Origin of the sequence: Streptomyces sp. NEAU-YJ-81, assembly GCF_017592595.1 — a bacterium.
GTDB lineage: Bacteria > Actinomycetota > Actinomycetes > Streptomycetales > Streptomycetaceae > Streptomyces > Streptomyces hygroscopicus_B.
In genome coordinates, this window is sequence record NZ_JAGFNO010000005.1 from 1 (window position 1) to 57,012 (window position 57,012).

Consider the following 57,012-nt stretch of genomic DNA (forward strand, 5'->3'; position numbering starts at 1 on the left):
CACTCATGAACTCCGCAATGGTAAGAAATCTGCTCGTCCGGGGCATGCTCGCCGGTCTGGGGGCCGGTGTGCTCGCCCTGGTCGCCGCCTACTTCCTCGGTGAGCCGAGCGTCGATCGCGCGATCAGTTTCGAGGGGGCCCACGCTCCCGCGCATGAGCACGAGGTCGAGCTGGTCTCGCGTGGTGTGCAGTCCACGGCCGGGCTGGCCACCGGTGTTCTGGTCTACGGGATCGCCTTCGGCGGTATCGCAGCCCTCGCGTACTGCGTCGCCCTGGGCCGCGTCGGCCGTTTCACCCCACGGGCGACCGCGCTGCTGCTGTCCGGCTGCGCGCTGCTCGCGGTCTACGTCGTGCCGTTCCTGAAGTATCCGGCCAATCCGCCCGCGGTCGGCAACGGCGACACGATCGGCAAGCGCACGACGTTGTACTTCCTGATGATGCTGCTCAGTGTGCTCCTCGCGGTCGGCGCCACCATTCTGGGCAAGCGGCTCGCCCCGAGGCTGGGTACCTGGTACGCGACCGTGGCCGCGGTGGCCGCGTTCGCCGTGGTGATCGGGCTGGCGTATGCCTTCCTTCCCGTGGTCAACGAGGTGCCGGGGGACTTCCCCGCCACCGTACTGTGGCGGTTCCGGTTGTCCGCTCTGGCCATGCAGGTCGTCCTGTGGGGTGGTTTCGGTCTCCTGTTCGGTGAGCTCGCCGAGCGGTTGCTGAACCCCAAGCCCGCGACGGCCGATGAGGGCCGGGCGGTGGCGCCCGCCACGCACTGACCCTCGAGGAGTACGACCAACTGATCGCGAGCCGTCGCATGACCACGCAGCAACGCCGGATTCTCGTCATCGGTATCGGAGCCGGGGACCCCGACCATCTGACGCTCGGGGCGGTGAAGGCGATGGGCAGCGCCGACGTCTTCTTCGTCGTCGGCAAGGGAGACGACAAGTCCGCACTCACGGGCCTTCGCCACCGCATGCTGGACGAGCACGCGCGGGCGCCCTACCGGGTGGTGGAGGTGGACGACCCGAGCCGGGACCGGCGTCCGATGGGTCGGAGCGACTACACCTCCGCCGTCCAGGACTGGCGCACCCGTCGCGCGGACATCTTCGAGCGCCTGCTGCGTGAGGAGATGACGGCCGACGAGACCGGCGCGTTCCTCGTATGGGGCGACCCGTCGCTGTACGACAGCACACTCGGGATCCTCGCCGACATCGAGGCACGCGGCTCCGTCTCCGCGAGCGTCGAGGTCATCCCCGGCATCAGCAGCGTCTCCTCGCTCGCCGCGCGGCACCGCATTCCCCTGAACCAGGTGGGGCGGCCGGTGCACATCACCCCGGCCCGCCGGCTCTCCGACGTGGGTCAGAACGACGACGGGGACATCGTGGTGATGCTCGACGCACACGAGTCGTTCACCCAGGTCGAGGGGGACGACGTGTGGATCTACTGGGGCGCCTACCTCGGCACGCCCGACGAGCTGCTGGTCGCCGGGCCACTGCGAGAGGTGTCCGACCGGATCCGGCAGGTGCGGGCGCAGGCGCGTGACCGGCATGGATGGATCATGGACACCTATCTGCTGCGCATCGTGGAGTAGGTGGCCCGCGCGGGCGCCTGAGGTGGACGTGGGGAACGGGCCCCGGGCGGGAAGCGCCGCACTGGCGTTTCCCGCCCCCGATCGGTCGTACGTGTGGAACCCCCGGCGCAGGGTCGTGAGTGTGTGATCGTGGCGTCGGCCAGGGGTGTGTCAGTGGTCGTCCCAGTGACCCTCGTGCTGGGCGTGGCGGTGGCCGTCGTGGAGGTAGTCCACATGATTGCCGTGCGGTACGGCGACATGTCCGCAGTCGGCGCGGTGCTGGTGGTCGTGGCCTTCGTGGACGGTGTGGCCACTGGGTTCGCACTCGTCGACGTGGTCGTTGTGTGCCCGGTGCAGGTGGCCGTCGTGGACGTAGTCGGTGTGATCGTCGTGCGGGATCGCGACGTGGCCGCAGCCGCTTCCATGCTGGTGGGAGTGGCCGGTGTGGGGAGCGTGCGTGGTCATGGGGCACCTTCTTTCTCCCCCCTGGCACATTCTGTACTCGGGCCACGGTCCGTGCCACGCTCCGCGATCAGGACCCGGACCCGTGTCGCCCCGGGCCGGGGAACGCCCACACAACCTCCGGTGAGCTCGACCGCGTACTCCTCGTCGGTGGCCCGGCCTGGCACGGGACAAGCCACGATGTGGCCGCGCCGGCTTCAGACGAGCAGGAAGTCCCTCGCTACCCGCGCCGCCACCCGCTCCAGCAGGGGCCCCGCCTGTGCGAGGCAGCGGGGGATGTCGGGCTCCAGTTCGGTCAGGGCGTAGGCGCGGTGGATGCCGACGGCTTGCAAGGAGGCCGGGTCCAGGGACAAGCGGCCGCAGACGGCGACGACGGGCAGGCCGCGTGCGCGGGCCCGGGAGGCGACACCGGCCGGTGCCTTGCCGTGCAAGGTCTGGGTGTCCAGGGAGCCCTCACCGGTGATCACCAGGTCCGCTCGTGCCAGGGCCTCGTCGAAACCGAGCAGGTCCAGCATCACCTCCACACCAGGGCGAAACCGCGCCCGCAGTGCGGTGAGGGCGCCGAAGCCGAGGCCGCCGGCCGCCCCGGCCCCGGGTTCTGCGGCCGTGCCGAGCGCTCCGCACGTTCGCGCGTAGTGGCGCAGGGCGTCCTCGAGGATGTCCACCTCCTGTGGGGAGGCGCCCTTTTGGGGCCCGTAGACCGCGGCCGCGCCCTTGGGCCCGAGCAGCGGGTTGTCGACGTCGCTCGCCAGCACCAGGTCCACCTCCGCGAGCCGGGCATCAAGCCCGGACAGGTCGGCCTTCGCGAGCCGGGCCAGCGCCGCCCCGCCGGGGCCGACCAAGGCGCCGGACGCCTCCAGGAACCGCGCGCCGAGCGCGGACAGCATCCCCGCGCCGCCGTCCGTCGTCGCACTGCCGCCGACACCCAGGGCGATCGAACGGGCCCCGGCGTCCAGCGCGGCGCGCAGCACTTCGCCGGTGCCGTACGACGTGGCGGTGAGCGGCGCGAAGACGCCCGCCGGGAGGTGCCGCAGCCCGGACGCCTCGGCCATTTCGACGACCGCGGCGCCGTTGTGCAGGGCATAGGCGGCGGTCACCGGCTTGCCCACAGGTCCGGTCACGCATATCTCGCGTCGGCCGAACCCGGCCGCGACCGCCGCGTCCACCGTCCCGTCACCGCCGTCGGCGACCGGTACGGACGCGACCGACGCCCGGGGAGCCGCCCGCCGGAGCCCCGCGGTGAGCCGTTCGGCCACCTGAGCCGCGGTCAGCGACCCTTTGAACTTGTCCGCCGCGATCAGTACCCGCACCCGTTTTCCTCTCCTTCCGGGCCGGGCGCCGATCCGCCCGGCCTCGTCCGCCGCGCGGTCAGGGTGCTGTCGCCACCAGGTCGCGTACGCGGTCGGCCATGAACGGCTCGCACTCCTCCAGCGCTTTGGCCAGTCCGTCCGGATCGGTCAGCGGGCGCCTGTCGACGATGTCCCGCGCCCGTTCCGGTGCCGCACCGCACTCGGTGATCAGGACCTGAACCGCCTGAGCGGCGGGCAGCAGGTCGAACCAGCGCAGCCCGAGCGTGGCGAGGCCGGCGGGAGTGGGCTCGCCGAAGAGCCGGAGCCGCGCCAGGCCACCGTCGGGGTAGATGTCGAGCTTGACGTGGCTGACCGGGCGGGAGGCGTCGATACGGAAGCGGTGCCGGGTGTCCCGCTGCAGCCGGGTGCGCGGCAGCAGGTCGAACCAGGCCCCGGGATCGTCCGGGTCCGCCACCGCGGCGTCGATGCCGCGCAGCCGTGCCGAACCCGGGGAGTTTCCGATGAAGTACGAGGTGTCGAGGGCCGCTTGGGTGAGGTGTCCGCGCACGGCGAGTTCGACGATCATCCAGTCGTTGCCGCCACCGCGGCGCCGGCGGGTTTCCCATCCGTCGCCCATCACCCGGGGCAGCCCCGGGGACAGCACATTGTTGGGCGGGGAGTAGAAACGGTCACTGGCGTCGACGACGCGGCCGCCGTTCTCCACCGCGCCCAGGTCCCAGGCGGAGCCGGTGAGGAACCGCGGGTCCGGGACCACTTCGCCGTGGACACGCAGCCGGGCCACCCCGCCGTCGGGGTGGATGTTGAGGCGGACGTGTGTGAAACGCCGGTCGGCCTCGACCTCGAAGAGGTGTTGGGTGTCTCCGCTCAGGGGGCTCGGCGCAACGATCGGAACCCATGCGGCTTCTTCGAGTTCGGCCGGTGTGGGATAGCCCTCGGCGGCACACGCCTCCAGCGAACACGACTCCGGGTAGTTGCCGGTGAAGTGCGCCGTGTCGACGACGACACCGCGGATCACGCCCGGCGCGCCGAGCCGTACGACGGCCCAGTCGTGGTCGCCCGCCTCGTATTCGGGGCGGCGGCGCCGGGTTTCCCAGCCGTCCATGAGCTGTCCCTTGTGCCCGAAGGTGTGGGGCTGGAACACGGGTGCCGTGGGGCGCAGCAGGTTTTCCTTCTCGGCGAAGAACTCGTCGTTGGCCGCGACGACACCGCCGCCCAGGGCGCGGGCGGTGAGGTCGGGAAGCTGGGTGAAGTCGCTCATGTTCTCTCTCCTGTTCCCGAAGGTCAGCCGAGGGCCACGCGGAGTGCCGTCGGGGCGTGGTGGGGGCCGGTGGCCACTTCCTCGAACTCCGTGACGTTGTCGAGTTCGGTTCCCATGGACACGTTGGTGACGCGTTCGAGGATGACCTCGACGACCACCGGCACCCGGTGCTCGGCCATGAGCTTCTTGGCCTCTTCGAGGGCGGGCGCGATGCGGTCGGGCTCGAAGACCCGGACGGCCTTGCAGCCCAGCCCTTCGGCGACCTTGACGTGGTCGACGCCGTAGCCGCCCACCTCGGGGGCGTTGACATTGTCGAAGGAAAGCTGGACGCAGTAGTCCATGTCGAAGCCGCGCTGCGCTTGGCGGATCAGACCGAGGTAGGCGTTGTTGACGACGACGTGGAGGTAGGGGATCTGGAACTGGGCGCCGACGGCGAGTTCCTCGATCATGAACTGGAAGTCGTAGTCGCCGGAGAGGGCGACGACGGTGGCGTCCGGATCGGCGGTCGCGACACCCAGGGCGGCGGGCACGGTCCAGCCCAGCGGCCCGGCCTGGCCGGCGTTGATCCAGTGCCGGGGGCGGTAGACATGGAGCATCTGCGCTGCCTGGATCTGGGAAAGGCCGATCGTGGAGACGTAGCGCGTGTCGCGCCCGAACGCCTTGTTCATCTCCTCGTAGACCCGCTGTGGCTTGACCGGCACCTGGTCGAAGTGGGTCCTGCGGAGCAGGGTGGCCTTGCGCTGCCGGCAGCTTCCGGCCCAGTCGGCGCGGTCCCTGAGGGCTCCGGCGGCCTTCAGCTCCCTCGCCGCCTCGACGAAGAGCTCCAGCGCGGCCCTGGCGTCGGAGACGATGCCGTAGTCGGGCGGGAAGACCCGGCCGATCTGGGTGGGTTCGATGTCGACGTGGACGAAGGTACGGCCCCGGGTGTACGTGTCGAGACCGCCGGTGTGGCGGTTCGCCCAGCGGTTGCCGATCCCGAGGACGAAGTCGGACTCCAGCAGGGTGGCATTGCCGTAGCGGTGGGAGGTCTGCAGACCGACCATGCCCGCCATGAGCGGGTGGTCGTCGGGGATGGTGCCCCAGCCCATCAGCGTGGGCACCACCGGCACCCCGGTGAGCTGGGCGAACTCCACCAGCAGCTCGCCCGCGTCGGCGTTGATGACGCCGCCGCCGGCGACGATCAGCGGCCGTTCGGCGGCCTGGAGCAGTTCGACGGCCTTGTCGATCTGGGCCCGGGTGGCGGCCGGCCGGTGGAGCGGAAGCGGCTGGTACGTCTCCAGGTCGAACTCGATCTCCGTCATCTGGACATCGATCGGCAGATCGATCAGCACCGGACCGGGCCGCCCGGAACGCATGAGGTGGAACGCCTGCTGGAGCGCGCCGGGCACCTGCGCGGGCTCCAGCACGGTCATCGCCATCTTGGTCAGCGGCGCCGCGATGGAAGCGATGTCGACGGCCTGGAAGTCCTCCTTGTGCAGCTTGGCCACCGGTGCCTGGCCGGTGATGCACAGGATCGGGATCGAGTCCGCCGCGGCCGAGTACAGACCGGTGATCATGTCGGTGCCCGCGGGGCCGCTGGTGCCCACGCAGACCCCGATGTTCCCGGCCTTCGCACGGGTGTAGCCCTCGGCCATGTGCGAGGCCCCCTCCACATGCCGGGCGAGGACATGGGTGAGGCCGCCATTGGTGCGCATCGCGGAGTAGAAGGGATTGATCGCCGCACCGGGCAGGCCGAAGACATGGGTGGTTCCCTCACGCTTGAGGATCTCCACCGCCGCCTGGGCCGCGGTCATTCGAGCCATGAGGATGCTCCTGTCGATTGGTACATCGGGGGTGGGTTCAGTGAGTGGCGCGGCCGGCCAGTCGCTCGACGCCGCGCAGCAGGGCGGAGTGGTCGAGCCCGCCGTCGCCGTGGGCGCGGGCCGAGGCGACCAGTTGGGCGACGACGGCGCCGACCGGCAGGGGCGCCCCCACGGCCCGTGCCGCGTCGATGACGATGCCCATGTCCTTGTGATGCAGGTCGATACGGAAGCCGGGCTTGAAATCGCGGTCGAGCACCGCCTGCCGCTTGCGGGCCAGCACGGTGGAGCCGGCCAGGCCCCCGCCCAGGACCTCCAGTGCCGCCTTCAGGTCCACGTCGGCGTTCTCCAGGAAGACCACGGCCTCGGCCAGGGCCTGCAGGTGGATGGCGACCATCAGCTGGTTGGCGGCCTTGACCGTCTGCCCGGCCCCGTGCGGGCCGACGTGCACGATGGTGGTGCCCAGTGCCTCGAACACCGGCCCGGCAGCGGCGAAGTCGTCCGGGTCGCCGCCGACCATGATGGACAGCACCCCCTCGATGGCGCCCGCCTCGCCGCCGGACACCGGGGCGTCGAGCGTACGCAGACCCTTGTCCCGCGCGGCGGCGTCCACCTCCAGCGAGGTCTGCGGGGTGATGCTGCTCATGTCGATCAGCAAGGTGCCCGGCCCGGCGTGTTCCAGGACGCCGCCCTCGCCGAGGACGACCTCCTTCACCTGCGGGTCGGCCGGGACCATGGTGATCACGACCTCGGCTTCGCGCACCGCCTCGGCGATGCTGTCGGCGCCCCGGCCACCGGCCGCGGTCAAGGTGTCCACGGCCGCGCGGCCGCGGTTGTAGCCAGTGACGGTGTGTCCGGCCTTCACCAGGTTGGCGGCCATCGGGCCGCCCATGATGCCCAGGCCGATGAAGGCGATCTTCCGGGAAGTGGCGCTCATCGTGGGTTCCTTCGCGTCGTTCGGTGTCGTTCGCGTCGTCCGGGTCGTCGTGGTGGTCCGCACCAGCGGGTCAGGCACCGGGTCAGGCACCGGCTCAGGCGTGGTGGTCGCTGCCGCGCCGCTCGAATGGGAGCCACGCGAAGCTGTCCGCGCTCGGGCCCTCGGGCTTGTACTCCAGGCCCACCCAGTCGGCGTAGCCCGCGTCCTGGAGGCGCAGCAGCAGGCCGTCGAGGTCCAGCCGTCCCGTGCCGGGCGCGCCCCGCCCGGGTGCGTCGGCGATCTGGACATGGCCGATGCGGCCGGCGTGGGTGGCGATCACCCCGGCCACGTCGTCGCCGTTGACGGTCAGGTGGTAGAGGTCGGCCAGGAGACGGAGGTTGCGGCTGCCGGACTCGGCCGCCACCCGGTCGATGACGGCGAGTGCGTCCGCCGCGGTGAGCAGCGGATACGCCGGGGCGCCGCTGACCGGCTCCAGCAGGACCGTGCCGCCGACGCGCTCGGCGGCCTTGGCCGCCAGCGCCAGGTTCTCCACCGCCAGGTCGTCCTGGTCCGCCGGAGCGGCGCCGTCGACCCGGTTGCCGTACAGCGCATTGAACGAGCGGCATCCCAGTTGTTCGCCGATCGCCACGGTGACGTCGATGTTGTCGCGGAACTCCGCCGCCCGGCCCGGCCAGGACACCAGACCGCGGTCGCCGCCGGGCATGTCCCCGGCGAAGAAGTTCAGGCCGGTCAGGCGGACGCCGGCGGAACGCACTGCCCGCACGAAGGCATCGACCTCCGCGTCCGTCGGCACGGCCGTCGCATAAGGCCACCAGAACTCGACCGCGTCGAACCCCGCGGACTTCGCGGCGGCCGGACGCTCGAGCAGCGGCAGCTCGGTGAAGAGGATCGACAGGTTGACCGTGTGGGGAAGTCGGTTCTTCATCAGTTCTCCCGGCCGAGGCTCTTCAGGTACGGACGCCAGCCACCGAAGTCGCTGATCTCCTTGTGAACGCCCCTCTCCAGCTCGCCGCGGCGAAGGAGCATCGAGAAGGACGAGGAACCGTCCTGGAGCCGGATGATCCCGAACTCCAGCTCCGGCGGTTCGGTGGGCAACAGGTGGTCGCGCAGCACCTCGTCGGGGACGTCGTAGACCTCGCCTTCCACCGCGGTGCCGACACCGGGGTCGGGCAGCAGCCCGGGGCAGATGTCCTGGATCGAGAACAAGCGGTAGCCGGGGGCGGTGCGGGTCCGGGCCACGAGGGGGGCTCCGCGCAGGTGGTGATGGAAGGGGCCGCCCTCCATCGCCTGGCCGTTCAGGAACATGCGTGCCATGGGATCTCCTTTCTCGAGGGGTCATGGTGTTGCGTTTGGCCTTTGAGCGCCGGTGAGCGCCGGGCCTCCTCGGGGCCGTCGGCCGTCGGCCATGACCTGGGTGGTGAGCGTGCCTGGTGTGGAGATGCGCTGACCTCGCAGAGTCGGGAGGGGCCCGGCAGAGCGCCGAGGAACTTCTGCGATGTGGATAGTATTTTCTGCAATGCGGAATAACAACCCTCTGCTCGCCACTCACCCCGGGTGCCGTCGCCGCACGTCCCGTACTTCGGTGGCAGACTCATCGGCACGGTGGCGACGTCCGGACGGACCAGCGGCGCGGGGACGTGAAAAGCCTTGACAGGCCCTCGTGGCGGACCTATACATCTGCCAATCGAAAAATAAATTCCGCATGGCGAAAAATGCTTCGGCCCCGTCTCACCTGCCGCCGTGGCCCTGGTCGGCAGCTCTGGTCAGCGGCCCTGGCCAGCAGTAGGCGATCCGCCGAGGCGCCGCCTCTCCTACGCCATGCGCGGCGTCCCGACGGCCCCGTCCCCACCGCACCGCGTGGGACGTGCCACCCGCCCCAGACGGCGTCGCCCCACCCGTGGAGTACGGCCCGTCCCAGGAGGTTCTCGACGTGAAACCCATCCATCTGCTCGGTGTGATCCCGTTCCTCGGGATCCTCGGGGGAATCTTCATCGCGAACCGGGTGACGCCCTACGTCCTCGGTATGCCGTTCAATCTCTTCTGGCTGGTCATGTGGGTCGTGCTGATCTCGGCGACCATGGCCGTCATCTACCACCTGGACCCGGCGAACCGGGAGGAGCAGAGCTCATGATCGCTCTCGCCGTCATCTTCGCCTTCCTGCTCGCGGCCCTGGGCCTGGGACTGCGCGCCCGCCGTGGCAGGTCCATGGATCTCGAACAGTGGTCGGTGGGCGGCCGCGGCTTCGGGACGGTCTTCGTCTTCCTGCTGCTGGCCGGCGAGATCTACACGACCTTCACCTTCCTGGGCGCCTCGGGATGGGCCTACGGCAAGGGCGCGCCCGCGTACTACATCCTCTGTTACGCCTCACTGGCCTACGTTCTGTCGTACTGGCTGCTCCCGGCCGTGTGGCGCTACGCCAAGCAGCACCGGCTGATCTCGCAGTCCGACTTCTTCGTCGCCAAATTCGACAGCCCGCTGCTCGGCGCGCTGGTGGCCCTCGTCGGAGTCGTCGCGATGGTGCCCTACCTCGTGCTGCAGCTCAAAGGGCTGGGGATCATCGTGTCCGTCGCCTCCGACGGCCGTGTCTCCTCCCACTGGGCCATCGTGATCGGCACAGTGGCGCTGACCCTCTATGTGACGATCTCGGGCATCCACGGCTCGGCCTGGACATCGGTGCTCAAAGACGTCGCCATCCTCGCGGTCGTCCTCATCCTGGGCATCTACCTGCCGATGCACTACTTCGGCGGCGTCGGGGAGATGTTCCACGCGGTGGACAAGGCCCACCCCCAGCTCCTCACCCTGCCCTCCAGCGGCATGAGCGCCTCGTGGTTCGCCTCCACCGTGCTGCTCTCGGCGGTCGGCTTCTACATGTGGCCACACACCTTCAGCGCCGCCTACAGCGCGCAGAACGAACGCGTCTTCCGCCGCAACGCCATCTTCATGCCGCTCTACCAGCTCATCCTGCTCTTCGTCTTCTTCGCCGGCTTCACCGCCATCCTGGTCGTGCCCGGCCTCAAAGGCGCCGACGCGGATCTGTCCCTGCTGCGCATCACCACCGCCACTTTTCCCTCCTGGTTCGTCGGCATCGTCGGTGGCGCCGGGCTGCTCACCGCGCTGGTCCCCGGATCCCTGCTGCTCATGACCTCCGCGACCTGCCTGTCGAAGAACGTCTACCGCCTCGCCCGGCCCCACACCAGCGAGCAGCACATCGGCCGCCTCGCGCAGCTACTCGTCCCCGCCCTCGCCCTGATCTCCCTCTACTTCACCTTCAACGGCGGCAGCTCGATCGTCTCGCTGCTGCTCATGGGCTACGCACTGGTCACCCAGCTCTTCCCCGCACTGCTGGCGAGCCTCGCGCCACGGCAGTTCGTCACCAAACAGGGAGCAGCGGCGGGCATCGTCGTCGGAGTCACCACGGTCGCCGTCGTCACCCTCTCCGACGTCACGGTGGGCAGCCTCCTGCCGGGGCTCCCGCAGGCGGTGAAGGACCTCAACGTCGGCATCATCGCCCTCGTCCTCAATATCGTGGTCATGGTGGCCGTCTCCGCCGTCACCCGCACCGAGAGCCCCGCCCCCGCCACCACCGCCGCCCTGCGCCCCGAACCCGAAGCCACGGCCGGCACCGGCTGACCCGCCCCCCCCCGGGCCGGAGCCTCACACGGGGCTCCCGGCCCAGGGCCGCACTCGCCACCCGGCGGCGTCTTCCAGTAGTTGTTACACCGGGTCGATGCGGGAGACGCTGCCACCTATGGCGAGCACGTACAGCTCGCCACTGCCGCCCTGCACGAAAGAGATGACCTCGCCGCCGTTGACTCCGAGGTCGTTCACGCCGGTCACCTTGCCGTTCTCCATCTGCAGAGAGCGGACGGTGCCGTCGCAGTAGTCGCTGAACACGTACTGACCCTTGAGGTCCGGGATCGCGTTGCCTCGGTAGACGTAGCCGCCGGTCACCGAGCAGCCCAGATTGGTGCGGTCGTACTCGTGGATCGGCGGCACGTGGTTCGCGGGTTCCGTGCCGCCACGGAAGGGGTGGGTGCCCTCCATCTGGGACCAGCCGTAGTTCTCGCCGCCCTTGCTGTTCGCCGGGGCCCAGTCGATCTCCTCCCAGTCGTTCTGGCCGACGTCACCGATCAGCAGGTCGCCCGTGTCCGCGTCGAAGGAGAACCGCCACGGGTTGCGCAGCCCGTACGCCCAGATTTCGTCCTTCGCGTTCGGGTCGTCCACGAACGGGTTGTCCGGCGGGATCGCGTACGGCTCGCCGCCGCTCGGGTCGATCCGCAGGAGCTTGCCGAGCAGCGTGTCGAGGTTCTGCCCGTTGCCGTGCGGGTCGCCGCCCGCGCCCCCGTCGCCCAACGCGATGTAGAGGTAGCCGTCGGGGCCGAACTTGATGTCGCCGCCGTTGTGGTTCGAGTACGGCTGCGTCTGGGTGAGGACGGTGCGCCGGGTGTCCGGCTGGATCTTGCCGTCCCGCATGGCGAACTCGTCCACCGTGCTGGTGCCTTCGAGGTTTGTGAACGAGATGTAGAAGTGCGCGAATTCCTTGTCGAACGCAATGCCCAGCAGGCCGCGTTCACCGTCGGTGGTGGTCTCGTCGGAGATGTCGAGGACGGGTGCGCCCAGTCCCTGATCATCCAAAACCCTTACGGTGCCTGGGCGTTCGGCAATCCAGACCGTGTCTCCGGGGCCGGCGGCGCCGGCGGTCGGATTCTGGGCCGTGGCCACATTCTTGAGCGCCACCTTCGCTGCTGCCTGCCGTGGGGCGGCGGGCTCGTCGGCGGACGCCGTGGTCAGGGCGAGGGAAGCGACGAGGCAGATGGTGCCGATGATCGCCGAACTTCTGGTGCGAACTTTCACCGTGATCCTCCTAGAGGCGGTGAATCGGGAGGTCACCCGGCTGCTTGGGCAGGTTCAGGGGGTGTCGCCCGCGCCAGCACGCAACCTGGGTGGGGGGATGGTGTGCTACTGGCCATGAATGAGAATACTGGGACAGGCGTGCTTGGTATAGACCAGGACTCCATCCGGCTACCTCCGTGTGACACGCTGGCGGCATGACGTGGAACGGTGACGAGTACCAGTCGCGGTTCGACCGCATCGCCGCCGAAGGAGGGGACATCCACGGTGAAGCCGCGCTGGTCCGCTCCTTCCGGCCGACCACGGTCCTCGACGCGGGTTGCGGCACCGGCCGGGTGGCCATAGAGCTGGCCCGTCACGGGATCGACGTGGCGGGCGTGGACACCGACGAGTCGATGCTCGCCACCGCCCGGCGGCTGGCCCCGGAGATCCGCTGGCATCAGCAGGATCTGGTCGACCTCGACCTGGGGTTGTCGTTCGATGTCGTGGTGCTGGCGGGCAATGTCCCCCTGTTCACCCCACCGGGAACGGAACCGGCCCTGGTGGCCGGGGCGGCGGCCCATGTGCGTCCGGCCGGCCGTCTCGTCGCGGGTTTCGCCCTGGACCGCGGTTACCCGCTGGACGCCTACGACGCGCACTGCCGTGCGGCGGGACTCACCCTCGAAGCCAGGTATGCGACGTGGTCCCGCGACCCTTACACCGACGGGAAGTACGCCGTTTCCGTGCATGGCAAGGCCTGAATGCCCACCACCGGGCCGACGTTCAGGGCTGTTGTTTGTCAGCCGCGGTAGGCGGGCGTGGCTCCCTTCGGGTAGTGGCGGCGCAGGTTGACGGCGAGGATCCGGTCGAGCGTGCGGTCGGTCAGTATCCGGGTCAGGCGCATGATCAGGGCGGCGTCCCGGCCGGCGGTGTAGCGGGTGCGCGGTCTGCGGGTCGTCACGGCCTTCGCGATGACCCGGGCGGCGGCGTCGGCGGTCAGGCCGGATGCGGTGCCCGAGGCCATCAGCGTGTTGGTCGCCTGGACCAGGCTGCCGTAGCGCTCGTCCTGGTCCGGCGTCATCTGGGCGGCCAGGTGGTTCGCGGCCGCGATCCCGCGGGTGGCCATCTCCGTGCGGACGCCGCCGGGCTCGACGACGACCACCTGTACGCCCAGCGGCGCGACCTCCCGGCGGAGTGAGTCGCTGACCGCCTCCAGGGCGAACTTCGCACCGGCGTAGGCGCCGTAGGTGGCCATGGCGACCTTGCCGCCGATCGAGCTGATGTTGATCACGCGACCCTTGCTGCGCAGCAGTGCGGGCAGGAGCGCCTGAGTGACGGCGATGTGGCCGAACAGGTTGACCTCGAACGCCTGCCGCCACTGGGCCATCGGCAGGGCTTCGACCGGGGCGTTCACCTGGACACCGGCGTTGTTGACGAGCGCGTGCAGTGCGCGCGGGTCATGGGCGACCCGCGCCGCGAGTGCCGCCACCTGCTCGGAGTTCGTGATGTCGAGGATGACCGGCTCGATGCCGGTCGATCGGATGGCGTCGGCGTCATGGTCGCGTCGCACGCCGGCCAGGACGTGGAATCCCTGACGTGCCAGTTCGCGGGCGGCTGACGCGCCCATGCCCGTGGAGGCCCCGGTGATGACGATCAGCTTCTGAGTTTCGGATGACGTTGTCACCTTGGCTACGTTAGCGTTTCAGATGACGCTGTCAACTGTATGATGGGTGTCATGGTCACCCGTGCGGAGTCCGCCGCCGTCACCCGCCGCGCTCTGCTCGACGCGGCCGCCGAGCTCCTCGACCTCGGCGGTCCCGAAGCGGTCACCTTGCGCGAGGTGGGCGCGCGGGCAGGCGTGAGCCGGGGAGCGCCGTACCGGCACTTCGCGGGCAAGGACAGCCTGCTGACCGCCGTCGTGACCGAGAGCTGGGAACGGATCGGCGACCAGGTGCACGCCCTGCGGACCGACCCGGCCCTGTCGGCCTCCGAGAAGCTGCGCGGCGCTCTCCACACCCTCGTCGGCGTCGGCCGGGACCAGCCGCACCTGTACCAGATGTTGTTCAGGCGCCGCGGACACCGCCCTGAAGAACTTGGTGAAGGACTCGATCGCGTCCGGCGTCAGCTATGCGGACCGGCGGGCGACGCGGTCGCAGACCGCGTCCGCGCGGCCGGACGCTTTCAGGACGAGTTCCTGGCCATCGTCGCCGACCTCGTGGGGGAGCGGAACGCACGGCACTACGGTGCCCTGCTGCTCGCCGGCGCCCACGGCATCGCGGACATGGAGCTCAGCGGGCACTTGGACACAGGCAAGTTGCGCACCACCGCCGACGAACTCGTCGACACCCTCGTCCGCATGGTCGCGGACGCCGGCGAAACGACATAGCAACGCCCACGGCCCGTGCGGCGACGATTTTCCGAGCCCCACACGCTCGGCCTTCCTAGGGCGTGGGCGTCATACCGTGTCGTAGCGCAGAGGCGATTCGCACGGCGGCTTCCCGTCCCTCGGCGATCGCGTGCGCGACACGTCGCGGAACCACGGCGTCGCCGACGGTCAGTACCAGGGGGTTGGTGCGGTCCGGGGCGGCGCGTGGGCGGCGTTCCCCCACGACGACGACCTGGTCCGCGGGCACGGTGGTCATCCCTCCGGAGGTGTGGTGAGCGACGGCGACGCCCTCGGGGCCGATGCCGGTTGCCGTGCACAGCGGCATGATGTCCAGTTCGCAGGTGCCCGACAACCGTTGCAGCAGTTGGACGCGGCTCTCGGGCGGGATGGCTCCGGCGAAGGCCGTTCCCGGGGTGACGAAGGTGATGCGGGGAACTCCCGCGGCCACGGCCAGTTCTACGACATCGCATCCCGGCCACCAGCCGAAGCCATCGTCGGCCACCAGCACATGGGCGGCACCGGCCATGGACGGAACTCCCCGCGTCAGTGCGGCCGACGACGCCATGGCCCCGGCCTCGATCAGCGGTGACGTCTCCACCGCGCCCGTGGCCAGCACCACGGCGTCGAATGCGTCGAGTTCACCGCCCGGCTCCGCGGTCCGCCGCAGACGTACATCGACACCCTCGGCGGACAGCATCCGTTCGTAGAAGCCGAGCAGCGCGGCCCAACCGGCGCGGTGGGGCGCCAGAGCCGCCGTGGACAGCTGTCCGCCCAGCCGGTCGGCGGCCTCGAAGAGGACGACATCCGCCACCCCGGCGCGGGCGAGACTCAGCGCGCACTCCAGGCCCGCGGGTCCCGCCCCCACGACGGCCACGCGCCGTCCGGTGACGCGCGGCGGGTCCCAGGCGCGCACCAGCGGTGCGGCGGGCCGACGCGGTTCGCCGGGCGGTGCGAGGTCCGGGTTGACCGCGCACAGCAGTACCGGGTCGAACGTCCGGCAGTCCTCGTTGCAGGCCACGCAGGGCCGGACCTCCGTCGCACGTCCCGTGAGCACCTTGCGCGGCAGGTCCGGGTCGGCGATGAGGGCGCGCGCCATCCCCACCAGGTCGGCTCCGGCCGCCAGGGCGTCACCGATCGCGGCCGCGGTACGGAAGGCGTGGGACGCCACAAGCGGCCGGGTGATGAGCGACCGCAGCCGCGCCAGGTCGTCCAGCACCGGCGGGCGCTCGGTGGCCATGTCACGGACGTACGTGGTGCGCACGCCGACGGTGACGTTGACGTAGTCGACCAACGGATCGACGGCGGGCAGCAGTTCGGCCAGTTCGTCCGGTCTCAGCGCCACGTCCTCCGACGCGTCGACGCTGAAACGGACGCCCAGCAGTGCGGCGGTCGACAGCCCGCGAATCGCGGCGATCACCCGTTCCAGCACCTCGAACCCGTCACGGCGCGGGTTCGTGCGCGGCGAGAGGAATTGCTCCAGCAGGTAGCCGTGGGCGGCGTGGAGTTCGATCCCGTCGAACCCGGCCTCCAGAGCGTGGGCGGACGATACGCGGAACGCCTCCACCACCTCGTCGATCTCGCTGCCGAGCAGAGCGCGCGGCGCTGTCGGCTCACGGGGAGACCGTACGGCCGAGGGCGCGGCCGGTGCGTAGTACGACTGCGCGCCGAGCGTCTCCCGGCCGAGATGGACAAGCTGGCAGACGGCGACCGCGCCTTCGGCGTGCATGGCGTCGACCCGCGCTCGCAGTGGCTCGACCGCCTCCGGACGATGGAGCTGAAGGATGTTTCCCTGCCGGGGCGCGGACTCCGGCGCCACCGTCGTACCGCCGCAGATCAGCAGCGCGGCGCCACCGGCCGCCAGACGGCCCCAGTACTCGGCGTCGCCGCCGAGCGGTAGCCCGTCCCGTACGAAACCGCTGGCGTGGGCGGTGGCGACCAGCCGGTTCCGCAGGGTCAGCGAACCGACGGTCAGCGGTGCGGCGGCTGCCGGAAGGTGTGATGCGATCACGGCGCCTCACTTCTGAGGAAGGGCCATGCGAGCACGCTCCGTGAAGGGCGCATGGTTGAACCTAAGCGGGTTCAAAGTTAAATGTGACCCCGGAGGGCCGTCAATCACAAGTCCCGAGATCACGGACTGATTGACGATACGACGCACCGCACCTAACGTTCAAACTGAAGTCGATTCACTCTCTGCCTGATGCGACCGGACCGGCTCGCCCTCGCGCTGCCCTGGCGGTGCGGGATCACTCGCACTGCTTCTGTGGTCCTCTTCACACCCTCCCCGCCTCCAGTGATTTACTAGGACGTCCTACTATCTCTTCAGTCAGCGCCCTGACCTGTCTGGGAAGGCCCTCATGAGCGATCTGCACCGTCCTGCGCACCCCGTCCGCCTGGTCACCGCTTCGGCGCTGTTCGACGGGCACGACGCGTCGATCAACATCATGCGACGGATCTTCCAGTCCCAGGGCGCGGAGGTGATCCACCTCGGTCACAACCGGTCGGTGCGGGAGGTCGTGGACGCTGCGCTGGAGGAGGACGCACACGGTGTCGCGGTCTCGTCCTACCAGGGTGGTCACGTGGAGTACTTCGAGTACCTGGTGGAGTCGCTGCGCGCGCAGGGAGCGGAGCACGTCCGTGTGGTGGGCGGGGGTGGCGGCGTCATCGTGCCCGAGGAGATCGACCGGCTGCGCGGTAGCGGAGTGACCATCTTCTCCCCGGAGGACGGGCAGCGGATGGGCCTCGCCGGGATGGTCAACTCGGTGATAAAGGACTGCGACTTCGACCTCTGGGACGGCAGGCCGGCCGACACCGCCGCCGTACTCGCCGGGGACCGGTTCGCGATCGCCCGCGCCATCACCGGAGCCGAACTCGGCAAGCTGCCCCCGGACTTCCTGGAACAGCTCCGTGCCGCCGCGGCGGCACGGGTCACGCCGGTGCTCGGCATCACCGGAACCGGCGGCTCGGGTAAATCCTCGCTCACCGACGAGTTGGTGCGCCGCTTCCGCGTCGACCAGCAGGACAAGCTGCGGGTCGCGGTGATCGCGGTCGACCCGACCCGCCGTCGTGGTGGCGGTGCGCTGCTCGGTGACCGGATCCGGATGAACTCCCTGGACGGGAACCGGGTGTTCTTCCGGAGTCTGGCCACGCGCAACAGCCGTGAGCTGCCGGAGCACCTGGCGGACGTGATCGACGTGGTGAAGGCCGCCGGGTTCGACCTGGTGATCGTGGAGACTCCGGGCATCGGGCAGGGCGACGCGGCGATCGTGCCGTTCGTCGACACCTCGATGTACGTGATGACGCCCGAGTTCGGCGCCGCCTCGCAGCTCGAGAAGATCGACATGCTCGACTTCGCCGACGTGGTGGCGATCAACAAGTTCGAGCGGCGCGGCGCCAAGGACGCGTTGCGCGACGTGGGCCGTCAACTGGTCCGCAACCGCGAGGCGTTCGGCATGCGGCCCGAGGACATGCCGGTGTACGGCTCCTCGGCGGCCACGTTCAACGACGACGGCGTCACCGCGCTGTACCAGCACCTGAAGGGCACCCTGGCCGAGAAGGGGCTGCCGCTGTCCGAGGGCAGGCTGGCGCCCGTCGACGTGCGCCACTCCTCCGGCATCCGGCAGGTGATTCCCGCCGAGAGGGTGCGCTACCTCGCCGAGATCAGCGAGCTGGTCCGCGGGTACCACGCCGAGACCGACCGGCTGGCCGAGTCGGCCCGGCGGGTGCAGCGCCTGGAGGCGGTCGAGGGCGAACTCGTCCAGGTCGGTTCCGACGCCGGGAATGTGCGCTCGCTGCTCGAGGACGCCCGCCGGAAACTCCCGCACGACATCACGGAACACATCGGGAACTGGCCCGCCGTCGTGGCCTCCTACTCCGGCGACGAGCAGATCGTGAAGATACGGGACCGGGAGATCCGCACCACGCTCACCCGCGAGTCCCTGTCCGGCAACAAGATCCCCCGGGTCGCCCTGCCCCGCTTCACCGACCACGGGGAACTGGTGCGGTTCTGGCGCCGGGAGAACCTGCCCGGCCACTTCCCGTTCACCGCCGGGGTGTTCCCCTTCAAGCGCGACGGCGAGGACCCGGCGCGGATGTTCGCGGGCGAGGGCGACCCGTTCCGCACCAACCGGCGCTTCAAGCTGCTGTCCGAGGGCCAGCCGGCCACCCGGCTGTCCACCGCCTTCGACTCCGTCACCCTCTACGGCCGTGACCCGGACGAACGCCCCGACAACTACGGCAAGGTCGGCACCTCCGGAGTGTCGGTGGCGACCCTGGAGGACATGAAGGCGCTCTTCGACGGCTTCGACCTGGTGGCGCAGACGACCTCGGTCTCCATGACGATCAACGGACCGGCGCCGGCCATCCTGGCGTTCTTCCTCAACACCACGATCGACCAGCAGATCGAGAGGTTCCGGACCGCCGAGGGCCGCGACCCGTCGCCCGAGGAGACGGCCGAACTGCGTGCGCACGCGCTGGGAAGCGTGCGCGGCACGGTGCAGGCCGACATCCTCAAGGAGGACCAGGGCCAGAACACCTGCCTGTTCTCCACCGAGTTCTCGCTGCGGATGATGGCCGACATCCAGGAGTGGTTCATCGCCAATAAGGTCCGTAACTTCTACTCGGTGTCCATCTCCGGCTATCACATCGCCGAAGCCGGCGCGAATCCCATCAGCCAGCTTGCCTTCACCCTGGCCAACGGCTTCACCTACGTCGAGTCCTACCTCGCCCGGGGTATGCACATCGACGACTTCTCCCCGAACCTGTCGTTCTTCTTCTCCAACGGTATGGACCCCGAGTACACCGTCCTCGGCCGGGTCGCCCGCCGCATCTGGGCCGTGGCGATGAAGGAGAAGTACGGCGCCAACGAGCGCAGCCAGAAGCTGAAGTACCACGTCCAGACCTCCGGCCGCTCGCTGCACGCCCAGGAGATGGACTTCAACGACATCCGCACCACCCTGCAGGCACTTATCGCGATCTACGACAACTGCAACAGCCTGCACACCAACGCCTACGACGAGGCGGTCACCACCCCCACCGAGGACTCGGTCCGCCGGGCCCTCGCCATCCAGCTGATCATCAACCGGGAGTGGGGTCTGGCGATGAACGAGAACCCCCTGCAGGGGTCCTTCATCATCGACGAGCTCACCGACCTGGTGGAGGAGGCCGTCCTCGAGGAGTTCGAGCGGATCAGCGAGCGTGGCGGCGTGCTCGGGGCGATGGAGACCGGCTACCAGCGCGGCCGTATCCAGGACGAGTCGATGCTGTACGAGCAGCGCAAGCACGACGGCACCCTGCCGATCATCGGCGTCAACACCTTCCGCAACCCGCACGCGGACACCGCCGAGCCCGACGCCATCGAACTGGCCCGCGCCACCGAGGAGGAGAAGCAGTCCCAGCTGGTGCGGGTGCGGGAATTCCAGGCCGGCCACCACGAGACGGCCCACGCCGCACTGGATGCCCTCAAGGACGCGGCGGTGACCGACCGCAACGTCTTCGCCGTCCTCATGGACGCCGCCCGGGTCTGCTCGCTGCAGCAGATCACCGACGCGTTCTTCGAGGTCGGCGGCCAGTACCGCCGTAATGTCTGACACCCCCGGCACACCCCCCAACTCACCGGAGAGAACCTCAGATGGATCCCGTTACCCGTCTCGGCGTCGTCGGCTGCGGCCTCATGGGCTCCGGCGTCGCCGAAGTCGCCGCCCGCCACGGCATCGATGTCCGTGTCGCCGAAGCCACCCCGGACGCCGCCGAGGCGGGCCGCCGTCGTCTGACCGCCTCCCTCGACAGGGGCGTACGGCGTGGCAAGCTCGGCGAGGAGCAGCGAGACCAGGCCCTCGCCCGGCTTTCCTTCACCCACGACCTCGGTGACCTGTCCGACCGCCAGTTCGTCATCGAGGCCGTCGCCGAGAACCGCGACATCAAGACCGACGTTCTGCGCGCCCTGGACAAGGTCGTGGAAGACCCGGCGGCGATCCTGGCCACCAACACCTCCTCGATTCCCATCGTCGACCTCGCCGTAGCCACGGAACGCCCCGCCCAGCTCATCGGCATGCACTTCTTCAACCCGGTGCCCGTGCAACAACTGGTCGAGGTCATCCCCGCTCTCACCACCAGCCAGGAGACCGTGCGGCGCACCCATGACATCGCCCAGCAGCTCGGCAAGCAGGCCATCCAGGCGCCCGACCGCTCCGGCTTCGTCGTCAACGCCCTCCTTGTGCCCTACCTGCTCAGCGCGGTGCGCATGGTGGAATCGGGCTCCGCACGCCCGGACGACATCGACCAGGGCATGGAACTCGGCTGCGCCCACCCCATGGGACCGCTCCGCCTGCTCGACCTCATCGGCCTCGAGACCATCCAGGCGGTGGCCGAGTCGATGTACGAGGAGTTCAAGGAGCCCCTGTACGCACCGCCCGCCCTGCTGCGCCGCATGGTCGCGGCAGGTCACCTCGGCCGTAAGAGCGGTCGTGGCTTCTACACCTACGATGCCTGAGACCCCTCGATGACGACGAGTCGGCCCTGCCGCGGCCGCTGAAAAGCTACCCCCCGCGATGCGATTGACTGGGGTCGGCAACGACCGAACGAAGCGGACTTCATGGGGGCCACGCGGTGAGAAGCAACGACACTCCGCTCATACCGGACGCGGTGTGGCTGGAGCAGCGGCTGGGTGAGGGCTCGCTCTGGCGACCGGACGAGGCCGGTCTGCCGGTCGAGCTGACCGATGCCGAGTCGAGGGAGTTCCTGCTCACGGTCGGTTTTCCGGCCGTCCGTCTCGACGTCGTACGGATCGACACTCGGCACGTGCGGGACGAGGGCGGGCTGGAACCGTTCGATGCCGACGAGATCTACGGGAACCGCTACCCCGACGACGACTCCCCGCCCAAGAACTTCTGCTTCACCGTGGCCACGCGGTACGACCAGCACCTGATGCTCGAAGCGGCGGACGGTGGCATCACCCACTACGACCCCAACGGGTGGGACCACGGAGACGGGTGGCAGGGACCGGCCGCCGATTCGCTGCCCCGGCTGGCCGTGCTCCTCGGGCTGATCGCCGAATCGAGCAACGCCCTGGAATCGGCCGACGACGCCGTACGGGCGGCCGCCGTCACCGATCTGCGTGAGCGCCTGATCGACCTGGACCCGGATGTGGACGAATCCGCGTTCTGGGGCGAGATCTTCGAGGATCTGGGCTAGGAGCGGGTCGGTCAGGCGGTCGGCTCGGATCTGGCACAGGCAGTGCGTCCCGTGCCCTTGGGGTTGCCGCGGTGCTGCATGCTGTGGAGGCTGAGGCCGAGAAGGGGCCTCAGCCGGTCGAGGACGGTCTGGCCCGCTGCCTCGGCCCGGCCCGACACCAGGATGGAGTACTCCCTGTGATCCTCACCGATCTCTACCCCGCCGACCGTCTGGAGCGCGCCCGGGAGGCCGCTGCCGGCGCGGGGCTGGACGCGCTGCTGATCAGTCCTGGCGCCGACCTGCGCTATCTGACGGGTTACCACGCCCTGCCCCTGGAGCGGCTCACCTGCCTCGTGCTCCCCGTGGCCGATGAACCCTTCCTCATGGTACCGGAGTTGGAGCGGCCCGCCGCGCTCGCGTCCCCGGCCGGGAACCTCGGCATCGAGATCACCGGATGGGCCGAGACCGAGGACCCGTATGCCCTCATCGCGGCCAGGCTGCCCGCCGGTACGGCCCGGGTCGGCGTCGACAACCACATGTGGGCCGAGAAGACGATCGCCTTCCGCGCCGTGCTGCCCGACACCGACCAGGCACTCGCCGGAGAGGTGCTCGGCCGGCTGCGGATCCGCAAGACCCAGGCCGAGGCCGAGGCGCTGCGCCGGGCGGGGGCGGCCATCGACCGGGTGCACGCCCGCATGGGCGAGTGGCTGCGCGCCGGGCGCACCGAACGCGAGGTCGGCCGGGACATCGCGGATGCCATCACGACCGAAGGACATGTGCGGACCGACTTCGTCATCGTCGGCTCCGGACCCCACAGCGCCAGTCCCCACCATGAGCTGTCGGACCGGGTGATCCTGCCCGGTGACCCCGTGGTGGTCGACATCGGGGGGACCACCGAAGACGGCTACTGCTCCGACTCCACCCGCGACTACGTCGTCGGCGAGCCGTCGGCGGAGTACCGACGGCTGTACGAGGTGCTGTTGACCGCCCAGCGCGCCCAGACCGATGCGGTGCGGCCCGGTATCACCGCCGAGCAACTGGACGCGATCGGCCGGGACGTCATCACGGACGCGGGCTTCGGGCCGCACTTCATCCACCGCACCGGCCACGGCATCGGGCTGGAAACCCACGAGGAGCCCTACATCGTGGCGGGCTCCGCCCTGCCGCTGGAGCCTGGTATGGCCTTCTCCGTCGAGCCGGGCATCTATCTTCCCGACCGGTTCGGAGCCCGCATCGAGGACATCGTCATCTGCACCGACGACGGCGGTGAACGGCTCAACCGCACCAGCCGTGAGCTGGTCGTACTGCCATGACCGTCCGGTACGGTCTCCAGCCGCTGCCACGCCGTATGCCCGTGCGGCCGATCCGGTCCGCGCGAGCGGCGCAGCACGGGTAAGCCTTCTCGACGGCCGGCATGCAGGCGCCGGTCAGAGCCAGGCTGGTGCCCTGCCCCGTCAGGTGGGACGGCGCATGGGCGGCATCGCCGACCACGACATCATCCATGGCGCCCGGGGCGTCGAAGCTCGGAGCGGCTTCGTGCTCGTCCGTCGGCCGCTCGCCGCGCAGTTTCTGTGCGGTGGGCCGCGCCGCCGTGGGCGTCGGCGACGCGACGTGGGCTCGCCGTCGCACCGGCGCTCGGCCGGTACGCGCGGCGCGCACGGCGCGAGCCGCCGGGCGCTGCGCCATTCAGGGCAATTCGCTCTGCCATCCCTGGCGTTGGGGGTGTTTGGCGCGCCTACTGGTGCTACAGACCGGTGGGTTCCCCATCTGCCGGGGGACGGCGACACGGGGATGTTCCCGCGTGGATCGCCGTATGTGCGCACCCCCTGGTCTCCGATGCGCCGCCCTGCGCGCTTGCAGTCGCGTGTGGCGAGTAACGGCCCACCATTCCAAACCGTTTGGAGGGCCCGTCATGGCTTCACCCACTGTCACTCTGGTCACGGCGTCACCGAATCCCGCGGTGTCCGGGCAGTCGGTCACGCTCACCGCCACCGTCATACCGCTCGGCGCCGGAACCCCCACGGGCACCGTCACCTTCGTGGTCAGTGGTGGCCCGACCCTGAACGGGACGCTGTCGGGCGGGACGGCTTCGGTCACCGCGAGCGGTCTGAGCGGTGGCACGCATATCGTCACCGCCACCTACAACGGCGATGCCAACTTCACCTCGTCCACCGGCACCACGGCCGTCCTGGTGATCCCGGCGTCGACGACGACCACGGTGACCTCGGCGCCGGATCCCTCGACGCTGGGGCAGTCGGTGACGTTCACTGCCACGGTCGCCCCGGTCGCGCCCGGTGCGGGCGTTCCGGCCGGCACGGTCACCTTCATCATCGGCGGCAGTGGAGGCGGTACGTTCACCCAGCCGCTGTCCGGCGGCACGGCGACGCTCACCCTCAGCACCCTCGGCGTCGGCACCCACGTCGTGGTGGCCGCCTACAGCGGCAGTACGGACTTCCTGCCGTCCACCGGCACCGACACCCACACCGTGAATCCCGGCCCCGCGGCGACGACCACCACGCTGACGTCCTCGGCCAACCCGTCCGTCTTCGGGCAGCCGGTCACGTACACCGCCACGGTCACGCCGAACCCGCCTGCGACCGGCACCCCGACCGGTTCGGTCACCTTCGTGATCACCGGCACCGGCGGGGGCACGTTCACCCAGCCGCTGACGGGCGGCACGGCCACGCTCAGCCTCAGCACCCTCGGTGTCGGCACCCACACCGTGACGGCCGCCTACAGCGGTGACACCAACTTCGCCCCGTCGTCCGCGTCGCTGACCCAGACGGTGAACAAGGCGGATACGACCACCGCGGTCAGCTCCGACACCAACCCCGCCCCGGCGCTGCAGCTCATCACCTACGCCGCCTTCGTGGGCCCCGTCGCCCCGGGTGCGGGGACCCGCACGGGAACGGTCGCCATCACCATCACCAACGCGCTGAACCTGATCACCATCACCGGGCCGGTGGACTCCTCCGGGTTCTTCATCGCCCACATCGGCCTGAGCGCGGGCACCTACAACGTCACCGCGACTTACTCGGGTGACGCCAACTTCAACGGCTCCACCAGCCCCACCTACACCCAGGTCATCACCTGACCGGGCAGCACCGCACTGAGCCCCGCCACCCCCCGAGGGGTGGTGGCGGGGCTCGGCTGCGCGAGAAGACCGCCACTTGCCACGAAGCGGCGGTCACACTCGCGCCATTCCCGCTCCGAACGGGATCCGTTTGAAGACGGACCTACTGGACCTTGTCGAAAATGGCCTCCAAGTGCCGCTCCCCGTCACGGGTTTGTGCACCTGCGGCCAGTGCGGCCTTGGTGAGACGGGCCGCGGCGGGCCCGCCGAGGAGCTGGCCGAGAAGCTCATTCCCCCTTTCCAGGCCGTGAGCGATCGAGTCCGACGCGGCGTCGACCGCTTCGACCGCGGCGCGAGCGACACCGGGTTGCAACGCGATCCGACTATGACGAGCGACGTACGCGCAGCGAACAAGCGCCCCTCATGTCGTAACACAGTCCGGCGTTGGGGTCACCGGTCATACAGCCGTGCCCGGAGGCGCTCCTCTCCTCAGTTCGGTTCTCCTGCCGGTGTCATGGCTCGTTCTAATGTGTCGAGGTGAAGAACAACATTCTCCTCGGCAGTGAGGTCCGTCTCGTCCTGTTATCCACCGAGCATGCTGACGCGCTCTTCCCCTCTGCGTCCGACCCTGAGGTATGGCGATGGATGCCGCGGCCACGTCCTGAGACCGTGACGCAGATGCGCACGATGCTGAGCCAGATGATCGCGGATCCTGCCCGGCGGTGCTTCGCGGTGCAACGTCGTGACGACGGCGCTGTGATCGGTTCGACCAGCTTGTACGACCTCGATCTGGACGAGAGCCGCGCTGAAGTCGGCGCGACCTGGTTCGACCGAACTTGCTGGGGAGGTCCGTACAACGCCGAGTCCAAGCTGTTGCTGTTCAGCCATGCCTTCGATGACCTGTGCCTCGTCAGGCTGGCTCTGCGCACCGACCATCTCAATGTGCGTTCTCAACAGGCTCTGGCCCGTCTTGGCCTGGTCCATGAAGGGACCCTGCGCAGCCATATGCGGCGCCAGGACGGCACCCGCCGCGACTCCATGTACTACAGCCTGCTCGCGGATGAGTGGCCCACCGTTCGTGACACGTTGCGGGCCAGGATCGCTGCCAAGAGGACCGCATGAGGGCTGGGATACCAGTCGCGCGCCTCCACGAGCGCCGCGCTGTTCCCGCTGGTCAGGTGAGGCGCTCGTGGAGGTCGGGTGTCGGCTGGTCCTGGGTGGCGGCCCAGGTGGACAGGAGGCGGAGGGCGTCGGCGCTGGGGGTGTGGGGGACGGCGGTGTAGATCACGAGCGTGAGGGCGGGGTCGGAGGCGTCGAGGTGCAGGGCGTGGGCCACGCCGTCCAGGACGCTGTCGGAGGCGCCCGAGAGGTTTCCCCGTTCCAGTCGCACGTAGCAGTCGACCGAGACACCGGCCAGCATCGCGACCTCCTCGCGGCGCAGCCCCTTGACCCGCCGGTGGCCGCCGTAGGCGGCCACGGCTTCCTCACCGGCACACTCCGCTCTCCCGAGCAGTTCGACGGGCGACTGGCGCCGGACCAGCCCGCGCTTCCAGGGCGAGAACTTCCAGCGCAACCTGGCCCTCGCCGACGAAGTGCGGGCCATCGCCGACGGGGCCGGTGCCACACCGGTCCAGGTCGCCCTGGCCTGGCTGCTGGCCAAGGGCGAGCACATCGTCCCGATACCCGGCACCAAGCGGGCCGCCCGCGTGGAGGAGAACACCGCCGCCGACACGGTCGAGCTGACCGCTGAGCAACTGGCCAAGCTCGACAGCCTGCCCCCGGCAGTCGGCCATGACGAAAACGAGGAGGTGAGGCGGCGCATCGAGCGCTGACGTTCCCCCACATGACCGTGATGGAGCGCGTTGTGGGAGCCGCCCGCCACCGACCCGGAGACGGTGGCGGGCGGCTCCTACGACGCTGCCCAGCTACCCCGCTGCCCCCGCGGCGCCGAGGCGCACCCGGACCGCGGTGGTGCCCAGGCGGGGGATGTCCACGAGGATGTCGTCGCCATCGAGGGTGGCGGGGCCGTCGGGGTCGCCGAGATAGGTGGCGCGGTCCGCGCTCGCGACGGGGAAGCCGCACCTGAGGCGGACCGTGCGCGGCTCCGTGGCGAAGGACTGGAGCCTCACCAGCAGGTCGACGCCGTCGTCACCCGGCACCGGGGCGACGTCGCGGACCGCGATGCGCGCGTCGTCCACGGAGAGCAGCGCGTGTTCGGCCGGCCGGTCCGCGTCGGGGGCGCCGTGCGCCGGGACGCCGATCAGCGGGTGGTCGACCTCGTAGGCGGTGCGCAGTGCCAGGGCGTCGGCGTCGATGCTCTCGCCGCCGCGGCGCACGCCCACCGCGTAGCGGAAGGTGGTGTGGAACGCCTGCTGGGACGGGAAGTTGGTGTCCCAGAGGTTGTTGTGGACCCAGGAGTAGACCGTGCCGGGCTGTCGCGGTGAGGTCGAGTCGGGGAAGGGTGCGTAGGGCAGGGCGATGGTCTCCGGCTCGACCAGCGGCGCGTCCCGGGTGATCCAGGCGACGGGGCCGCCATCGTCCGCCAGGGAGACGAACGACCTGACGGCACGCATGTGCTGGGGTGCGCCGGGCACATGGGCCAGGCCGGTGCCGGTCAGGGCCCCGGTGATCTCGTAGTGCACCGTGGGCCGCGTCAGCGCGAAGGGGAACGCGAGGTAGGCGCTCTCCTTCGTCATGGTGCCGGGCTTGTCGAAGCGGTTGTCGATCACCACGTGCGCATCGTCACGGCCGAGGCTGAGCGTGGTGCGGGCCCGGCGGACGCCGTCTGCCGCGTACTCGTAGGTGAGGCGCTGGCCGAGGGCGTCGTCGACGCGTTCGAGGAGCACGGCGGGGCGGGCCAGGGTCCGGGAGCCGAGGAGTTCCAGATCCTCGCTCACGGTGGTCTTGTTGGCCTGGTGGTTGTAGCCGCCCGCGGTGGTGTAGGTGTCGTAGACGTAGCCGTTGAAGCCGACGACGGCGTCCTGGTCGACGAGTTCGCGACCGGTGGCCTTCTCGACGAGGCTCGCCACACAGGCCGTGGTCAGGTCGACGCGGACGCGCAGATGGTCGTTCTCCAGGATCAGGTCGTGGGCGGTGGGCAGGGGGACGGCGCGGTCCTTGCGCTTCTCGCCCGCCTCGTCCCCGTCGAGGCGGAGCGGGGCGGGGGAGGCCACCACCTTGCCGTCGTCCTCGCCGGTCACCGTCACGTCCAGCCGTACGAGGCCGAACGGCGGCACGTCGGGTACATGGATGTGCAGCCACCGCCCGGCGTCCCGGTGGACCGGGTTGGTCTGCGCCTCCTGGACCAGCGGCAGTTCCGCGCCGGTGCGGCCGTCGGCCACCGACACCGTGCTCGTGAGCGGGACACGGCTCTCGCGCAGGAACACCGTCACGACCGAGGTACGGGCCGCCGCCGTGGTGTTGACGGCCCAGTACGTCACGTCGGCGCCGGCCGCGGTGGGCAGCAGGGCGCCGAGTGCGGCCGAGGCGTGGTCGAGGAAGGTGTCTGCATCGTTGTCGCCGTGCAGCGCGTACCCGTACTTCCAGTGCCACTGCTGCTCGCCCGACTCGCCGCCCGCGTCACCATGGGTCCACGGGTCGGCGGCGCCCCAGGTGTGCTCGTTGAACAGGGACACCGACCGGTACACCTGGTCGGCGCCGCCGCGGGCGGCAGCGGCCAGGTCGGTGGTGGGCCCCGCGGGGGAGGCCAGGGCGGCCATGCCGTACAGGGTGGTGGCGTCGGTGACGGTGGACTGGGCGCGGCGCACCATGGCCTGGGGCCGGGCGCCCGAGCCGACGCCCTCGACCCACCAGTCGCCCCAGTCGCCCTCGAAGGCGGGGATGGCGTCGCCGAGGCGGGCCTCGGCGTCGGTGAAGAAGTCGGTATTGGTGGACAGCCGCAGCCTGGGGCTGTCCCACGTCTCGTTCCAGCGGCGTACGGTCTCGGCGAGAATCAGCCGCGGCGGCGCGTTGTCCCCGAAGTGGCCCTGCACCCTCAGGTGCAGCACGTCCCACGGGTACGGCTCGCGCTCCCCGGGCGCGGGGGACGGTGAGCCGAGGAGCTCGGGCGGGATCGGGTAGGGGTTGGTCGCGAGCGACGTCAGGTAGGCGGGCAGCAGGTCGTCCACCATGGCGTAGGAGGTGTCGAAGCCCAGCACGGGCCCTTCCATGTAGGCCAGGCCGTGGGGGCTGTCGGTCATCCACACCAGCACCTCCTTGCCCGACGGGGCGCGCCACCGGAACAGGCGCGGCAACCGCGCCCCGCCGTTGGTGGTGGGCACCGAGCGCCCGGCCCAGTTGTGCGCCACCGACAGGTAGCGCACGCCCAGCGGGGACAGGGCGTCCGGCAGCCCGGCGACGGAGCCGGGCACATCGGTCTGCATGGCCGAGCGGAACTCGATGCCGTAGGTGTCCCGCACCCGGCGGGCCAGCCGCAGCAGTTCGTGCAGTTCGTCGGTGGAGCAGGTGTCGCTGTGGAGGTTGTACGGCATGGCCGTCAGCTCGATCTGGCCGGCGCGGACCCGCTCGACGAACTCCGCGACCCGCTCCGGCGGCCGGACGGCGGCCCACTGCTCGAACGACCACAGCGACTCCACGGCCCACCGGAACTTGGCGTCGTCGGGCCAGCCGTCGGTGGTACGGGTCAGGTCGAGGCAGGAGTCGAGGAAGGCGACGTGCTCGCCGAGGACGGTGCCCTGGGGATCGGTGTAGCCGATGTCCAGGTGCGAGTGGTGGACCAGGTGGATCGTCCAGTCCCGCGGTGGTTCCAGCGCGAAGGCGAGCACCGCCGACACGTCGCCGTTGCGGGCCTGGATCCGCACGTCGCGGCGGTCGTTCTCCAGGGGGAGCATCAGGCGTGGGCCGCCGGGCGCGGGCAGCACCTCGACGGGCACCCGGCCACGGCCGGCGACCTCCACCTCGAAGGTCCACTCGTCGTGGTCCGGCGCGTCACCGGAGACGAGGATGCGCACACCGCGCCGGGCGCCCGCGTCGTCGCGGCGTACGAGGTGTTCCGGCAGGGCCCGCAGTTCCGTGCCGCCGGCCCGCGCGGTGGCGGCGACGGCGAGGCCGATCATGCTCGTCCGGGCCTTGTCGGTGGACCAGCGGCGGTCGCGTACGAGGGCGCGCGTCGTCATATGTCTTTCTCTCCCAGGGTGGTTCGGGTCAGGCCGTGAGCCGCAGGCTGTTGACGAAGAAGCGCTGGAACACGAAGAAGAGGACCACGGTCGGCAGCGACGCCACGAGCGCGCCGGCGAGCACGACCGGCGGCCCCACCGTGGAGTAGTTGCCGCCGAGGTCGGCCAGTGTGGCCGTCACCGGCCGCACGTTCGGGCTGAGCGACAGGGTGATGCCGAACAGCAGGTCGTTCCAGATCCAGGTGAACTGGAAGATGAACGCGGCCAGCAGCGCGTTCCTGGCCAGCGGCAGATGGATCCGCAGGAACATCGACAGCCAGTTCACGCCGTCGAGCTGGGCCGCCTCGGAGATCTCCCTCGGCACGGTGAGCATGAAGTTGCGGTTGACGAAGAACGCGAAGGGGATGGTCAGCGCCACGTAGATCAGCAGCATGCCGTACTGGGTGTCGTAGAGGTCGGTGGCGGCGTACCCGGTGAACAGGGGGGACAGGAACGTCTGGAGGGGCAGCACGGTGCCGGTGAAGATGAACCAGAACCAGAATGCGGGCCGCCGTACCGGCATCACGGTGACGGCGAACGAGGCGAGTGCCGCGACCACCACCGCCACCGCCGCGCCGATCACCGCGTACATCAGGGTGTTGAGCAGTCCCTGCCCGACGTCGGCGCTGTCGAACGCGGCGCGGATGTTCGCGAACAGCCCAGGGGACGCGAACCACCAACGTGGCGATCCGGTGTACTGCTTGGCCGGGGTGAAGGCGTTGACGACGACCAGCCAGGTCGGCACCAGCCACAGCACGGAGACCAGGATGACCAGGGCACCGCGTACCGTCCTGCCCGTCATACGCCCTCCCCAGGCCGCTGCCCCACCTGTCGCCGCAGGTAGAGCCAGGAGGCGGCGATGACGACGACCGTCAGCACGACGGAGACGGCCGCGCCGTAGCCGTACCGGTTGAGGGTGAAGGTCTGCCGGTACATCGTCAGCGCGAGTGTCTCGGAGGCCGTTCCGGGGCCGCCCTGGGTGAGCAGCCACACGATGTCGAAGGTCTTGAGGCTGTTGACGATGGACATGCCCACCACCACGACGGTCATCGGCCGTAGCTGCGGCACGATCACGCGCAGGAAGAGCTGGAGGCCCTGCGCGCCATCGAGCCGGGCGGCCTCGATGGTGTCCGAGGGAATGGTCTGGAGCCCGATCAGGAACAGGATCAGCGAGGCCCCGGTCGCCTGCCACGTCGTCGCCACGATCATGACGAGGGTGTTCATCGGCCAGTGCAGCAGCCACTCCTGCTGCCAGCCGCCGAGCCCCACCGCGCCCAGCGTCTGGTTGACCGCCCCGTCGCTCTTCAGCAGGAACGTCCACAGCAGCGCCGTCGCCGAGCCGGAGAGCGCGTACGGGATGACCACGGCGGTGCGGGCCACCGCGCCCCAGCGCACCGAATGGGTCAGCACCGCGAGGAGCAGGCCCAGCAGTACGGGAAGGACCAGCGTGCCCACCACCCAGAGCACGGTGTTCAGCAGCGACCGGCCGAAGTCGGGGTCGGAGAAGAGCGCGGTGTAGTTGGACAGGCCGACGAAGCGTGCGGTGATGCCGTTGTCGTCGAAGAGGCTGCGCCATGCGGTGACCAGGAAGGGCACGACCAGGAGCAGCAGGACCAGCGCCACGGCGGGGGTGAGGAACGCGCCCACCCAGACGGCGGCGCGGTGGCGATCGGAGCGCGGGCCGGGCGTGGGGGCCTTGGGGCGGCGTGGCCCTGTCTGTACGGCCGCCTCGTCGGCAGTGGTCAGGATGTCCACATCTTCCACTCCTTGTCGGCTCGGTGCTGCATGCTCGTCAGGGTCTTCGTCGCCTGTGCCGACGTGGGGTCGATCATGAAGGCGCTCAAGTCCTGGACGTTCCCTTCGATCAGTACGGGGGGCGATGCCTCCCAGTAGCGGATGGCCTGTGCCGGCCGTTCCCGTCGCACCTGGGCGGCGACCTCGCGCACCGTGTCCACCTTCGGCACGACGCCCGGGTCGGCGGAGGTGTCCCGCAGGAATCCCGTCCACGCCGTCTGGACCGCCGGGTCGAGCCAGGCGCGTGCCACGGCGAGGGCGGCGTCGCGCTTGTGGGCGTGTCCCGACACCGCCAGCACACCGCTCTCCACGAGGACCGAGGGGGCGCCGCCGGGCGGCGGAGGCAGCAGGAACGCGCCGAGGTCGGCCTCCTTGACCCCGGTGTCGAGGAACGCCCCGGTGTTCCAGGTGCCGTAGAGGCACATGGCGGTGCTGCCCCGCGTGAACTGGCCCGGTACGTCCGTGGACGAGGCGTCGGGCGAGGAGAACGCGCCCCGCCGGTACAGATCGCTCCACAGGGCCATCGCGCGCCGGCACACCTCGTCCGTGTACGAGGCCCGGCCCGCCGTGAGGTCGAGGTAGAAGCGGTGGTCGAGCCCGTTGACGAGCTGCTGGAACCAGATCGAGGACTCCCAGGTGGTCGCGCCGCCGGAGGAGATCGGCGTGATGCCCTTGGCGTGCGCGGCGTCCACCACGTCGAGGAACTGCTGCCACGTCGTCGGCACGTCCACACCGAGTCGCTTGAAGACGGGCCGGCTGTAAAAGACCACGAAGTACGACTTGTAGAGCGGGACGCCGTACTGCCTTCCCTCGTGGCTGAAGGTCTGGCGCAACGCGGTGTCGTCGCTCCAGCCGCGCCGGGCCGCCTCGTCCCAGGCGTCGGTGACATCGGCGAGGATCCCGGCGCGGGCGATATCGCGCAACCGGTACCCGTTCCACCACTTGATGAGATCGGCCGTGGAGTCGGTCTGCGCCGACATCCGCACGATCTGCTGGTAGTTGCTGACGTTGGGAACCGCCCGCGGCGCGAGCCGGAAGCCGGACAGCGGCCGCAGCTGCCTGCCCGCCGCCCGGAAACCCGGCGCCCAGGTGGGGTTGTCGTTGAACACCGAGACCACGTCGGCCGGTGCGGGCCGGCTCATCGAACCTCGTGCGCACGCGCTGAGCGCGAGACTGGAGATGCCCGCGAAGGAGGAGGCCAACACCCTCCGGCGGCTCATCCCATGTGGCATGTCGACCGACCCCATCTGACCCCCTCGTCACGGAATCACCGACCTGGTAAGTTATCGGTAACGTACAGGCGTGCAGGTGGTTTGGAAAGACGCGCGTTAACGTATCTCTCACGGGATTGGTGACATGGGCGAGGGTCCGCAGGTCAAGACGAAGGCACCGCAGTACGATCCGACACCGTGCTATCCCGTCCTCGCCGACGCGGTCGCCGTCGGCTGGGCCGACGCGGCCGGGACGCTCCCGAAGGGGACCCGGGTCCTCGCCGTGGACGGCCCCGCCGTACTGGACTGGGCCGCCGTCGCCGCCGGGCTGCGCGCGGCGTTCGATGATCGGCGCACCCCGGTGGAGTTCGCGGACGTCCGCACGGCGGTGCGCGACTGGGAGACGGTACGGCGGCTCACGGACTCCGAAGAGCTGCGGGGCGACCCCGACTTCGCGAGGCTGGCCGGCGGCGACCTCTCCGACCTGATGGACCCGCAGGCCCTGGCGGCGCTCGCCGACCCGGGAGTGGACGGCGCGGGTGAGTCCGACCTGGGCGAGGGCGGCGCGCTGCGCGTCCTGCTCGGGCCCGGCGCCGCGCTCGCGGACGCCGACGTCCTGTGGTGGGCCGACCTGCCGAAGCGGTACGCGGAGGCGGCGGTCAAGCACGGCCGGGGCCGCAACCTCGCGGCGCCCGAGGACGAGCCGCCGACCCTGCGGCGGCTGCTCTACATCGACTGGCCGCTGCTCGACCGCCATCGCGACCACATGGTGGGGCGGATCGACCGCTGGATCGACGTTACCGATACCGTCGACCCGACGTCGATCGGCGGGCAGGCGCTGCGCGAGACCTGCCGGTCGCTCGCCGCCCGCCCCTTCCGTACCCGGCCGACCTTCAACTCGACGCCATGGGGCGGACACTGGGGACAGGAGACGCTCGGTCACAACCCGGACGCGGAGAACACCGCCCTCGGCTACGAGCTGATCGCGCCGGAGAGCGGCGTCCTGCTCGGCGACGACGCCTCCAGGTGTGTGGAGGTGCCGTTCCAGCTCGTCGTCGCGCTCTCCCCGGTGGATGTGCTCGGCCCCGCCGTGCACGAGATGTTCGGCACGTCGTTCCCCGTGCGCTTCGACTACCTCGACACCGTCGGCGGCGGCAACCTCTCCGTCCACTGCCATCCCAGGCCCGACGACATGCGCGACGTCTTCGGCTGGCCGTACACCCAGCACGAGACCTACTACCTGATGCGCGCCGGGGACCACAGCAAGGTCTTCCTCGGACTGCGCGAGGGCGCCGACGTCGAGGCGTTCCACCACAGCGCCCACGCCGCCGACGCACACGGCACACCGTTCGACATCGAGCGGTACGTGCAGGTGTTTCCCGCCGAGGCCGGGCAGCTCTACCTGGTCCCGGCCGGCACGCCGCACGGCAGCGGCGAGGGCAACGTCGTCCTCGAAGTCAGCGCCACCCCCTACCTGTACTCCCTGCGGTTCTACGACTGGCTGCGGCGGGACGCGGCGGACCGGCAGCGTGCCGTCCACGTGGAGCACGCCTTCCGCAATCTCGACCCGGCGCGGTCGGGCGAAGCGGTCGCCCGCGAACTGGTCCAGCCGCCCCGGCCGCTGTCCGCCGGCGACGGCTGGACGGAGGAATTGCTCGGCGCGCTACCGGCGATGTTCTTCCAGGTGCACCGGATCGCCGTCGAGCCGGGCCGCACCGCCGAGCAGGAGACCGACGGCCGCTTCCACGTGCTGACCGTGGCCGACGGGCAGGGCGCGGTCATCACCACCGCCGCCGGGCACCGGCACTCCGTACACTATGCCGAGACCATCGCAGTCCCGGCGTCCGTCACCTCCTACCGCGTGCACAATCAGGGGCCGGACCCGGTCCGTCTGGTGAAGGCACAGGTGGTATGAGCGCACACTCGGGTTCCGAACCGGCCCTCACCATGCGGGACGTGGCCGCGCGGCTCGGCGTCAGCCCGATGACCGTCTCCCGCGCGCTGCGCGGTCAGCGCGGCATCGGCGAGGCCACCCGCCAGCGGGTGCTCGCCGAGGTGGAGGCTCTCGGCTACCGCCCCAACAAGCGTGCCCGGGAACTGCGTTCGGGCGGTCCGAACGAGCTCATCGGCCTGGTTGTGACCAACCTGGCGAACCCGTTCTACTCCCAACTCGCCGTGGGCCTCGAGCAGATCTGTGTGGGCTACGGCGCACGGGTCATGCTCGGCAGCACCGGGGAGGACCCGGCCGCCGAACGCGAGGTGGTGGCCGACCTGGTGGACCGCGGCGTGGACGGCCTGGTCGTCGTCCCGGCCGGGCATGACCACAGCCACCTCGACGGGACACGGCTGCGCGACCTCCCGGTGGTGCTCGCCGCCAGCCCGCCGATGGGCATCGACGTGGACTGCGTCCTCGTCGACGACTTCGGCGGCACCCGGGACGCCTGCCGCCGACTCGTCGCCCGCGGCCACCGGCGCATCGGCTTCCTCGGTCTGCCGCCGTCGCTGTGGACGGGCTCCGAGCGCTTCCGGGGCTATGCGGTGGCGCTGGAGGAGGCGGGCATCGCGCTCGACGAGCGGTACGTTAGCCGGCACCGGAGCGACAGCGCGCTCGCGGAGAAGGCGGCGCGCGCCATGCTCGCCCTGCCGGACCCGCCGACCGCGCTGCTGACCGCCAACAACCGGAACACGGTCGGCGCGCTGCGCGCCCTGCGGGACCGCGCGCGGGACCAGGAGCCGGTCGCCCTCGCGGGCTTCGACGACATCGAACTCGCCGACATGCTGCACCTGCCGCTCACCGTCGTCTCCTACGACCCGGTCGAAATCGGCCGGGCCGCGGCGACGCTGCTCTTCGAGCGCCAGGCGAGCACCGCCCCGCAGCCGTCGCGGCGCGTGACGATCGCGACCACACTTGTCGACCATCCGGCGCCGCGGTAGGCGCCGATGACGGTTTCCGGAGGTCCCGTGCCGCCCAGCGATATGCCGTCCAGCGTCGTGCCGCCTCCTGCCGTGCCGCCTCCCCTCGTGCCCGTCCTCGAAGTGGGCGGTTCCCATGTCACCGCGGCGGCCGTCGACCTCGACCGGGCCCGGATCGCCGACGGCACCAGGCGCCGCCTGCCGCTGGCGCCCGGCATCGGCCCCGAGGACTTCCTCGCCGCGCTCGCCGAGACCGCGGGCGGGATGCTCTCGGCGACCGCCCTCGGCGCGCGTGCGGTCCGCGACACCTGGGGCATCGCGGTCCCGGGGCCGTTCGACTACGCGCGCGGCATCGCCCGCTACCACGGCGTCGGCAAGTTCGCCTCGCTGGACGGCCTCGCCGTCGGCGAGCTCCTGACACCCCGGCTGAACCCGCGCCCGGCCGGGCTGCGGTTCCTCAACGACGCCTCCGCCTTCGCGCTCGGCGCCCGGCACACGGCGCACACCGGGAGCGGGCGCCTCGTGGCGGTCACGCTCGGCACGGGGATCGGCTCCGCGTTCCTGGACCGGGGGACGATCGTCGAGGACGACCCGCGCGTGCCGCCCGAGGGCCGCGTCGACCTGCTCACCGTGGACGGCCGTCCGCTGGAGGACACGGTCTCCACCCGGGCGATGACCGCCCGCTACACGGACCGCACCGGCCGTCCCGTCGACGGGCTGCGGGAGCTGACGGCCCTCGCCGCCGACGACATCACCGCCCGCGACGTCATCACCTCGGCCCTGCGCGCCCTCGGCGACGCCCTCGCCCCGTGGCTGACCGCCTTCGAGGCCGACACGGTGGTCTTCGGCGGCTCCATCACGGCCGCATGGCCACTGATAGGCCCGCCCCTTTACGCCGGCCTGACCCACCACGACCCGCGGCTCGCACGACTCGCCCTGTCGGTACGCGACGACGGCGAGGACCAGGCCCTGCTGGGTGCGGCGGTGTTCGCGGCGCGCGATGCGTAGCCCGTACCCGCCGGGCTGGGCACCGCGAACGCCGCAGCGGCTGTGCGAGACGCCGTCGGGCCCGATCAGGCGTCGCATGGCCTCCCGGCAGGACACCAGACTCTGTACGTCCGCAGCCGCGTAGAGGTTCACGTGCCCGGAGAGACGGACAAGTCGACGGTTGAGGACTCCTGACCTGCCGGGAATGCGTGCGACCTTGAGCGCGGCGAAGAAGGGCTCGATTCGGGCCCCGGGCTTGTGGAGTTTGGGTACTTGCTGGGGTGACGTCAGAGCTGGGGCGCCGGAAGCGCGGGTGAGCTATCCGTCCAGGCTGCGTCGAACTGCTGCAAGGCGATGGAGTACAGGAGTCCGGGCGCCCGGGCGTACAGGCACGGGGAGTTCCTGCCGTGAGCGGAGTTGCTGTAGAAGGTGAGGTAGGCAACCCGGTCCGTTGCGATCACGCGGCAGGTGTTGGGCAGGTTGAAGCTGCGAAGCGCGAAGTTGGGTTGTGTGCGGGCCACATGGGTCAAGTAGTTCATGTTCGTCCTGACCTGGCTCCTGAGCAGCTCCGGCGTGAAGCCGGGATCGAATCGGCACACGTCGCGCGAGCGCCGGTCAAGCCAGGAGTCGTCTCGGGTGCCAGGGTCGGGCAGCAGGACCTGGACGGACTCCGGGGACAGCTCACCCGACCACAGAGGAGAGAAGACCTCACGGGTGAGCACATTGCCACGTCCTGCCAGGACCTTGATCCAGCGAGCTCTGCTGAGGTCGCGTGCGATGTGCTGCTCGGCGGACGACTGATGACGGTATACGCGGCCGAGCCCCGTGCCGGTGCACCAGGAACAGGCGGCGACCAGCCACCACAGTGGGCGCGAGCCGCGTAGGAGGCTGAGCACGAGCACGATCGCACTGGCTGCCAGAGAGCTGAGCACTCCGAACAGAAAAGCAGTCATGCGAGCCATCTCCCTTTGTCTGGGTGATCTCGATTGGCTGGCTTCGCGGTCAGCAGAGATAGGGCAGGAGCCGCCGTAGGATGTGCGCGGCGTTCCGGGCCGCGAGTTCGTGATATCCGTAACCCTTTTCCTCATCGGCGTTGTCGGACACGCCACGGATGACGATCCAGCCGGGGTTGATTCCGCCGTGGACGGAGTTCTCCTGCCAGTACTGGCTCAGCCCTCCGGCCTCCATGTCCACTGCCAGAACCTTCTCGTGATAGTTCGTGAGATAGCTGCGAATGTCGCTCTCCCGGTCGGCGATGACGGCTTCGCCGGACCCGATCACTCCCGGGTAGACCTCGAACTCCTCCGAGGCGTGCGTAGAGAGCTGACCGTGTAGGCATGCTGGGGTTCCGTGATCGGCGAAAAAGGCGTTCACCGCGTGGACGACCGGTGCCGGCGCCTGTCGGTGCTCTCCACGGTGGCGGATGTCCCCACGTGGATTGATCTTGCGATTCTCGTAGTAGACGATGTCGGTGGAGACGATGACGTTGCCGATGCGGGCGTGCTTGTCGTGGATGCCGCCGCCCACGCCGACCAGGGCCCACAGCCGTGGTTCGTAATGGCGACGCAGGTTTTCCAGGGCAGCCATCGCTGACCGTTGTCCCTGGCTCTGGCTCTGGGTGGCCACGATGCGAACGGTCGCTTCCGGAGTGCTGTGTTTGCCCTGGTAGAAGTACAGTCCGCCAGGCGCCTTGTGGCGCTCCAGTTTCAACTCGTCCACCACGGAGCGCAGCTCCTCACTGAGGATCGTGACCACTCCGACGTCCCACCCGGCGGTCTGTTCGTCGGCCGCCCCGGTGGCGGGGGTGCTGGTGTCGTGGGAGGGGGCGGTCACGGAGACATGGGCGTGCTCTCCGACAGCGTTGTTGCTGAAGTTGTTGTTGTCGCCGTGGCTGGCAATGCCTCGATTGGTGATCACTGACTTCCTCCACCGCTAGGGTTGTTGGGGCCTGCTGGCTGGTTTGCGGGAGCGCCGACCTGAGCTGCATTGCCCACGGCGTTGTTGCTGAAGTTGTTGTTGTCGCCGAAGTTGAAGATGCCGCTGTTGATGATTTTGAGTGCGCGATCGTTGAAATCGGATATGTCCACTCCCCTGGCGTGCAGAAAGTCGCCAGCGGCGTGAAGTAGTCGCTGCTCAATCGTCTTCATCCGGCCCAGGATGTCGCTCTTCTCCAGCTGGATCTTGGACCATGTCTGGGCTGACCTTTCCCGTATGCTTACCCGACTGCCGATCAGGACGTTGCGGATCGGTGTGGAGGTGAGGTCACGGGGGAGTATGGCTGCCTTGCCCAAGGCGTAGAGGTACCGGACGATACGCCATGAGCGCTGGACCTCCGAAGGCAGTGTGGCCAGTTCGCGAAATGCGGCCCAGATGACGGCCGCCGCACCGTGGTGGCCGAATTCCTCAGTGCGCTGGAAGGATCTCGGCGTATGGGCGAGGACGCACGCTGCCGTGGAGATGCTCAACGTGCGGCCCTGAAGGCTGACATGCAACAGGACGGTCGCGACGAACTCCGACCCCTCCGCGGGCATGGTGACTTCAAGGAAGTGGTGCTGTTTGGATCCGGGTGTGTTGATGACGATGCGCAGGTTGGCGTCGTCGAACTCCTGCGGAAGGAGAGAACGGTCCATCGCCACATCGGTTTCAGCCACGTAGACGCGGTCGCGGACCTGGGCGTGAAGCCGGACGTCCTGACCATCGGTGTCCAGCAGCTGGACCGCCTCGCGGAGGTACTCGACCAGTTCGTGTGCCTGAAAGGGTGGTACGGGGTGCTCACGTTCATGGAGCGGCGCTTCGTCGTCACCGGGTCCGTCACCGGGTCGCAGCAACTGGATGCTCATCGGTGGGTTCCACTGGTAAACGAGTTCGCCCGCCCCGATGAACGGTGACTCGTCCCCGAAGAGCGTGAACATGGTGAGGTCGTCCTCGTCCTCGTCCTCGCCGTGACGGGGGCGGCGGTATACGGCACAGACATGTCGCTGCTGTACGTCCGCCGCCCGTTGCCGACCCGATAGGCGTGACGGTCGAAGAGTTGACGCATGCAGGATGTGATTCAGCATCAGCTGACGTGCGGCTCCGACACCGAGGCACATGAGCGTGATCCCCGCGGCTATGCGGAGGGCCGTCGTGGCGTCGTCCGGATGGAGAAGCGCGATGGCCAGGCCGGCCAGCGTCAAGGAGAGAGCGGCGTTACCGATGCGCCTGAGCGCGCGTGCCTTCTCCGAGTACCTCCGGGGGAAGAGCAGCCTGAGGAGGTGCCGATGGCCTCGTGTCGACCCCAGGCCGCGCCGTTTGGACTTCCGTCTGGGCCGCGGCTCCCGTTCGACGCCCCGGAGCAGCATGGTGAGACGGAGCAGCCATAAGAGGGCGAGGCCGCAGGTGACAAGGACGGTGGCGGGCAGGGCGCCCGAAAAGGCCGGGGTGACCACCGCCCCCACCACTGTCACGCGCAGGAGAGCGCTCAGCGCGGCGGCCCGCCACGCGTGGTGCATGACGGGCACGATGTCGAATCCGTAGGACGGGGCCACCCGTCGGTACGGCGTGGTGCACACTTCGTCGATCACGAGGTCGCGAAATCGTTCGTCCACGTACACGCCAGCGCATAAGTGGCGGGTGGCAGCGGTGGGTTCACCGGCCGCTTCCTTGGCCAGTGGCGCATGGGAAGTGATCACGCTCTGTCCCTGCCTCGTAGGCTTATGGTGCATGAGACCATAAGTCTCGACGACTTTTAAGTCAATGTGACCTTTAGGGGTTCTGGTGGATGACTGGCTGAAAGACTCCACTGAGGTGGAGGCATCGTGGGTGACCGTGGACCTGGCGATCTTCACCGTCAGAGGCGATCAGCTGATGGTGCTCCTGATCGAGCGTGGGGTGGAGCCCTTCCTCGGTCGGCCCGCGCTGCCCGGCGGCTACGTCCAGAAGAGCGAGACCTTGCGCGAGGGGGCGTTGCGTGAACTCTGGGAGGAGGCCGGGATCGACGGCAGTCGGCTGCATCTGGAACAGCTCGGTGCCTACGGAGATCCTCGACGTGATCCGAGAGGAAGGGTGGTCACGATCGCTTATCTCGCGCTGGGTCCAGAACTTCCCACCCCTGTGGGCGGTACCGATGCCAAGTGCGCCTACTGGGCTCCCGTGTCACAGCTAACAAATGGGGCGGGGGTGCAGGAGTTGGCGTTTGACCATTCGATCATCCTCGCGGACGCCTTGGAGGAGATCCGCAGAAAGCTCGAGTACACCGCGGTCGCCACGGCCTTCTGTGGAGAGTCGTTCACCCTGAGCGAGCTGCGCACCGTCTACGAAGTGATCTGGGGGCAGTATCTGGACCCGAGCAACTTCCGCCGCAAAGTGCTCAACACCGTGGGTTTCGTGCAGCCCACGGGGGAGCGGCGGCTGCCCCCCACCGGGCGCCCGGCCGGCCTCTACCGCCGAGGGAATGCATGGCTGCTCAGTCCGCCTCTGCTCCGCGGCACCGGGCACCCCGCCTAGCCCGCCTCGGATGTCGACCGATGCGCGAGAAGGGGTCCGGTCAGGCTCGCCTCAATGAACTCTCCGAGCAGGTCCAGCGATATCCGATAGGGCGGAAGTGCTTCCAGGCCGCCAAGGGGCAGGTCGGTCTACGACTGTCAGGTGCGTCACTGGACCTGCTGGCATCGGCATATCGCGTTTGACCGTTCCAGGGATCCGCCACTCGCTCGCCGCCACCTTCGCCCCCGTCTGTCCGGCCGCCCTGCCGCGCTGCTCACACCGGCGCAGGCGCCACCGGCAGTGGCCCGAGGTGGCCACTGCCGGCGGCGTCTCGACGACCAGGCCCGCACGTGGATCGCGGACCGGACCGGAGTATCAGAGGGCGGAATGCGAGTCTCTGTCTGATTCGTCTTTGAGTCGGGATCAGGTGTGCTGATCAGCGGCATGCCAAGAGATCACTGGTGGTGCAGGGTGAACAAACCGGGCTCGGGCTCGATGGTCAGCCCGTGACCGACCAGGCGCTTGAGTGCCGCTTGTTCAACCTGATCGGCAAAGACGATGAGGTCGTTGACCTTGGACTCTACTGGTCCGCCCTCCGTCGCGGCCATCAAGCCGACGCACGCAGACACCACTTCAAGCGGCGCCTGCGCCTCCAGATCATTCAGACCTAGCTATGTAGTGCTAGCCGGAACGCCCCGTGCGCGTCCGCCGCCCGCCCGCTACGGCAGCCAGCGCTCCAGTGCCATGTCGGCGATGTCCTGGAGTTCGTCGCGGCCGAGGCCGCCGGCGGCCTGGACGGCGATGCCGAACGTCACCGTCATGACATATCGGGCGAGCTGTCGGGGGTCGGCGTCGCGCGGAAGATCGCCCTCGTCGACGGCCCGCTGGAAGCGCTCCTCAAGGCGTAGACCCGAATCGTTCCGCCACTCGACCAGCATGTCGTGCGCGGGCCGACCCGCATCGCTCGACGCCAGCGCGCCCTGCACGACCAGGCATCCCGCAGGGCCTCCGGGACGCGTCGTGGTCCGAACCGCTCCGCGGAGAATCGCCTCGGCCACGCCTCGCGCGGTCGGCTCCTCCAGGGCGCGCGTCCCGTAGTCGGCCGGACCCTCGGTGTAGCGCTCCAGAGCTTTGCGGAACAGCTCCTCTTTGTTGCCGAAGGCCGCGTACAGGCTTGGCTTCGTGATGCCCATGGCCTTGGTCAGATCGGTGAGGCTGACCCCCTCGTATCCCCGTTCCCAGAACACCTGCATGGCGCGCTCGAGCGCCTCGTCGATATCGAATTCTCGAGGCCGACCCATGACGACGCTCCGCGAACCAGCCATGTGTGCAGCGTACTCCCGAGTGGTGACCCGCACGACTTCTATACCGATCGGAATAGAAAGCTTGTACTCTCAGTTCCTACCCACGACGGCAGTCACCACGGCGAGTTGGTGGAAGGGCGTCGTCGCAGGTCGATCATCGTCCGAATACACGCCCCGCGGTTCGGGGCGGCAGAGAGGTCAGCATGTCCGAGAAGGAAGTACGCGAAGTCTTCGAGCGTTACATCGAGGCGCTCAACGCCCATGAGTTCGACCGGATGACCGAGTTCATTCATGACGAGCTCACCGAGAACGGCCGGCCGGTCACGCGGGACGACGTCATCGCGGAGCTGAAGGGGCACGGCGACGCGGTGCCGGACTTCACCTGGCGGGTACGGGACGTAGCCATCGACGGTGACCGCGTCGCAGCCCGTCTGTTCAACAAGGGCACCCCCGCGAAGGAGTGGTTCGGCGTCGCTCCGACCGGCGAAACGATCGAGTACGCCGAGTACTCCTTCCACAAGGTGCGTGACGGACGCTTCTACGAGATGAACTACCTCATCGACGCCCAGGCCGTACAGCGACAACTCGGCATCTGACCTCCGGAAGCGACCCTCGCCTGCAGCTGAAGCCACCGCACCTCCGAGAGCCCGGCCACCGGCCGGGCTCTCGTTGTGTGTCGACCATGTCGCGACTCGGATGTCTCCTGTGTCCCCGGAGGGATATCGCCTACAGGCGGAAGCCGCCGGTGGCGTCGATGAGTTGGCCCGGTGCGGGCCGCAAACGCGGGATCGCCATCGACATCATGGGCCTGATCATCGCGGTGGTAGTGACGGCCGTGAGCGGGTACGACAACCAGGTCGGCACCGCGCTGCTGACCAAAATCGCTGCGCGGACCGCCACGGTCGAGAAGGCCCTGGTGGACCAGGGATTCAAGACCACCGTGGTCGAGCACGGCGCAGGTCTGGGCATCGATGTCTACGAGTCGAATCCGGCATCCTCCGAATCACGCGTGTACTGGGTCATAACCGCCGTCATGGCACGCAGGCTGACGGGCGCGGCGGCCCCGACCTGGCGCGGAGCATAGAAGGGCACGGTGATGGCGAGATCGACTCTGGAGAAGATCACCGAACGCGAGCAGCCCGTAGCAGCCGAGGCCGAGACGGCGCGCACCCCGATCGAGCAGCCCAACGGACGCGTGCGCGAGATGGAGGCCGAGCTGGCCGACTCGCCACCGCCCGCAAAGTCGTCCTCGCCCTCGATCAGAACGCGGACGAGCACACACGCACGAGGGGCCTGCCCGAGAACCCCGTCCACCAGCACATCCTCGCGGTCCTCGCCGACGCCGGTAAACCGCGGCGCGCCCGCGACCTGTGCACGGCGCTGGACCTCGGCATGGAGCCGAAGAACATCGAGGGCATGCGCTCAAACTCAAGCGCCTGGTCGGCCACGGGCTGACCATCGAGCCCGAGCCCGGTTTGTTCACCCTGTACCACTAGTGATCTCTTGGCATGCCGCTGATCAGCACACCTGATCCCGACTCAAAGACGAATCAACAGAGACTCGCATTCCGCCCTCTCAGGGGCGGGTCCGGCACAGTTCCTGGTCCACGAGTGTGCTCATGGCCTGCTGGGTGTCGTCGCCTCCGTCGCTGGTGACGTACACCACGGCGGTCCGGGTGCCGTCGCGGGTGACGCCACCCCAGGTGTGATAGCCGAGCAGTTCGCCCGGGTGGCCGAAGTAGCTGCCGCCACAGGACAACGGGATCTCGCCCAGACCGAGTCCGTACCTGACGCCCAGCTCGGGCGCGGGCTTGGTGGTCGTCATCTCGTCGAGCTGTGCCGGAGCCAGCAGACGGCCGCCGAGCAGTGCGGTGTAGAACCGGTTCAGGTCGTGCGTGGTGCTGATGATCGAGCCGGAGCCGGCGGCCATGCTCGGATTGAGCGCCGTGACGTCGATGCTGGTGTGGGTGCCGAACGCGGCGTAGCTGTGGGCGTGCGGGCCCGGGATGGACGGGGAGGCGCCCGGCGTACTGGTGTCCCTCAGGCCCAGCGGGCGGATGATCCGGTCGTTCACCTCCTGTGCCCAGCTCCGGCCGGTGACCTCGTGGATGATCATCGCGGCGAGAACGTAGTTGGTGTTGGAGTACGACCAGTCGTCGCCCGGCGGGAAGTTGGGCCGGTGCTTCATTGCCAGCCCCACCAACTCCTCGGGGGTGTAGCTGCGGAACCGCTCGGCCCGATAGCCCTCCGCGCTGTTCAACGCGGGTATCTCCGGCAGGACGTCATGGATGCCGCTGGTGTGCTGCAGCAGCTGCCGCACGGTGATCCGGCTGCCGTCGTTGTCGTTGCCCTGGACCACTCCGGGTAACCACTGCTCGACGGTGTCCTCCAGGGATATGCGGCCCTCGCCGACGAGTTGCAGCACGACGGTGGCGGTGAAGGTCTTGGTGGCGCTGCCGATCCGGAAACCGCCGTTGCGTGGCATCGGCCTCCCGGTGCCCACCTTGGCCGTCCCGGCGCGCGCGCTGTCACGTCTGTCCGGTGACGTCACTTCGGCGAGCACACCGACGGCCCCGGTGTCGTGGACCGCGTCCACCCGCTGTTGGAGCGGATCGGCCTGCCGCGGCTTCGCCGCCGCCGGTCCGGTCGAGGCGGCGAGGAGGACCGCGGCCAGGCCGGTCAGGACGAGTTGGCCCCGCCGGCGCCTTCCCGGCACATGCATGGTGAGCCCCTTTCTGTTCGGGTTGCCCGCGCGTTCGGGGACCGCTCAGGCTGTGGCCCGCGGCTGTTTCGCCCCCGGAGCCGGTGGTCTGCGACCATCCCACCAGCGGAGAGGGGATCGGCCCATCCGGTCGTCCCCCTGACATGCCGATGTGCTGCCCTCAGGGCAGTGGCTGGGGTTACCCCCCCGTAGACATGCTCAAGGCTGCCCCCAGACGGCATCGAGGAAAGCCTTCGCTCGTCCGGATGACATGCCTCGCCGCGCGCGGGCGCCGCGTGCCACGTCACCCGGGTGCGTCCGCGCCTCGTGCTTAAGGTGACGCCCGGAGGTGGAGCATGCGAGTGGGGTTGCACGCGCTCGGTATCGGTGACGGCGCCCGTCCCGAGGTGATCCGTGCGGTGGCCGCAGCCGCCGAGACGCACGGCTTCGCGAGGCTCTGGTGCGGCGAGCACGTGGTGCTCGTGGACGCGCCCGCCTCTCGCTACCGTTCCTAATCAGTGAGCAGGAGTGAGTCTTGGACCCAAACCTGCATATCTGGCGCATCCCGAACGGTTGTGGATGCACTGGTCGCCCGCGTTCGCTCCGCGTCCGGCGGCATGCATCCTGTGCGTGGTCCGGGAATGCGGGGGCGGGGTTCCTCACGCCCCCGGGTGCCGTGCCCGGCCTGGGCGGTCCGATGCCCACGACGATCGCTCTGGTCGTCGTGGGGCGGTGCCGTCCGTCGCCGGATACGGTGCCCGAGGGCGCGTCGTCCGATCGCCACGGCAGCGCTGTCGTGGCGGGTGGTCTTGCGAGTCTTCGAGGTGAGGGGCTTCTGCCAGTGCTCGGCACCCCAGCGGGAGGTGTACGCCGGATCGACGGCCACGACGGTGATGCCGAGTTCGGCGGCCATACTGACGAGCCGGGCGCGGAGCCTGGCGACGGGCATGCCGGAGATGAGCTTGCGGAACCGCTTGCGGCGGCCGTGCTTCTCCCGGGTTTTCTCGGCGGTGAAGTCGAGGTCTTCGACCGCGATGGACAGGTTGCGCCGTGCGGCCCAGTGCAGGAGCCGGGTGAGGGCGTGCCGTACCTGGGCGTCCCGGTGGTTCGCGCTGCCGGACAGGTCGTAGAAGAAGCAGCGCGGCCGGCCCACCGGGTTTCCGTGCTCGTCCAGCCGCCACGCGGCCAGGTGGTCGGTGTTGGTGTCCACGCCGATCAGACCACCGGTGCGGGCTTGGGCCAGGGGCACGGTCAGAGCCGGCGGGGTCGTCCAGGACGCGGTGACATACCAGCGGCCCCGGGGCACGTCGTGGTGGATGCGGTAGGCCACCGCCCGGTTCGCGCCGACGCGGTCGGCCCACTCATCGCCCCGGTGCCGGAAGACCACACGGGAGGCCAGGACATACCGGCCGTGGTTGCTGTTGGCCAGATACGCCAGCGGCGCGGGCAGCTTGATGCTGACCTCGCCGTCCGGCGTGACGCGGATCGTCTCGTTACCGAACCGCTTGCCCGACTCCCCCTCGGCGGCGAGGAACCAGCGTTCGGCCTCCCAGCGTCGGCGCCACTGCTCGGCGGTGAGCTGCGCTTTAACCAGGTTGTGGCGGGTGTTGAGCAGTCGTCTGCCGCCTCGTGTTACCCGGACACGCCCGGCCTCACGGTCGGCCCGCTCAGTGGTCAGCCGGTCCTGAAGCACGTGCAGGCGCCGTGTCTTGGCGAACCGCTCCTGTGCGCTGCGGTAGCCGCCCGGAGCCCGCTTGGTGCCCTTCTGCCCGACCGGCAGTGACAGCCGGTGTGCGATCGTCCTGATGCCCGCTTCCAGCCCGTGGATGTGAGCAAGCTGAGCGCGGCGGGCCAGCGCCCACTGATCATGGCTGGCCTTCGTGATCGACCCGGCCCACCGCGACGACGACTCCTGCGTCAGGGCCCGCTTCCGCTGGGCCCACGTGTCCGTGGAGTGCTCCAGCCCGTCAGCGCACCTGCGCCCCAGGTCTTTCGAGGCGAGGGAACCGAGGTGCGCGCCGACCAAGCGCAGCACCTTGTCATCCTCGCTGGTGAGGCGCCCCAGGCTGGTGCGGATCGCAACACCGCACGGCCCGGGAGCAACAAACGGCGGATCGATCGAACGGAGGTCAGCCATGTTCGGCGGCCTCAAGGGCCTTGCGGGCCCGGTTCTTCGCCGACCGGCGCCCGTACAGGCGGGCACAGAAAGAGGTCAGCACCTCCACCATGTCCCGTACCAGGTCGTCCTCGACCTCGCCGTCGTCCAGCACGATCAGGCGGCGCCCGGCAGCGGACAGGGTGGCCTCAACCAGCTCGACGTTCATGCGACCGAGGCGGTCCTTGTGCTCCACCACCACCGCCTGCACGGCCGGATCGGCAAGCAGCCGCCTGGCCTTGGAACGAGCACCGTTCATGCCGGAGGCGATCTCTGACTCCACCCGCACTACCCGGTGGCCCGCAGTGGCAGCCCACCGGGCCAGCCGGGCGACCTGACGCTTCAGATCGCCCTTCTGATCGTGCGAGGAGACGCGGGCATACAGACCCAGCCCGCCGACTGCCTCGGGCGCGGCATTGGCCCCCACGTTCACAAGGATCGTGCGCGGGCCGACCCGCTCAGCCGGCACCGGCAGCGTCCCTTCACGGAACCAGCGATACGCGGTCTGCGGATGTACACCCTGCTTCTTCGCCCATTCCGTGAGATTCACGCCCTGACAACGACACTCACTTATGCATGGTTACGCTCACTTACCCGACTTCGAGGGCCAGCAGTTGAAGACCCCTACTCCGCGGACGGCCGGATCGCCGTGCCCGCGGACGCGGACTGGCTGGACCCGCTGCTCGCCCTGACCTTCGCGGCGGCGGTCACCAGCGGCATCGAGCTCGCCACCGGCGTACTCCTGCTGCCTGAGCACAACCCGGTCCTGGTCGCCAAGCAGGCCGCCACACTCGATGTGCTCTCCGCCGGGCGGTTCAGTCTCGGGGCCGGGGTCGGCTGGTCGGCCGAGGAATTCGCGGCGCTCGGAGTCCCGTTCGCGGGACGCGGGCGGCGCGCCGAGGAGTACCTTGCCGCGATGCGCGCTCTGTGGGCGGCCGATCCGGCCTCCTACGCGGGGGAGTTCACCCGCTTCGACGCGATCCGGGTCAACCCGAAGCCGCTGCGTGGCGGTCGGCTCCCGGTCGTGGTCGGCGGCAACAGCGACGCCGCCTTGCGCCGGGCGGTCACGCTCGCCGACGGCTGGTACGGCTTCAACGTCCCGGTGGCCGACGTCGCGGCGCGTATCGCCGTTCTCGCCGACGAGTGCGCCCGCCACGGTCGCGCTTTTGACGAGCTCACGGTCGCCGTCGCGCTGAGCGACGGCACCCCGGAGCACCTCCCCGCACTCGGCGCGGCGGGCGTCACCGAACTGGTCGTCGTCGGCGCTCCTCCGCCCGCTCCCGACGCGGCGGCCACCTGGGTCGCGGAACTCGCCCGGACCTGGATTCGCCCGGCGGAATAGCCAGGGCCGCAAAGGTGCCGGATCCGCGTCAGGTCTGTGCCGGCCCTGGGACGCCCAGTCGGTCGGCCACGGCGGTGAGGGCTGTTCCCAGCGGGAGGGCGACCCGGATGACGGCGTGCTGGTCGCCCCGGGTCGGGGCCAGGTTGACGATCAGCACCGGCTTCCCGGCCTTGGCCGCCTGGCGGACGAACCGGAGCCCGGACATCACCGTCAGTGAAGATCCCAGGACCAGCAGTGACGTGGCTTCGCGGACCAGCTCCCGGCAGTGCTCGACCCGCCGCGGCGGAACGGCTTCGCCGAAGAACACCACGTCCGGTTTGAGGATGCCGCCGCAGACCGTACAGGGCACCACGCGGAAGTCCCCGACCTGCTCGTCCGTGAGGTCGGCGTCACCGTCCGGGTTGATTCCGGCGGCCACCGGCGCGAAGCCCACATTGGCCTCCTCCAGCCGCCGGGCCAGCTCGCGGCGCGGGCTGCTGGCGCCGCAGCCGAGGCAGACGACCCGGTCCAGGCTTCCGTGGAGTTCCACGACGCCCTCGCTGCCGGCGGCCTGGTGGAGGCCGTCGACGTTCTGGGTGATCACACCCGAGAGCAGGCCGTGCCGCGCGAAAGTGGCCACGGCCTGGTGCCCGAGGTTGGGACGGGCGCGGCCGAAGGTGCGCCAGCCGAGGTGGCTGCGGGCCCAGTACCGGCGCCGGGCCTGGGCGCCGCCGGTGAAGTCCTGGTAGGTCATCGGGGTATGCCGGCTCAGGCTCCCGCCCTCGCCCCGGTAGTCGGGGATGCCCGACTCCGTGGAGATGCCCGCCCCGCTGAGCACCAGCACCCCGCCGGTGCTCAGTGCGTCGGCGACCGGCTCCAGGTCCGTGGTGCCCGGCGGCAGGTCCTCGACGGGGGTCCAGCTCAAAGTGGGGCGCATGCGCATGCCGCCAGGGTACGGAACAGGCTGCTACCACCCACGTCCGCCGTCGATTCCCGAGCAACGCGGCGGAGCGCCTGGTGGCCCACGGTACGACCGCCGCGATACCGGAAATGGTGGGGTGCCTCAGCCGCGTATGGTCACGCCGTGGCGCGTGCGCAGTCGGCGCAGCTCCCACAGGGAGAGCCCGGTCACCGAGAGCGGACCGCCGAACAGGGAGCAGAATTGAACCCACAGCGGCCCGCCCGGCATACCGCTCCCGGTCACGTTGAAGACGGCGGTCACCCAGACGATCACCATGGTGATCACGGCCGGCAGCGCGGCGTGCACATAGGCGGTGTTGAAGGCGGAGCGCGCGACGTAGGCCGAGGCCAGGAAGAAGAACGGCAGCAGCCACACCACGAACCAGAGCGCCGGGACGGCGGCCACGAACAGCCATACCCCGTGCAGCCCGTGCAGCAGCGTGGTGCCCAAGATCAGGTAAATCGAGCCGGCGAGGACGGCCACGGTCAGGACGTACCAGCCGACGGTCTTGAACGGGACGCTGAGCCGGGTGCGCAGCAACCGCCGCCGCTCCGCGGGCGCGTAGCGGATGAAGAGGGCGATCACCACCGGTCCGGCGATGATCAGCAGGACCGGGGTCAGGATGAGTTGGGCGACGCTCTCGTTGGCCTTGCCCTCCAGGCCGTCGTCCGACCCGTACACGTAGTAGAGCGCGATCGTCGCGAGGACGCCGATCGCCGTGCGGGTGATCTGGACGCGGTTGACCACGGGATCGTGCACGCGCCCGCCGCCGTCCTGGTCGAACAGTCGGCGCGCGGCCCGGTGCACCGAGCGGGCCAAGGGGACGATCAAGAAGAGGAAGGGCACCCGCCGGTACCCCCGCCGACCCCTGGGCGCGGGCCGGTAGGGCCCGGGCGGCGGGGGTGGGGGCCCATAGGGGTTCGGTGGCGGCGGCCCGTACGGATCCGGTGTCGGCGGCGGCCCGTGCGGACCGGGTGCCGGCGGCGGCCCCCAGTGATTGCCTCCCTGCCCGGGGCCGTTCGGCAGACCCCATCCCCCCGTTGCCATCGCGATTCCTCCTCGCCCCTGCGGCCCATGCGTTCGACCGCTCATTTTTCGCCAGTGGCCGGGGAATTGTAAGGCACGCGGTTGAAGTCCTGCCGGGTCGCGCGGGGCAGGGGGTTCATTCCCTTGCCAGCGCCGCCAGCACGGTGGCGGCCAGCGCCGCACGGGTGACCATGCCCGGCACCGAGGTGTTCTCCGAGCGGGCGTGTGCGCCCGAGCCCACCGCGCCGATACCGTCCAGGACCGGTGTGCCCTGGGCCACGACGAAGTTGCCGTCGCTGGCTCCGCCGACCGACGCCTCGGGCAGGTCGTGTCCGAGCAGCGCGGCGCACCGGCGTGCCAGCTCGGCGAGGGCGGCGACGCCCTCCGTGCGTTCGAACACCGGGCGGTTCCAGCCTCCGGTGACCTCCACGCGGGTCCGTGGGTCGACGGGACGCACCGCGGCGAGGGCGTCTCCGAGGCGTTTTTGTTCGGCGGCGGTGGCGACGCGGACGTCGATGCGGCCGACGGCGTGCCCCGCCGTGACGTTGCTGCGGGTGCCTCCCTCCACCACCCCCACGTTCAGCGAGGTGCCCGCGTCCGGGGCGCGCAGGTCCGTCAGACGCAGGATCTGGTGAGCGAGTTCGTCCACGGCGCTGGCTCCGGCGGTGGGGTCCAGACCGGCGTGGGCCTCGACGCCGGTGACCGTGACGGTGAAGAGTCCGACGCCCTTGCGGGCTGTCTTGATCGCGCCGTCGGCGGCGGCCTCGAAGACCATGGCGAGCCGGCTGTCCCGTGCCTCGTCGACGATGGCGTCACGGGAGGCGAGACTGCCGGTCTCCTCGTCGCCGTTGAGCATCAAGGTGCAGGCCGGGCGGGGCAGATCGAGGGAGTCCAGGGCGCGCAGTGCCCACACCGCTTGGACGAGGCCGGCCTTCATGTCGAAGACGCCGGGGCCGCTGATGTGGTCGCCGTCCCGCCGGAAGGGCCAGGTGTCGAGGGTGCCGGTCGGCCAGACGGTGTCGTAGTGCCCGAGGAGAAGGACGGGGCGGTGGTCCTGGGTGGTGGTGTCCCGGGCGGCGTAGCGGCGGACGAGGATGTCTCCGGCCTCCTCGCGCGCGAGGGTCTCCTCGGCGTCCGGTGCGCCGAGGCGCCGGTCGAGCCAGTCGCGCAGCCAGCCGAGGGAGCTGTCCAGGGCGTTCAGGTCGTCGCTGGCGCTGCCCTGGGAGGTGTAGGCGGCGAGGTCGGCGACCATGTCCTCCCGGTGGGCGTCGAGCCACTGCCGCACCGCTTCGGCCTGTTCCGAGTCGAGCGGGAGCGAGGGTGCGGGGGCCTGAGCGAGGTGGTCCAGTTCGTCCAGCCGTGACTCCGACATGTCCTGCGCGGCACCTTCCAGTTGGCGCAGGCCGGTCACGACCGTGTGCAGCAGGGTGGTCGGCAGACCTTCGCGCGCCGCGTGGTGGAAGACCTCGGTGTAGTGCGTGGGGGCTTCCACGGGCCGGTGGCGCACCGCGAGGTCGCGCCAGATACCGCTGCGGTCCTTCGTCTGGGTGCGCAGCCATGCGGTGAGACGGTCGAAGGCGGCGTTTTGCGCGGCTGGGTCCGTCCCTTGCCGGAAGGGGTGCGGCTCGAAGGCGTCGAACGCTTCCAGGGTGATGCCGAGGCGGTCGGATACGGCGAAGATCTCGCCGGTGAGCGTGGCCATGGCGGGACGGTGCCGGTCGATGAGGTCGGCCATGGGGGCGTCCGCGAGGGCGGTGGCGGCGAGCATGGCGCCGAACCCGGCCTTGGCCCACAGGTATCCCTCGACGTTGTCGCTGGCCACGGCCGGGCCCCAGCTCTGCAGATGGGCCACCAGGTCCCGGACCCTCGGGCTGACCGGCGCGCCGTCGGGCTCGCCGATGACGAGGGCTCCGGCGCCGCCGTCCAGGATGACGCCCGGTTCGATGACGTCGGCGAAGATGTTCACGAAGGCCGCTACGGTGCGGGCGGCCCCCAGACGCTCGGCGATCAGGGACTCGTTGAAGCCGTTCTGCAGGGAGACGACGTAGCCGTCCGGGGCCAGGCGGGGCGCGATCCAGTCCAGCGCGGTGCCGGTGGCCTGCGCCTTCACGGCCAGCAGTACGCGAGTGAGGGTACCGGTGAACTCGTCCGGGGTCGTGGCGGTGACCGGCACGCTCTCGCGGGTGCCGCCGCGGGCGACGACGAGTCCGCGGGTGCGGATGGCGTCCACGTGGGCGCGGTCGGTGTCCACGACGGTGACCGGGTGGCCGGCCCGGGCGAGGGCGAAGGCGAGGGTGCCGCCGATCGCTCCCGCGCCGACGACGGTGTATCCGGGCCTGACCGGCTGGGCGTCGTTCATCGGGTTGTTTGTCCTTCTTCCGTGGTCGTGGTCGCGGTGGTCGCGGTGGTCGTGGTCGTGGTCGCGGCGGTCGCGGTCGTCGGCACCGGGGCGGGCGCAGTGGCGCGGGTGTCGTCGGGCTGCCAGATCCGGGGCAGGTGCAGGGCGCCCGTGCTGGATCCGCCGTCCACCCGCAACACCTCGCCGGTGATCCAGGTGGCGTCGGGGCCGGTGAGCCAGCGCACCGCCCGGGCGATGTCCTGTGGCGTTCCCGGGCGGCCCAGTGGGTTGGCGCCGATGGCCTCGGCGTACTGGGCGGAGACGGGGTTGCAGTCGCTGTCCACCGGGATGAAACCGGGGCTGACCGCGTTGACGCGGATGCCGTGCGTGCCCAGTTCCAGCGCGGCGGCGCGGGTGGCCATCTCCAGGGCGGCCTTCGAGCTCGCGTACGGGCCTCCGCCGGGGCGGGCGCGCAGCGCGGAGCCGGAGGAGATGTTGACGACCGCACCGGGCCGTCCATGGCGGATGGCGAGCCGGGCGAAGGCGGCGGTGGCCAGGACCGGGGCGCGCAGGTTGACGGCGAACAGCCGGTCCCAGGCCATCGCGTCCACGTCGGCCATGTCGAGGGAGGGGTAGACGCCCGCCGCGTTGACGAGGATGTCGATGGGGCCGTGTTCTGCCCAGGCCGCCTCGACGACGGCGGTGGGCACGTCGGGGTCGGTCAGGTCCGCGGCCCGTGGTGCGGTACGGGTTCCGACCCGTGCCCCGGTCCGCTGGAGCGCGGCGAGGTCGTGGTCGACGAGGGTGAGGAACGCGCCCTGGGCGGCGAACTCCTCGGCGATCGCCCCGCCGATGCCGCCCGCGGCGCCGGTGACGAGGACGTGGGTCATCAGCTGAACTCCTTGTCCTTGGTCTCCGGCATCGTGAGGTAGACCACGAGGGAGATCAGTGAGGCCGCCGATACGTAGATCCACAGCAGGTCGCTGTGGCCGCTCTCGTGCATCCACGTCGTCAGATAGGGCGCGGTGCCGCCGAAGAGCGCGACGGCCAGGGCGTACGGCAGGGCGATACCGGTGGCGCGCACCTCCGGTGGGAACTGCTCGGCCATGATGACGGCGCAGTTGGCGGAGTAGCCGAGGATCAGCAGCATGCCGACGAGCTGGACCAGGAACAGGCTGAGGAAACTGTTGCTCAGCAGATGCAGCAGGGGCCAGGCCAGGACGACGAAGCCGCCCGCGAACCCCGCCATGGTCGGCTTGCGTCCCAGCCGGTCCGAGACCACGCCCACGAACGGCAACGCGATGACGAAGACGACCAGACACAGCGTCTGGGACAGCAGCGCGGTCTTCAGCGGGATGCCGGTGGTCAGATTCGCGTACGTGGGAAGGTAGTTGACCCAGATGTAGTAGGTGAGGGTGCCCGCCACCGTGATACCGGCGACGCGCAGGGCGGCCCCGGGGTGCTCCACGAACATGGCCTTGACGGGATTGGTGCGGGTGCGGCCGGAGCCCTGGACCTGGGCGAAGGAGTCGGTGTCCGCCACCGAGACCCGCAGCCACAGGCCGACCAGTCCGAGCAGGCCACCGAGGATGAACGCCACACGCCAGCCCCAGGAGTGCAGGGCGTCCTCGCTCAGTGCCGAGGTGGCGAGTGTGCCCAGGAGGGAGGCGACGAGCACCCCGCCGGCGACCGACACCTGCTGCCAGGACCCGGCGAACGCGCGCCTGCCACGGGCCGCCGATTCGACGAGGAACGCGGAGGACGAGCCGAACTCGCCACCGGCGGAGAAGCCCTGCACCAGCCGGGCGACCAGCAGGAGCAGCGGCGAGGCGATGCCGATGGTCTCGTAGGAGGGGGTGATCGCGATGACGAAGCCGGCGGCGGCCATCAGGCCGACCGTGAGGGTCATGCCCTTCTTGCGCCCGTGGCGGTCGGCGTAGGCGCCGAGGACGGCGGCACCGACCGGGCGCATCACGAACCCGACGGCGAAGACGGCGAGCGTGGACAGCAGGGCCACCGCGCCGTCGCTCTTCGGGAAGAACTCATCGGCGATGATCTTGGCGAAGATGGAGTACAGGGCCCAGTCGACCCATTCGACGGTGTTGCCGATGGTCCCGGCGACGATGGCCTTGCGCTGGGCGCCGCTCAGCCGGGGCGTGGCGGGGACGGCCCCGTCCTGGCGCAGGGGGCCGGTGGGCGTGGCGGATCCGGTGTTCATGGTGTGTGCTCCGGAGTGTCGGCGGCGGAGCCGGCTGTGGTCCGGCCGTGCAGCACGTCGCGGGCCGTGCCGGCGAGCTCGGCGTGCGTGGCGTACCAGACGCCGGGGTGAGCGGCGATGTGGTCGAGAAGCTCCCGCAGCGCCACCAGACGCGAGCGGTGACCGATGACATGCGGGTGCAGGGTGAGCTGGAAGACCCCGCCGTCCCGGTAGGCGGCGTCGAACTCGTCGGTCCAGATCTCCCGTACGTCGCGCGGACGGCTGTGCGGGCGGGCGGAGCCGTAGCGGTCCATCGTGAAGTACGGGGCGTCGTCCCGGATCCAGTCGACGGGGATCTCCACCAGGCCGGTGGGCCGGCCGTCGGCGACGATCTCGTACGGCTCGTCGTCGGCCATGAGCGAAGAGTCGTAGGCGAAGCCCAGCTCGAGCACGATGTCGAGGGTCGAGTCCGAGAAGTCCCAGGACGGGGTGCGGATGCCGACCGGGCGCCGGCCGGTCAGCGTGGTGAGGGTGTCCAGGGCACGCGCCGTGAGGTCCCGCTCGTCGTCGCGGCCCAGCAGCATGTTGCGCTCGTGGATCCAGCCGTGGACGGCCAGCTCGTGCCCGTCACGGGTGTAGGCGCGGGCCTCCTCGGGGTGGACGAGGGCGGAGACGGCCGGCATGAAGAAGGTCGCGGGGACGCCGTAGCGGGCGAGGAGGTCCAGGATCCGCGGGGCCCCGGCGCGGGCTCCGTACTCACCCTGGGCGAGCAGGCCGGGGCTGGTCCCGCCGTCGCGCAGCGGGATCGTCTCGTGGTCGGCGTCGAAGGAGAGGGCGACCGCGACGCGGGCACCGCCGGGCCAGCGGTCCGGGACCAGCCGCCGCCCGGCGCGGACCGCGTCGACGTGGCCGCGCCAGGTGGGCTCGGGCCAGCGCCAGCTCTCCGAGGGCAGGCCGAGGTCGTCTGTGGGCATGGTGATCTCCACAAGGATCGGGGCGGAACAGGGCGGATGAGTGCGGATGAGGGTATGGCCGGGCCGCGACCGGGCGGTGTGCCCGGCGGCCGGCCGGGGACTCAGACGGTGCGGACCATCCGGTGCCAGGAGTACTTCAGGGTGGCGAGGTGCAACGTCACATCGGAGGCGATCAGCCCGGGCAGCGCCCCGATGACCTCACTGGTGTAGCGGAGCAGATCGGTGCGACGGGGCAGAACCATGTGTCCGACGAGGTTGAAACGCCCGGTCGCCGCGCCCAGGAACTTGGTTCCCGGATGCCGCGCGAGCTGCCGCCCCGCCGCTTCGAGCCGGTCGGGCTCGATCGACAGCCACACCATGAACTCCGCGTCGTACCCGAGCAGGGCCGGTTCGACCAGAGTCCGGAACTGCAGGATGCCGCGGGAGATGAGCCGGTCCATGGCCCGTGCGATACCGGCCTCGGTGTGGCCCAGGCGCCGGGCCAGGGCGCTGACCTGGGCCCGGCCGTCCTCCTTGAGAGCCGCCACGACCTCCTGCTCCAGACCGGTCAGCGCTTTTGGCGCCCCGTCCCAGTCGTCGCGGTCGCAGGAGGACGCGAGAGAAGCGGGCCGCAGGTCCGCGGCCGCCTCGGCGGGCAGCAGCCCGGTGTCCCACATCGACGCTGAGGTGAACGCACGGATGACGGCGACCGCCTCGGTGCTGGTGATCAG

At 70.0% G+C, this 57,012-nt stretch carries 50 protein-coding genes and 1 pseudogene (1 of these 51 only partly in view); 21 read left to right on the plus strand and 30 right to left on the minus strand.

The window, feature by feature from the left end:
- Window positions 1-5 precede the first annotated feature (5 nt).
- Window positions 6-767, plus strand: a complete 762-nt coding sequence (locus J5X86_RS13585) for a CbtA family protein (protein WP_208517494.1) — start codon at window positions 6-8, stop codon at window positions 765-767.
- 38 nt (window positions 768-805) lie between these two features.
- Window positions 806-1,582, plus strand: coding sequence for a precorrin-6A synthase (deacetylating) (gene cobF / locus J5X86_RS13590; RefSeq protein ID WP_208517030.1), 777 nt, complete (start codon window positions 806-808; stop codon window positions 1,580-1,582).
- Between the two features lie 150 nt (window positions 1,583-1,732).
- Here cobF and J5X86_RS13595 read toward each other — a convergent pair whose 3' ends face one another.
- The 7 genes from J5X86_RS13595 to J5X86_RS13625 all read right to left on the minus strand — a co-directional run bounded on the left by J5X86_RS13595 (window position 1,733) and on the right by J5X86_RS13625 (window position 8,641).
- Entirely contained in the window at window positions 1,733-2,026 is a 294-nt protein-coding gene (locus tag J5X86_RS13595) for a hypothetical protein (protein WP_208517031.1), read from the minus strand.
- Between the two features lie 194 nt (window positions 2,027-2,220).
- Window positions 2,221-3,333 carry a glycerate kinase gene (locus J5X86_RS13600; protein ID WP_208517032.1) on the minus strand — a complete coding sequence of 371 codons (1,113 nt, stop codon included), beginning with the start codon at window positions 3,331-3,333 and terminating at the stop codon, window positions 2,221-2,223.
- 58 nt (window positions 3,334-3,391) lie between these two features.
- Window positions 3,392-4,591 carry an allantoicase gene (gene alc, locus J5X86_RS13605; RefSeq protein ID WP_208517033.1) on the minus strand — a complete coding sequence of 400 codons (1,200 nt, stop codon included), beginning with the start codon at window positions 4,589-4,591 and terminating at the stop codon, window positions 3,392-3,394.
- Between the two features lie 23 nt (window positions 4,592-4,614).
- Window positions 4,615-6,393, minus strand: coding sequence for a glyoxylate carboligase (gene gcl / locus J5X86_RS13610; protein WP_208517034.1), 1,779 nt, complete (start codon window positions 6,391-6,393; stop codon window positions 4,615-4,617).
- A gap of 37 nt (window positions 6,394-6,430) precedes the next feature.
- Window positions 6,431-7,417, minus strand: coding sequence for a 2-hydroxy-3-oxopropionate reductase (locus J5X86_RS13615; RefSeq protein WP_374229251.1), 987 nt, complete (start codon window positions 7,415-7,417; stop codon window positions 6,431-6,433).
- Between the two features lie 4 nt (window positions 7,418-7,421).
- Entirely contained in the window at window positions 7,422-8,252 is an 831-nt protein-coding gene (locus J5X86_RS13620) for a hydroxypyruvate isomerase family protein (RefSeq protein WP_208517036.1), read from the minus strand.
- Window positions 8,252-8,641 (minus strand): gamma-glutamylcyclotransferase, encoded by a 390-nt coding sequence (locus tag J5X86_RS13625; protein ID WP_208517037.1) that lies wholly within the window; start codon window positions 8,639-8,641, stop codon window positions 8,252-8,254. The genes J5X86_RS13620 and J5X86_RS13625 overlap by 1 nt, the downstream gene beginning before the upstream one ends.
- 616 nt (window positions 8,642-9,257) lie before the next feature.
- Here J5X86_RS13625 and J5X86_RS13630 point away from each other — a divergent pair.
- Together J5X86_RS13630 and J5X86_RS13635 are read left to right on the plus strand one after the other, a co-directional pair.
- Window positions 9,258-9,458, plus strand: a complete 201-nt coding sequence (locus J5X86_RS13630; protein WP_014059243.1) for a DUF3311 domain-containing protein — start codon at window positions 9,258-9,260, stop codon at window positions 9,456-9,458.
- Window positions 9,455-10,957 carry a sodium:solute symporter gene (locus tag J5X86_RS13635; RefSeq protein ID WP_208517038.1) on the plus strand — a complete coding sequence of 501 codons (1,503 nt, stop codon included), beginning with the start codon at window positions 9,455-9,457 and terminating at the stop codon, window positions 10,955-10,957. The genes J5X86_RS13630 and J5X86_RS13635 overlap by 4 nt, the downstream gene beginning before the upstream one ends.
- 84 nt (window positions 10,958-11,041) lie before the next feature.
- Here the strand turns inward: J5X86_RS13635 and J5X86_RS13640 are convergent, their stop codons facing one another.
- Complete coding sequence (locus J5X86_RS13640) at window positions 11,042-12,181, minus strand: sorbosone dehydrogenase family protein (protein ID WP_208517039.1); 1,140 nt, start codon at window positions 12,179-12,181, stop codon at window positions 11,042-11,044.
- Between the two features lie 194 nt (window positions 12,182-12,375).
- On the opposite strand from J5X86_RS13640, the gene J5X86_RS13645 reads away from it, so the two are divergent.
- Entirely contained in the window at window positions 12,376-12,918 is a 543-nt protein-coding gene (locus J5X86_RS13645; RefSeq protein ID WP_208517040.1) for a class I SAM-dependent methyltransferase, read from the plus strand.
- Window positions 12,919-12,956: 38 nt separating this feature from the next.
- On the opposite strand, the gene J5X86_RS13650 is transcribed toward J5X86_RS13645, so the two are convergent.
- Window positions 12,957-13,841: an SDR family NAD(P)-dependent oxidoreductase gene (locus J5X86_RS13650; protein WP_308124544.1), complete on the minus strand. Its 885-nt coding sequence runs from the start codon at window positions 13,839-13,841 to the stop codon at window positions 12,957-12,959.
- A gap of 51 nt (window positions 13,842-13,892) precedes the next feature.
- Between J5X86_RS13650 and J5X86_RS13655 the strand changes: the two genes are divergently transcribed.
- A complete protein-coding gene (locus tag J5X86_RS13655; protein WP_208517041.1) occupies window positions 13,893-14,543 on the plus strand; it encodes a TetR/AcrR family transcriptional regulator in 651 nt (216 codons plus the stop codon).
- A 55-nt stretch (window positions 14,544-14,598) separates the two neighbouring features.
- On the opposite strand, the gene J5X86_RS50640 is transcribed toward J5X86_RS13655, so the two are convergent.
- Window positions 14,599-16,551, minus strand: coding sequence for an NAD(P)-binding protein (locus J5X86_RS50640; RefSeq protein ID WP_308124545.1), 1,953 nt, complete (start codon window positions 16,549-16,551; stop codon window positions 14,599-14,601).
- A 346-nt stretch (window positions 16,552-16,897) separates the two neighbouring features.
- Here J5X86_RS50640 and icmF point away from each other — a divergent pair, with 346 nt between their 5' ends.
- From icmF to J5X86_RS50645, 6 genes are all read left to right on the plus strand, one after another.
- Entirely contained in the window at window positions 16,898-20,128 is a 3,231-nt protein-coding gene (icmF, locus tag J5X86_RS13665) for a fused isobutyryl-CoA mutase/GTPase IcmF (RefSeq protein WP_208517042.1), read from the plus strand.
- Between the two features lie 41 nt (window positions 20,129-20,169).
- Window positions 20,170-21,030 carry a 3-hydroxybutyryl-CoA dehydrogenase gene (locus J5X86_RS13670; protein ID WP_208517043.1) on the plus strand — a complete coding sequence of 287 codons (861 nt, stop codon included), beginning with the start codon at window positions 20,170-20,172 and terminating at the stop codon, window positions 21,028-21,030.
- A gap of 116 nt (window positions 21,031-21,146) precedes the next feature.
- Window positions 21,147-21,731 (plus strand): SUKH-4 family immunity protein, encoded by a 585-nt coding sequence (locus J5X86_RS13675; RefSeq protein WP_208517044.1) that lies wholly within the window; start codon window positions 21,147-21,149, stop codon window positions 21,729-21,731.
- 176 nt (window positions 21,732-21,907) lie between these two features.
- Window positions 21,908-23,023, plus strand: a complete 1,116-nt coding sequence (locus J5X86_RS13680; protein WP_208517045.1) for an aminopeptidase P family protein — start codon at window positions 21,908-21,910, stop codon at window positions 23,021-23,023.
- 599 nt (window positions 23,024-23,622) lie between these two features.
- Entirely contained in the window at window positions 23,623-24,804 is a 1,182-nt protein-coding gene (locus J5X86_RS13685; RefSeq protein WP_208517046.1) for an Ig-like domain-containing protein, read from the plus strand.
- A 516-nt stretch (window positions 24,805-25,320) separates the two neighbouring features.
- On the plus strand, window positions 25,321-25,905 hold the full coding sequence (locus J5X86_RS50645; protein WP_308124546.1) for a GNAT family protein: 585 nt from the start codon (window positions 25,321-25,323) through the stop codon (window positions 25,903-25,905).
- 122 nt (window positions 25,906-26,027) lie between these two features.
- On the opposite strand, the pseudogene J5X86_RS50650 reads toward J5X86_RS50645, so the two are convergent.
- Window positions 26,028-26,296 (minus strand): annotated as a pseudogene (locus J5X86_RS50650) (helix-turn-helix domain-containing protein); the annotation flags it as partial.
- 61 nt (window positions 26,297-26,357) lie between these two features.
- Between J5X86_RS50650 and J5X86_RS50655 the strand changes: the two are divergent.
- A complete protein-coding gene (locus tag J5X86_RS50655) occupies window positions 26,358-26,615 on the plus strand; it encodes an aldo/keto reductase (RefSeq protein WP_374229254.1) in 258 nt (85 codons plus the stop codon).
- Window positions 26,616-26,708: 93 nt separating this feature from the next.
- Here J5X86_RS50655 and J5X86_RS13695 read toward each other — a convergent pair whose 3' ends face one another.
- Genes J5X86_RS13695 through J5X86_RS13710 form a run of 4 tightly spaced genes read right to left on the minus strand, consistent with a single transcriptional unit; the run spans window position 26,709 to window position 32,971 of the window.
- Entirely contained in the window at window positions 26,709-29,918 is a 3,210-nt protein-coding gene (locus tag J5X86_RS13695) for a glycoside hydrolase family 38 C-terminal domain-containing protein (protein ID WP_208517047.1), read from the minus strand.
- Between the two features lie 28 nt (window positions 29,919-29,946).
- Window positions 29,947-30,759, minus strand: a complete 813-nt coding sequence (locus J5X86_RS13700; protein WP_208517048.1) for a carbohydrate ABC transporter permease — start codon at window positions 30,757-30,759, stop codon at window positions 29,947-29,949.
- Window positions 30,756-31,712, minus strand: coding sequence for a carbohydrate ABC transporter permease (locus J5X86_RS13705; RefSeq protein ID WP_208517049.1), 957 nt, complete (start codon window positions 31,710-31,712; stop codon window positions 30,756-30,758). Before J5X86_RS13705 ends, J5X86_RS13700 begins: the two co-directional genes overlap by 4 nt.
- A complete protein-coding gene (locus J5X86_RS13710; RefSeq protein WP_208517050.1) occupies window positions 31,700-32,971 on the minus strand; it encodes an ABC transporter substrate-binding protein in 1,272 nt (423 codons plus the stop codon). The genes J5X86_RS13705 and J5X86_RS13710 overlap by 13 nt, the downstream gene beginning before the upstream one ends.
- Window positions 32,972-33,107: 136 nt before the next feature.
- Here J5X86_RS13710 and J5X86_RS13715 point away from each other — a divergent pair, with 136 nt between their 5' ends.
- From J5X86_RS13715 to J5X86_RS51960, 3 genes are all read left to right on the plus strand, one after another.
- Window positions 33,108-34,877, plus strand: a complete 1,770-nt coding sequence (locus J5X86_RS13715) for a class I mannose-6-phosphate isomerase (protein WP_208517051.1) — start codon at window positions 33,108-33,110, stop codon at window positions 34,875-34,877.
- Window positions 34,874-35,896: a LacI family DNA-binding transcriptional regulator gene (locus J5X86_RS13720; protein WP_208517052.1), complete on the plus strand. Its 1,023-nt coding sequence runs from the start codon at window positions 34,874-34,876 to the stop codon at window positions 35,894-35,896. Before J5X86_RS13715 ends, J5X86_RS13720 begins: the two co-directional genes overlap by 4 nt.
- Before the next feature lie 87 nt (window positions 35,897-35,983).
- Complete coding sequence (locus J5X86_RS51960) at window positions 35,984-36,883, plus strand: ROK family protein (protein WP_208517053.1); 900 nt, start codon at window positions 35,984-35,986, stop codon at window positions 36,881-36,883.
- Between the two features lie 266 nt (window positions 36,884-37,149).
- Here J5X86_RS51960 and J5X86_RS13730 read toward each other — a convergent pair whose 3' ends face one another.
- From J5X86_RS13730 to J5X86_RS13740, 3 genes are read right to left on the minus strand one after another with little or no spacing between them, the layout of a single operon-like run.
- Window positions 37,150-37,815: a hypothetical protein gene (locus tag J5X86_RS13730; RefSeq protein WP_208517054.1), complete on the minus strand. Its 666-nt coding sequence runs from the start codon at window positions 37,813-37,815 to the stop codon at window positions 37,150-37,152.
- Between the two features lie 49 nt (window positions 37,816-37,864).
- Window positions 37,865-38,779, minus strand: a complete 915-nt coding sequence (locus J5X86_RS13735; protein WP_208517055.1) for a hypothetical protein — start codon at window positions 38,777-38,779, stop codon at window positions 37,865-37,867.
- Window positions 38,776-40,533, minus strand: coding sequence for a hypothetical protein (locus J5X86_RS13740; protein WP_308124547.1), 1,758 nt, complete (start codon window positions 40,531-40,533; stop codon window positions 38,776-38,778). The genes J5X86_RS13735 and J5X86_RS13740 overlap by 4 nt, the downstream gene beginning before the upstream one ends.
- 85 nt (window positions 40,534-40,618) lie before the next feature.
- Between J5X86_RS13740 and J5X86_RS13745 the strand changes: the two genes are divergently transcribed.
- Window positions 40,619-41,347, plus strand: a complete 729-nt coding sequence (locus tag J5X86_RS13745) for an NUDIX domain-containing protein (protein WP_208517056.1) — start codon at window positions 40,619-40,621, stop codon at window positions 41,345-41,347.
- 434 nt (window positions 41,348-41,781) lie between these two features.
- Here the strand turns inward: J5X86_RS13745 and J5X86_RS13750 are convergent, their stop codons facing one another.
- Both J5X86_RS13750 and J5X86_RS13755 read right to left on the minus strand, forming a co-directional pair.
- The gene (locus J5X86_RS13750; protein ID WP_208517057.1) at window positions 41,782-41,934 is read right to left on the minus strand and encodes a hypothetical protein; all 153 of its coding nucleotides are present in this window, start codon (window positions 41,932-41,934) and stop codon (window positions 41,782-41,784) included.
- Between the two features lie 111 nt (window positions 41,935-42,045).
- Complete coding sequence (locus J5X86_RS13755) at window positions 42,046-42,651, minus strand: TetR/AcrR family transcriptional regulator (protein WP_208517058.1); 606 nt, start codon at window positions 42,649-42,651, stop codon at window positions 42,046-42,048.
- A gap of 182 nt (window positions 42,652-42,833) precedes the next feature.
- On the opposite strand from J5X86_RS13755, the gene J5X86_RS13760 reads away from it, so the two are divergent.
- Both J5X86_RS13760 and J5X86_RS13765 read left to right on the plus strand, forming a co-directional pair.
- Window positions 42,834-43,226: an ester cyclase gene (locus J5X86_RS13760; RefSeq protein WP_208517059.1), complete on the plus strand. Its 393-nt coding sequence runs from the start codon at window positions 42,834-42,836 to the stop codon at window positions 43,224-43,226.
- Between the two features lie 158 nt (window positions 43,227-43,384).
- Complete coding sequence (locus tag J5X86_RS13765; RefSeq protein WP_208517060.1) at window positions 43,385-43,714, plus strand: hypothetical protein; 330 nt, start codon at window positions 43,385-43,387, stop codon at window positions 43,712-43,714.
- A gap of 491 nt (window positions 43,715-44,205) precedes the next feature.
- Here the strand turns inward: J5X86_RS13765 and J5X86_RS13770 are convergent, their stop codons facing one another.
- The gene (locus J5X86_RS13770; protein ID WP_208517061.1) at window positions 44,206-45,351 is read right to left on the minus strand and encodes a serine hydrolase; all 1,146 of its coding nucleotides are present in this window, start codon (window positions 45,349-45,351) and stop codon (window positions 44,206-44,208) included.
- 335 nt (window positions 45,352-45,686) lie between these two features.
- Between J5X86_RS13770 and J5X86_RS13775 the strand changes: the two genes are divergently transcribed.
- Window positions 45,687-45,845: a hypothetical protein gene (locus J5X86_RS13775; RefSeq protein ID WP_243980338.1), complete on the plus strand. Its 159-nt coding sequence runs from the start codon at window positions 45,687-45,689 to the stop codon at window positions 45,843-45,845.
- Here J5X86_RS13775 and J5X86_RS13780 read toward each other — a convergent pair.
- Both J5X86_RS13780 and J5X86_RS13785 read right to left on the minus strand, forming a co-directional pair.
- On the minus strand, window positions 45,842-47,467 hold the full coding sequence (locus J5X86_RS13780) for an IS200/IS605 family accessory protein TnpB-related protein (RefSeq protein WP_208517062.1): 1,626 nt from the start codon (window positions 47,465-47,467) through the stop codon (window positions 45,842-45,844). The genes J5X86_RS13775 and J5X86_RS13780 overlap by 4 nt on opposite strands.
- Entirely contained in the window at window positions 47,460-48,035 is a 576-nt protein-coding gene (locus J5X86_RS13785) for an IS607 family transposase (RefSeq protein WP_208517063.1), read from the minus strand. Before J5X86_RS13785 ends, J5X86_RS13780 begins: the two co-directional genes overlap by 8 nt.
- On the opposite strand from J5X86_RS13785, the gene J5X86_RS13790 reads away from it, so the two are divergent.
- The gene (locus J5X86_RS13790; protein ID WP_243980340.1) at window positions 47,997-48,827 is read left to right on the plus strand and encodes a TIGR03619 family F420-dependent LLM class oxidoreductase; all 831 of its coding nucleotides are present in this window, start codon (window positions 47,997-47,999) and stop codon (window positions 48,825-48,827) included. The genes J5X86_RS13785 and J5X86_RS13790 overlap by 39 nt on opposite strands.
- Before the next feature lie 28 nt (window positions 48,828-48,855).
- Here the strand turns inward: J5X86_RS13790 and J5X86_RS13795 are convergent, their stop codons facing one another.
- The 7 genes from J5X86_RS13795 to J5X86_RS13825 form a co-directional block, all read right to left on the minus strand.
- Window positions 48,856-49,749, minus strand: a complete 894-nt coding sequence (locus J5X86_RS13795) for an NAD-dependent protein deacetylase (protein WP_208517064.1) — start codon at window positions 49,747-49,749, stop codon at window positions 48,856-48,858.
- 120 nt (window positions 49,750-49,869) lie between these two features.
- The gene (locus tag J5X86_RS13800; RefSeq protein ID WP_308124549.1) at window positions 49,870-50,613 is read right to left on the minus strand and encodes a hypothetical protein; all 744 of its coding nucleotides are present in this window, start codon (window positions 50,611-50,613) and stop codon (window positions 49,870-49,872) included.
- Between the two features lie 316 nt (window positions 50,614-50,929).
- Window positions 50,930-53,152 (minus strand): M20/M25/M40 family metallo-hydrolase, encoded by a 2,223-nt coding sequence (locus tag J5X86_RS13805; RefSeq protein ID WP_208517066.1) that lies wholly within the window; start codon window positions 53,150-53,152, stop codon window positions 50,930-50,932.
- Window positions 53,149-54,021 carry an SDR family NAD(P)-dependent oxidoreductase gene (locus J5X86_RS13810; protein WP_208517067.1) on the minus strand — a complete coding sequence of 291 codons (873 nt, stop codon included), beginning with the start codon at window positions 54,019-54,021 and terminating at the stop codon, window positions 53,149-53,151. The genes J5X86_RS13805 and J5X86_RS13810 overlap by 4 nt, the downstream gene beginning before the upstream one ends.
- On the minus strand, window positions 54,021-55,349 hold the full coding sequence (locus J5X86_RS13815; protein ID WP_208517068.1) for an MFS transporter: 1,329 nt from the start codon (window positions 55,347-55,349) through the stop codon (window positions 54,021-54,023). Before J5X86_RS13815 ends, J5X86_RS13810 begins: the two co-directional genes overlap by 1 nt.
- Window positions 55,346-56,302, minus strand: a complete 957-nt coding sequence (locus J5X86_RS13820; RefSeq protein ID WP_208517069.1) for a polysaccharide deacetylase — start codon at window positions 56,300-56,302, stop codon at window positions 55,346-55,348. The genes J5X86_RS13815 and J5X86_RS13820 overlap by 4 nt, the downstream gene beginning before the upstream one ends.
- 101 nt (window positions 56,303-56,403) lie before the next feature.
- Window positions 56,404-57,012, minus strand: the 3' portion of a protein-coding gene (locus J5X86_RS13825; RefSeq protein WP_208517070.1) for an Lrp/AsnC family transcriptional regulator. It continues 399 nt past the right edge of the window; the window shows 609 of its 1,008 coding nt (coding positions 400-1,008); the start codon falls outside the window, past its right edge; the stop codon is at window positions 56,404-56,406.

What these genes read in the sequence shown, in the direction of transcription:
- J5X86_RS13815 (WP_208517068.1), bottom strand. Translation starts at nt 55,349, where the DNA reads ATGAACACCGGATCCGCCACGCCCACCGGCCCCCTGCGCCAGGACGGG.
- J5X86_RS13730 (WP_208517054.1), bottom strand. Translation starts at nt 37,815, where the DNA reads ATGACTGCTTTTCTGTTCGGAGTGCTCAGCTCTCTGGCAGCCAGTGCG.
- J5X86_RS13805 (WP_208517066.1), bottom strand. Translation starts at nt 53,152, where the DNA reads ATGAACGACGCCCAGCCGGTCAGGCCCGGATACACCGTCGTCGGCGCG.
- J5X86_RS13715 (WP_208517051.1), top strand. Translation starts at nt 33,108, where the DNA reads ATGGGCGAGGGTCCGCAGGTCAAGACGAAGGCACCGCAGTACGATCCG.
- J5X86_RS13710 (WP_208517050.1), bottom strand. Translation starts at nt 32,971, where the DNA reads ATGAGCCGCCGGAGGGTGTTGGCCTCCTCCTTCGCGGGCATCTCCAGT.
- J5X86_RS13755 (WP_208517058.1), bottom strand. Translation starts at nt 42,651, where the DNA reads ATGGCTGGTTCGCGGAGCGTCGTCATGGGTCGGCCTCGAGAATTCGAT.
- gcl (WP_208517034.1), bottom strand. Translation starts at nt 6,393, where the DNA reads ATGGCTCGAATGACCGCGGCCCAGGCGGCGGTGGAGATCCTCAAGCGT.
- J5X86_RS13770 (WP_208517061.1), bottom strand. Translation starts at nt 45,351, where the DNA reads ATGCATGTGCCGGGAAGGCGCCGGCGGGGCCAACTCGTCCTGACCGGC.
- J5X86_RS13685 (WP_208517046.1), top strand. Translation starts at nt 23,623, where the DNA reads ATGGCTTCACCCACTGTCACTCTGGTCACGGCGTCACCGAATCCCGCG.
- J5X86_RS13595 (WP_208517031.1), bottom strand. Translation starts at nt 2,026, where the DNA reads ATGACCACGCACGCTCCCCACACCGGCCACTCCCACCAGCATGGAAGC.
- J5X86_RS13795 (WP_208517064.1), bottom strand. Translation starts at nt 49,749, where the DNA reads ATGCGCATGCGCCCCACTTTGAGCTGGACCCCCGTCGAGGACCTGCCG.
- J5X86_RS13655 (WP_208517041.1), top strand. Translation starts at nt 13,893, where the DNA reads ATGGTCACCCGTGCGGAGTCCGCCGCCGTCACCCGCCGCGCTCTGCTC.
- J5X86_RS13775 (WP_243980338.1), top strand. Translation starts at nt 45,687, where the DNA reads ATGCGAGTGGGGTTGCACGCGCTCGGTATCGGTGACGGCGCCCGTCCC.
- J5X86_RS13765 (WP_208517060.1), top strand. Translation starts at nt 43,385, where the DNA reads ATGAGTTGGCCCGGTGCGGGCCGCAAACGCGGGATCGCCATCGACATC.
- J5X86_RS13790 (WP_243980340.1), top strand. Translation starts at nt 47,997, where the DNA reads ATGTACACCCTGCTTCTTCGCCCATTCCGTGAGATTCACGCCCTGACA.
- cobF (WP_208517030.1), top strand. Translation starts at nt 806, where the DNA reads ATGACCACGCAGCAACGCCGGATTCTCGTCATCGGTATCGGAGCCGGG.
- J5X86_RS13620 (WP_208517036.1), bottom strand. Translation starts at nt 8,252, where the DNA reads ATGAAGAACCGACTTCCCCACACGGTCAACCTGTCGATCCTCTTCACC.
- J5X86_RS13820 (WP_208517069.1), bottom strand. Translation starts at nt 56,302, where the DNA reads ATGCCCACAGACGACCTCGGCCTGCCCTCGGAGAGCTGGCGCTGGCCC.
- J5X86_RS13585 (WP_208517494.1), top strand. Translation starts at nt 6, where the DNA reads ATGAACTCCGCAATGGTAAGAAATCTGCTCGTCCGGGGCATGCTCGCC.
- J5X86_RS13670 (WP_208517043.1), top strand. Translation starts at nt 20,170, where the DNA reads ATGGATCCCGTTACCCGTCTCGGCGTCGTCGGCTGCGGCCTCATGGGC.
- J5X86_RS13720 (WP_208517052.1), top strand. Translation starts at nt 34,874, where the DNA reads ATGAGCGCACACTCGGGTTCCGAACCGGCCCTCACCATGCGGGACGTG.
- J5X86_RS13625 (WP_208517037.1), bottom strand. Translation starts at nt 8,641, where the DNA reads ATGGCACGCATGTTCCTGAACGGCCAGGCGATGGAGGGCGGCCCCTTC.
- J5X86_RS13810 (WP_208517067.1), bottom strand. Translation starts at nt 54,021, where the DNA reads ATGACCCACGTCCTCGTCACCGGCGCCGCGGGCGGCATCGGCGGGGCG.
- J5X86_RS13780 (WP_208517062.1), bottom strand. Translation starts at nt 47,467, where the DNA reads ATGGCTGACCTCCGTTCGATCGATCCGCCGTTTGTTGCTCCCGGGCCG.
- J5X86_RS13695 (WP_208517047.1), bottom strand. Translation starts at nt 29,918, where the DNA reads ATGACGACGCGCGCCCTCGTACGCGACCGCCGCTGGTCCACCGACAAG.
- J5X86_RS13635 (WP_208517038.1), top strand. Translation starts at nt 9,455, where the DNA reads ATGATCGCTCTCGCCGTCATCTTCGCCTTCCTGCTCGCGGCCCTGGGC.
- J5X86_RS13750 (WP_208517057.1), bottom strand. Translation starts at nt 41,934, where the DNA reads ATGGCCGCGACGGAGGGCGGACCAGTAGAGTCCAAGGTCAACGACCTC.
- alc (WP_208517033.1), bottom strand. Translation starts at nt 4,591, where the DNA reads ATGAGCGACTTCACCCAGCTTCCCGACCTCACCGCCCGCGCCCTGGGC.
- J5X86_RS13645 (WP_208517040.1), top strand. Translation starts at nt 12,376, where the DNA reads ATGACGTGGAACGGTGACGAGTACCAGTCGCGGTTCGACCGCATCGCC.
- icmF (WP_208517042.1), top strand. Translation starts at nt 16,898, where the DNA reads ATGAGCGATCTGCACCGTCCTGCGCACCCCGTCCGCCTGGTCACCGCT.
- J5X86_RS13700 (WP_208517048.1), bottom strand. Translation starts at nt 30,759, where the DNA reads ATGACGGGCAGGACGGTACGCGGTGCCCTGGTCATCCTGGTCTCCGTG.
- J5X86_RS13760 (WP_208517059.1), top strand. Translation starts at nt 42,834, where the DNA reads ATGTCCGAGAAGGAAGTACGCGAAGTCTTCGAGCGTTACATCGAGGCG.